Raw genomic sequence first — 57,489 nt, 5'->3', positions numbered from 1 at the left:
AGAGTGTGCGGATGATATAGGGAAGGTTCTTGTTGCCCACCAGGTGGTAATAGGAGCCGGGCACCTCGTTTTTATGATATACCTCGCCGGGGATGTATTGCAGCAGGGCCTGGCGTAGGGCCGGGAGAGCTTCGGCCTGAAACGGAGCGTCGGCCGCCAGCGGCGCGCAGCTGTGGCAGGTATCCGAATACCCCGGCAGGTAAATGCGGTCAAACGCCGCGCGGAAAGCGGTGCCGTAGGCTTCGATCCGGTCAGCCGGCAGATTGGTGTAATAGAAATGATAGTACTGGTTCTGCGCGCAGCAATACAGTGAGCTCAGCATTATGAGGGGAAGCATCAACAGGCGTTTCATGTCACGAATGGTTGGTCTGTAGAAGGGATTGCATTTCCCGTGCCATGAACTCACCCCGGCCTCGAAGACCTCACCCCCGGCCCCTCTCCGGGACGGAGAGGGGTGCCGCTGTTGGACATTCATTTCTATTGCATGCTTTCCTCTGTTGAACTTAAAAAGAAAAGACTGTTCGAAACTGTAAGAAAATATTCCCGGGAGTCACCCCTTCCCCTTGGGAATGGGCTGGGGGATGGGTCTGGGGCCGGGGGGAGGTCATTCCACCACCTTCAGCTTGCTCACCAACAGGAAAACCACCATCCCGAAACACCCGATCACGCTCAGGCTCACCCGGAGGCTCGACAGCTCGGAGATATAGCCGATCAGCGGCGGGCCCATGAGGAAGCCCAGATAGCCCACGCCGCTCACGGTGGCGATGGCGATGCCCGCCGCCGAGCCCGAGGCGGTGCGGCCCGCGATGCTGTAAAGCGAGGGGATAACGGTGCTCACCCCGATGCCCACCAGCATAAAGCCAAGGGCCGCCGGCAGCAGCATCGGGAAGAAAACAGCGAGCGCCATACCCATCGTGATGATGATGCCGTTGGCGCGCAGGATGGTGCGGCGCCCCATACGCGCAATCACCGTGTCGCCGAGAAAGCGGCCCGTGGCCATCATCACCATGAACGACGCGTAGCCGATAACGGCTTTCCAGCCCTGGGCGCCGATGATATCGCGGAAATAAACGCCGCTCCAGTCGAACATACAGCCTTCGGTGGCCATGCAGCAGAAGGCGATGAGGCCCAGCTGCAGCAGCACGCCCGAAGGCTTGCGGAAGCCGCGCCGCTTCGGTGCTTCCTCCGCCGCCACCGGCCTGCCGCGCACCAGGAAGGCGTGGTTAAAAAACACATTCAGCCATACCAGCGCGGTGATGATGAGGAAGTGGTACCAGGGCACGAGGTGCAGGTTGATCATCAGCAGGCCCACGAGGGCACCCGTAAAGCCGGCGATGCTCCAGGCGCCGTGGAAGGAGGTCATGATGGGTTTGGGGTAGAGCTTTTCGGCCTCCACGCCCTGGGTGTTGACGGCGATATTGGCGAAGTTGCCCATCACGCCAAAGAGGAAGAGGCAGGCCGCCAGCTGCCAGGGGGCGTTGGTGAGGCCGATGAGCGCCAGGGCCACCACGTACAGCGGCGCGGCCATGGTGAGTACCCGCCGGCTGCCCCAGCGGGCCACGAGGCGCCCCGACACGGGCATGGTCACCAGCTGGCCCGCCGGCAGCGCCAGCAGGATGGTGCCCAGGCCGGCGTCGCCGAGGTGGAGGTGCCCCTTGATATCGGGAATACGTGAAGCCCAGGAAGCGAAGGCGATGCCCTGGCCGAAGTAAAAGGCCGAGACGGCCAGGCGGGTGCGTTTCAGGTGCGCGGGAAAAAGGGCTGCTTCCTCGGCAATGGCGCCAGGCTGCACCTCAGGTACATCGGGATTTTTCATGTTGGTGCCGTAAAGGTCGGGGAATGCCACGGAGGAATGTGTGGATGTGCTGGTGTGCTGGTGTGCTAGTGTGCTAAATGGGGTAATGGAATAATGGGTTAACGGGGTAATAAGTTGCTTCATAGGCGCCGTCATTGCGAAGAGGCGAGCGCCGCGTCGCACAAAAACCCTGGAACCGTAAAACCTCAGAACCCCAGAGCCCGAAAAGTTTTCTATCTTGTCATCCAACCTGAACTAATACTGCCATGAACCTGCTCGGCAACATCATCTGGATCATCTTCGGCGGCCTCTTTGCTTTTTTCGCTTATGTCTTTGGCGGCATCCTGCTTTGCTGCACGGTGGTGGGTGTCCCCTGGGGCCTGCAGCTGTTCAAGCTCGCGCCCGCGGTGCTGGCGCCCTTCGGCAAGCGGATCGTGAGCGCGCCCTCGGCCGGCGGCTGCCTCGCGCTTTTCTGCAACATCGTCTGGATCCTTTGCGGCGGCCTCGGCCTCGCCATCGGGCACATCGTGCTGGGGATCCTTTTCTTCATCACCATTATCGGGATTCCCTTTGCACGGCAGCATTTTAAGCTGGTGGAAGTGAGCTTGATGCCGTTTGGGAAAAGGGTGGTGTAAAAAGTCAAACCAAAATCAACAATATGGACTTTAAAGATCAAATCAGAGCCCTCGGTGAGCGGGTGGCCAAAATGAAAGATCACATTTCCACGGAGGAGGCAACAAAGAATGCCTTTATCATGCCTTTCATCCAGGTATTAGGTTATGACGTTTTCAATCCACTGGAATTAGTGCCAGAGTTCGTTGCCGACATCGGAATCAAAAAAGGGGAGAAGGTCGACTATGCAATTATCAAGGACAGTGCGCCGATTATCCTGATCGAGTGCAAGCATTGGTCATCTGATCTGAATCCGCACAATAGCCAGCTCTTTCGCTATTTCCATACTACAAAAGCCAGGTTTGGCATCCTGACGAACGGAATCGTTTACCGGTTTTACACCGATCTGGTGGAGACCAACAAGATGGATGAAAAACCCTTCTTTGAATTCAGGATCGATGACATGAAGGATGTGCAAATTGAAAAGCTGAAAGAGTTTCACAAAAGCTATTTCAACCTGGGAAGCATCATCAATACAGCCAGCGAATTGAAGTACATGTCGGAACTGCGGAACCTTATCGTAAAGGAGGTCAGTGAGCCCTCTGATGAATTTGTGCGCTTTTTTGCAAAGCCGGTCTATCAATCAATTGTCACCGGGAAAGTGTTAGACCAGTTTCGCGGCCTGGTGAAGCGCACCTTTCAACAGCACCTTAACGACGCGATCAGCGAAAGGCTGAAGTCGGCTCTTGCAACAGAACAGCAGATCGTAGACGACATTCAGCGGGAAGAGGTAGCTGGCACAGATCCCGAGCCGGCAAGCCGGGTACAGACGACGGCTGAGGAAATGGAAGCCTTTTATATCGTGCGCGCCATCCTTTGCGCAAAGATTAAAATTGGCCGGATTGTTCATCGCGACCAGCAGACCTACTTTGGTGTGCTGTTAGATGATAACAACCGGAAGCCTATATGTCGCCTTCATTTCAACGGACGTAAGAAATATGTGTCGTTCTTCGACACAGGAAAAGAAGAGCGCGTAGAAATTTCAGGCAGTAGTGACTTGTATGATTATGCCGCTCGCCTGATAAGTGTTGTAGATACGTACGATAAATCAACTGCGGTTACAACCGGGGAGGCTGGTTAGCCAAAAGATGTTTAAAAATAAAAATGCCCCTCCATCCCGAGGGGCATTTTTATTACGATGCATGATCATCATCCCTTCTCACTCCCACATCCATCACCTTCCTATTCTCCTTATACTCCCGGTAAAACTCCGGCTCCGTTGCCTTGTACTTCACCGCTGCCTTATCCAGCTGCAGGCGCAGCACCTGGCCGGCGCTGGTCATCAGCTGGGCGAGGGTGGCGGTGCTGCTGCTGCGACGGGCCGTGGTGTTGCGTGGCACCGGCTTCTTTTCCACGAAGGCGCCGAGCAGGCTTTTCAGCTGCAGCGATTCGGTGGCGGTGATTCCCATTTCCGGGTCCCTCGTCAGGGCAAGCTCCGCGTCGGCGATGATTTCCCGGCAGGTGTTTTCGAGGTTCAGGTCGCTCAGCTTTTCGAGCGTCGATACGGTCCACTTGCTCCGCATGCTCATGCCGGCGTCGCCGGTTTCGGTGGCCCAGGCCTTTAGCTGCCCGCAGGCGATCGCGGTAGCGTCGCAAAGCGATGCGCGCGCCAGCTTCTTTTCAGCCTGCACGCTTTCCACCGACACCCGTTGCCCGGCGGAGGCGGTTCCGACATTGGCGCAGATGGATTCAAGCTTCAGAAATCCGCGCTTGAACGGCAGGTTCCGGTCGAGGATCCGGGGATTGGCGCGGCAGAGAGCGATAACGGCCAGCATCATGTTGAAGCGGCGTTCCTGGATTGTGGTCATCGGAAAAGATTTATGGGGTTATTGAATGCGGTGTCTCCCATAATACGGCCTTCAACAGAATTGGATTAGGTCGCTACCAAGCTACAAAAGTTCCGCGAGCTGTGCAATCCCTGTCCACTTTTTTTCAGTGTCCTCCGGCAGTTGCGCAGCCGCCTCCGACCGCACGCAAGGTGCTACGGAATGCCGGATAGGAAGCGCCGATGGTATAACGGGTGGCTTCGCATATCCGTGAGCGGGTGCCGCACTTCCATTAGCATGTTCCGGACGCTCGTCAGCATGCTCCGAATGGCTGTCAGTATGTTCCGAATTAAGATCAGAATGCTTCGGATTGCGACCAGAATGCTTCGGAATACCATCAGGATGTCCCGGATGATCGTGAGGTTGTCCCGAAAACCCCCACCCATCCCACGCTCTTTGTGACCAACCCTTCCTCTTTTGACTTGAGCCCGGGCACCGCCGCACAGGGCCTGGCACTCAATGCCGGCAAAGGGCGCGCGGTGGTGCTCGGCGAAGCCGCCCTGCTCGGCGCCCAGCTGAACCGCGACGGAAGCAAGGTGGGGATGAACTACAACCCCGGCAACCGGCAGCTGGCCCTCAACCTGCTCCATTGGCTGGCGGGCGAATAGCAAGCTGCCCGATCGCAGAATACATGATCACAGAATACATGAGCAAATGAATACATGATTTCGCGCCACCTCATTTGATCATGTATTCTGCATTCCCCGCATCCGTATGGCCGGGCGGCATTTCGCGGTTCGGATCACAGAATACATGATCACAGAATATATGAGCAAATAAATACATGATGCGAATCTGTTCATTTGATCATGTATTCATTTGTTCTGTAATCATTTGTTCTTACCTCCTCCCGGGACCGACCACTGGCTGCACCGTTTCAACAAACCCATTTCAGACAGCGTCTGTAGAACCTCTTAAATCTCTTTCTTTGCCCGGTGTTCCTCCCCCGCCAGCTCCTCGAACTCCAGGCCTTCGTGGCGCTCCCGCCCGACCTGCTCCGCTACCTTGCGCGGCGGCCGCAGGGGCGCCGCTTTCCCGCGCTGCATTGCTACCCGCGGGCACGGGTGCTCCACCGCGTGCAGGAGCTGCAGCAGGAAGGTGTCAAGAATCTGTTGCCCTTTGCCCGCCACGACGATGGCCGCGAGTTTTTCGTAGACCTGCATACCGGCGCCGTGCTGGATAACGTAAATGCCAAAGCGCCCATCTATCCTTCGTTCAGCGCCTTCCTGGAAGCCATGAAGACCGCCGTTGCGGAAGGCGCCCGCCGGCCGCTGGTACGCGCCGCCCGCGCCGGCAACCTTCGGCGCATCGAGCTGCTCCTGCGCCGCGGCCAGGATATCAACGAGCAGGACCTTGAAGGCAACACCCCGCTGATGGCTGCCCTGCTGGCCTGGCAATACCCCGCCGCGGAACAGCTGCTGCAACAGGGCCCCGACCTGGCCCGCACCGACCGCAACGGCCACACAGCCCTCATGTGGGCCTGCTACCGCGACCAGCCCCGGCTGGTGGAAGCCATGCTGGCCCTGGGCGCCGACCCGAAGGCCCGCACGGCGCATGGCGACAGCGTGCTGCTCTTCGCCCTCACGGGACCGAACACGGGCTCCGGCACCGGTAGCCCGGGTGCGGTGCGCCTGCTGCTGGCCGCGGGCGTCGACCCCGCGGCCCCGGTGGACGCTACCGGCCGCAGCGCCTTCGAGCTCGCCGCCGCCGAGGGCAGTGGCGCGCGTGATGCACTGCCTGAAAAGCATGGGTAGCCCGTGTCTGTTCCGCATTATAATCGGGTGTTCAATCTGGCGGCTGCAAGCAGCCTTGATCACAAAGGCACGACGGCAAAAAGGCGCAACGTTTTTATGTCGGCTACACAATAAATTTTCCCGTCGCGTCGTCGTGCCGTTGTGCCGTCGTGAACAAGAAGGCCGCGGGCCTTCCTGGCAAAAACGGGATCAACGCCCGCTCATTTTAACGTTACTTTTCGCAATTGACGACGCATTTTCGCCGTTTAAGGAAAACGCCTGCGGGCCGTTAAACGCTCCGCCGGTATTTTCGCCAACCCAACGAAAAACACCACCTTTTACAAGCCATGAAGCTGTTCTATTTTTTGATCACCCTGTTCTTCCTCGGCGCTTCCACCGGCGCCGATGCGAAGAACATTGCGGGCGGGTCCGACTCCCTGGCGGCGAAGCCGACGGTGTCGCTCGTCTACTTCACCACCTCGCCGGGTTACACCGGTGCGTTCCTGCAGTGGCGCGTGAGCCACACCGTGGGGCTCCAGTACTTCGTGGTGGAGCGCTCCTTCGACCACAAATCGTTCAAGCCCCTGGCCGTAGTGAATGCAAAGAGCGAGCAGCCCGTTTATTTCTACAAGGATGAAGAGGTGCTCGGCCTCCGTCGCAAAGCCTACTACCGCATCAAGGTGGTGGAAGCCGCCGGCACGGTGCCTTCACCGGTAAAGCAGCTGCGGCCCATCGAATAAGCGACAACGGTAAATGAACCCTTAGGCTACGCGCGGCGTGGCCTTTTTTATGCGCACCCGTGGCGCTTGCGCGGTCGTGGGAGATTTGTTACCTTAACGGATCAACGAAGCTTATGCGCCTGCTCCTGCCGTTCAGCCTGCTCCTGTATGCGGCCATTGCTGCCGCCCAGCCGAAGTTTACCGACAGTACCCTGTGGCTGCGGCCGCTCTACCAGGCCGGCGACCGGCTCACCTACCGCGTGGTGACGCACAAGGAGTTCCCCTATAAAGGCAAGACCATCACCGCCGATGCCGAGTACCGCGTAACCGTGGAAGTGCGCGAGGCCGACACGGCCCGGGGCTACCTGCTCGATTACTCGGTGAAGCTGGTGACGGCCACCGATACCGAGCGGCCGGTATACGCGCTCCAGGCCGCGGCGCTCAATGGCTTGCAGTTGCGCTACCGCCTGCGGAAGTACGGTACTTACGGCGGCCTTGTAGATACCGCGGCGGTGCGGGATTACCTGGAGCAGCGGCTTGCCTCCCTGCCCAAGCTCGCCGGGTGGACGGACAACGACGAAAAGATGTGGCAGCACGAGCTGGAAGCCTTCCGCCACGACCGCGAGCTGCGCGAATACCTGTCGCCGCTCGGGCTTATTCATTCGGGCAACCGTCACCTCTGGCGCAGCCAACCCCGCCGCATGGCGTCCCAACGCCTCAGGATTCATTCGGGCGACACGGCCCGCGGCGGCCAGGACCTCTGGCTCGAGCGCATCGACCGCGAGCGGAACACGGCCCTGTACCATATGGCCTTCCAGGGTACGGACGCCACCACGAAAGCAGCCGGTATCGTTACGATGGATTATGATTATGCCGTGGAGCTCAACACGGGCTGGCTGCAGCGGCTCTTCGTTGTACAGCGGCGCAGCGCCTTCCCGGGCTTCCGCACCATCCTGATCGAGCTGCTTCCTTCTTCCTGATTTATTCCGAACAGGCGCCTTCGGTGTCGGCGAGCAGGAAGCTGCGCACCGGGTTGCTGCTGTCGAAGGCCACCTCGTAGCAGGCACGCAGGCGAAAGGTATTGTCGTAATCGCTCTGCCAGTTTTCGTAGAGGATGCCTTTGTAGGTAAAATGATAATGTACCGACATGCCCTTTTTGCGGCGTGTCCGCTCGATCACCCTGGCGCGGGTGGTGGCGCGACGTTTGGCAATGGCGCCATGAAGCGCCTGCTCCTGTTCGCCGGTGGCGTGCCCGATGAGCCAGGTGGCGCCGTAGGTCACGCCGATAAGCCCGATGACGGGCAGTATCCAGTACTTCAGCGGGAAGCGCGTTTTCTTTTTACTACGACTGCCGCCGCGCGCGGGCTTTGTCTTGCCACGCGTGGTTTGTTGCTTGCTTGTATTTCTACGGGAGGGTGGTCGGGGCACGGATAGAGGATTGACAATTGCCACCTGCCTGCTTCGGCTACGCTCAGCATGACAGGTGGCATGTCAGACCAAGCTTACCGAGGTCAGCCCATCGCCCCGAACAGGGCCATCAGCCCGATGCCGGTTTCGATGGCGCTTTCGTCGATATTGAAAACGGGGGTATGGACGCCGGCGGTGATGCCCTTGGCTTTGTTGGCCGTGCCGAGCCGGTAAAAGCAACCCGGGATGACCTGCGAATAGTAACCGAAATCCTCGGCGCCCATGCGCACTTCGGTTTCCTGCACGCGGGCTTCGCCAAGGTAGCCTTCGGCCAGCCTGCGCGCGGCCGCACTGAGGGCTTCGTTGTTGTACACGGTGGGATAGCCCACATCAATGTGCACATCGGCGGTGGCACCCATCGATTCGGCGGTGCCGGTGACGATGCGCCGGATGATCTCGTGGGCCTTGAAGCGCCATTCTTCATCCATGGCGCGGAAGGTGCCCATCAGTTTCACTTCCGAAGGAATGACGTTGGTGGTATAGCCGCCATTGAATGCCGAGATCGTCAGCACGGAAGGAGAGAGGGGATGGTTGTTGCGGCTGATTACCTGCTGCAGCGCCACCACGATGTGGCTGGCTACGAGAATGGTGTCTACCGTCCAGTTGGGTGCCGCGGCATGGCCGCCGGGGCCTTTGATCGTAATGTACAGTTCGTCGGCCGATGCCATCACCTTGCCGCCGCGGAAGGATACGAGTCCTACCTCGAGCTGCGGGTTAACGTGGAGCCCGAAGATCCGCTCCGGTGCAGGGTTCTGCAGGGCGCCTTCCTTGATCAGCAGCGAGGCGCCGCCGGGGTTGCGCTCTTCGCCGGGCTGAAACAGCAGCTTGACGGTACCTTCCCACTGGTCTTTCGTTTCGGCAAGAATGCGGGCCGCACCGAGCAGGCAGGTGGTATGCACATCATGGCCGCAGGCATGCATCACACCCGGGCGGGTTGATTTGTATTCCACCTCGTTCTCTTCGTTGATCGGCAGCGCATCCATATCGGCGCGGAGGGCCACCACGCGGCTGCCCGGGTTGCGGCCTTCGATGATGCCGATGACGCCCGTGGTTGCCATCACCCGGAAAGGGATATTCAGCGCGCGGAGCTTTTCCTGCACATAGGCTGATGTCTCGTACTCTTCGTAACTGAGCTCGGGATGCGCGTGCAGGTGGCGGCGCACGGCGATGTATTCGGGGGCGTATTGGGATGCTTTTTCCTTGATGACCGATTCGAGCATGGTGCAAAGGTAAGCGACTGTTTCAAAGCTGGTAAAGTGCGAAGCGACGAGCGTAGCCCGTCATTGCGAGCGTAGCGAAGCAAACCCCGGCGCTACGCAGGGTGTCGGCGAGCAAAGGAAAGCTTTCGGAATACCTTCTGGTCACAATTACTCCTCTGGTCGTGGAGTTTGCTTCGCTACGCTCGCAATGACGCCAAAGGCGTCGCGCAAGCGACGCCTTTGGCATTAATTCGATTCTGTGTAAACAAAAGGGCTCAGTTTTCTTCGATTTCAACAGTTTCTTTCTCCGCCTTCAGCTCCACCACGTCGTTGATGATAAACACCCCTTTCGGGAACTGGCCGCTGAGTGCTTTGCGGTAGGGCTCGGCCTCGCTTTTCGTTTTGAAGTTGCCGGCCTTGAGGCGGTAATAGGGCGCCTGATAAATAAGATAGGCCTTGAGCTCGGGGTAAAGCGTGTAGATCTTCGACTTGGCGTTGATGGCTTCCTGGCGGTTGTTGGTGTTTACCACCAGCAGGCGGTAGCCGGGCGCGGTGCGGGACGAAGCCTTGCGCACCGCCACGTTGATCTGGCTCTGGCGCTTTGCCAGCAGGTCAACGCGCGGGTCTTTGTGTACCACCACGCTTTGTGCCGATGCGGCGCCGGCGATAAGCAGGATGAATAAGCTGAAGAGTAGTTTCATAAAGTGCGTATGCGCAAAAATAGTTCCGCTTTTACTTAAGCTGCGATCAGTAACCCGAAGCCTGGCCGCCTTTTTCACCTTTAACAATCGCCACGCTGGCGCTGCAGCCGAGGCGCGTGGCGCCGGCATCTACCAGCTGCTGCGCAAACACATGGTCGCGGATGCCGCCCGAGGCTTTGATGCGCGTACGCTCCGGCAGGTGGGCGCGCATGGTGCGCACGGCTTCGATGGTGGCGCCTTTTTCGGCATAGCCCGTCGAGGTCTTCATGTAGTCGATCGGGTAGTGGCGGTACAGGTCGATCACCCGCAGCAACTCTTCTTCCGAGAGGATGCCGCTTTCCACGATGACCTTGAGCTTCGCGTTTTTCCGGGCCACCAGGATGGCGGAGATCTCGGTTTCGAGGTAAGCAATGTCGTTGCTCTTCAGCGCGGCAAGGTGCATCACGAGGTCGATCTCGTGCGCGCCGTCTTCCACCGCCTTTTCGGTTTCGGCGATCTTGGCGTTGTAGTGGCTGTAGCCGAAGGGAAAGCCCACCACCGTGGCCACGCGGGGCGCGTGGCCCTGCAGGCGCTGCACGGCGTCGGCGACATAATAGGGCGGCACACATACCGCCGCGAAGTTGTATTCGATTGCCTCCGCGCACACTTTCTCGATTTCAGCAAGCGTGGTGGTCGGCTTCAGGATGGTATGGTCGATAAACGGAGCGAGTGACATAAGATATGTTTGAAGTAAGATGTGCGGTGTGCGATCTGTAATCCGTCGCCGGAAAGGTACGAAAAGGCTGGATGAGGCCGGTGGCGGTTCCAGATGCCCGATTGCTTTGTTATACCCATAAAGATGACAGCGCCACTCGATGTTCAGGCTTCACGATTTCTCTGAACCAATTTATTGCGCGACACGTTTTATATTTAACAGCTTCGTCATTATGAAGACTATACTTTCAAACATCCTTTCAACATGAGAAAATTGAACCTGCTGGCCGCCCTGCTGCTGGCGGCCGGCGCCACGCTTCATGCGCAGGAGACATTCCCGGTGAACGGGGTGGCCGACCCGCGCAACGAGTCGTACGCCTTTACCCATGCCACGATTGTCAAAGACGGCGGCGCGCCCCTCACCGACGCCATGCTGGTAGTACGCAACGGCCGCATCGTTTCGGTAGGACCCACCGGAACGCCACCCGCCGGTGCCACCGTGATCGACTGCAAAGGCAAGTACCTGTATCCTTCGTTCATCGATGCGTATTCTGACTACGGCATGCCGCAGGCTGCCCCCCGCGCCGGCGGCTTCAACCCGGCCGAGCGCGCCCAGCTCAACACCAATACCAAGGGCGCATACGGCTGGAACCAGGCCGTGCACCCCGAGCAGGAGGCTTACCGTAGTTTTGCGGGTAACGACGCCGCCGCCAAAGGGCTCCGCGACCTCGGCTTCGGCACGGTGCTCACGCACATCAAAGACGGCATCGCCCGCGGCACCGGCGCCCTGGTGGCCCTGCGCGGCGAAAAAGACCAGATGGCCCTGCTGCGCGAGCGCGCCTCGGCCCACTACTCGTTCAGCAAGGGTACCTCGGGCCAGGCCTATCCCAGCTCCATGATGGGCTCCATTGCGCTGCTGCGTCAGACCTACCTCGACGCACAATGGTATAAGAACAAGCCGGCAAACGAAGGTCTCAACCTGAGCCTGCAGGCCTGGAACGACCAGCAGGCGCTGCCCCAGGTGTTCGAAGCCAACGATAAATGGAACGACATCCGCGCCGACCGCATCGGCGATGAGTTTGGCGTGCAATACATCATCAAGGCCGGTGGCAACGAGTACCAGCGCATCCGCGACATCGCCGGCACCAAGGCAACCTATATCCTGTCGCTCAACTTCCCGCAGACACAGGATGTGGAAGATCCCAACGACGCTCGCTTTGTGTCGCTCAACGACCTGAAGCACTGGGAGCTGGCACCGACCAATCCCGCCGCCTTCGAGAAGGCAGGGATTCTCTTTGCCATCACCACCGCCGACCTCCGTGACCCCAAAACCTTCTGGGCCAACCTGCGCACCGCCATCAACTACGGCCTGTCGGAGAAAACGGCATTCGACGCACTCACCCGAGTGCCCGCGCAGATGCTGGGCGTTTGGGACCAGGTGGGCTCGCTGGAGCCGGGCAAATGGGCCAACATGCTCATCACCTCCGGGCCCATCTTTAACGAGAAGACCATCATCTACCAGAACTGGGTGCAGGGACAGAAGTACTCCGTGCGCGACGACAGCTGGCGCGACATGCGTGGTCTTTACAAGATTACGCTCAACACCAGCTCCGGACCGGTTGACTACATGCTCAACTTTCGCGAGAACAACGCGGCCTCGCTGATCGGCAGGGATACCGTCACCTCGCGGTTTTACTACGATGGCCGCCAGGTGCGCATTAACGTGGCGCCCGAACGGCAGGCAGGCCGCAACCTGGCCCTCAGCGGCATCGTAAACGAAGACCAGTGGAGTGGCACCGGCATCGACACCGCCGGAAACCGCCTCACCTGGACGGCGGTATATCAGGGACCCGGCGCTGCGCGCAGCGACAGCGGGCGGAAGCGTCCTGTCGGTCCGCTGGGCAAGGTCACCTATCCTTTCATGCCCTTCGGCTGGGACTCCACCAGCATGCCGAAGCAGGAAACCATCCTGATCCGCAACGCCACGGTGTGGACCAACGAGGCGGAGGGCATCCGTAATAATACGGACGTGCTGGTGCGCGACGGCAAGATCGCCGCCATCGGCCAGAACCTCAACGCCGGCAATGCCCGCGTGATCGATGGAACGGGCAAGCACCTCACGCCCGGCGTCATCGACGAGCACTCGCACATCGCAACGTCGTCCATCAATGAGGGCGGCCAGAGCGTTACCTCCGAGGTGCGCATCGCCGACAACCTCAATCCCGATGACATCAATATCTACCGCCAGCTGAGCGGCGGCGTCACCACCTCGCATATCCTGCACGGATCGGCCAACACCATCGGCGGTCAAACCCAGCTGATCAAGCTGCGCTGGGGTGCCAATGACGAAGGACTGAAATTTCAAGGCGCCGATGGCTTCATCAAGTTCGCGCTGGGTGAGAACGTAAAGCGATCCTTCTACCAGCTCAATAACAATACGAACAATAACCGCTTCCCGGACACCCGCATGGGCGTGGAGCAGGTGCTGGTGGATGCATTCACCCGCGCGCATGCCTACGAGAACGCCTGGAAGGCATACAACAGTGCGAAGAACAAGAAAGGACTTACTGCTCCCCGCCGTGACCTGGAGCTCGATGCGCTGGTGGAGATTCTCAACAACAAACGCTTCATCACCTGCCACAGCTACGTGCAGAGCGAGATCAACGCGGCAATGAAAGTGGCCGAGCAACTGGGCTACAAGTACAACACCTTCACCCACATCCTGGAAGGCTATAAAGTGGCGGACAAGATGAAGGCACATGGTGCAAACGCCTCTACCTTCTCCGACTGGTGGAACTACAAGATGGAAGTGGTGGACGCCATTCCGTACAACGCGCGCCTCATGCAGCAGGCTGGTTTGAACGTAGCTATTAATTCGGATGATGCCGAAATGGCCCGCCGCCTCAACCAGGAAGCCGCCAAGAGCGTGAAGTATGGTGGTATGAGCGAGGAAGACGCGCTCAAAATGGTAACGCTCAATCCCGCGAAGATGCTCCATATCGACAAGCGCGTGGGTTCGATCAGGCCGGGTAAAGACGCCGACCTCGTGCTCTGGAGCGACAACCCACTCAGCATCTATGCCCGCTCGCTGTACACCATCGTGGACGGCACCGTTTATTTCGACCGCGAGAAGGATTTGCAGCTGCGCCAGGCAGTGGCCGCCGAGCGTGGCCGCCTTATCCGTAAGATGAACAGCGAGAAGCGCAGCGGCGTTGCCGTAACGCCCGCGCAGCCGAGCTACCAGACGGTACTCACTTGCGGCGAGCACCACCACAGTCATGGCATCCTTACCATGGATGACCAGGTGGGGCAGGACGGCAGCGGGAATTGAATAACGAATATCGAATAACGAAATAGTCATGAAACGATTCTTTATCATAGCAACCTTACTAGCCGCGGTTCATGCGCGCGCGCAGGAGAACGTTTTGCCGGCGCCGAAGCAGTCCGGCCCGATCGTCATCCGCAATGTGACGGTGCATGTGGGCAACGGCCAGGTGCTTTCGGGCGCCACGGTCGCATTTGAAAACGGCAGGATCACGTCGGTGAACGGTGCCGGAACGCCAGCGGGTGCACGGGTGATCGACGGCACGGGCAAGCAGCTCTATCCCGGTCTCATTCTGGCCAGCACCGACCTCGGCCTCGTGGAAGTGCCGTCGGTGCGCGCATCGAGCGATGTGCAGGAGGTGGGAGAGGCCAACCCGAGCGTACGCGCGCTGGTGGCCTACAACACCGACTCAAAAGTGATCAACACCCTGCGGCCCAACGGCATCCTCCTGGCCAACATCGTGCCGCAGGGCGGCTGGATCTCGGGCGCCTCCTCGGTGGTTCAGCTCGACGCATGGAACTGGGAAGACGCGGCCTACAAGACCGACAACGGCCTGCACATCTACATGCCCGCCCTCATCAGCCGGCCGCGCGGCTTCCGCGCGCTGTCGGCGGCGGGCGATATCGATCCCATCAGGCAGGGCCTCGAGCAGGTGGACCGTATGAAGCAGTTCTTCCGCGAGGCAAAGGCTTATGGTGCGGCGCACACCGAAACCAATCTCGGCTTCGAGGCGGTGCAGGGACTTTATAACAAGAGCAAGAAGCTGTTCGTGCACGCCAACACGGTACGCCAGATGCTCGTGGCCCTCGACTTTGTGCGCGAGTTCGGCTTTGACATGGTGATCGTGGGGGGCATCGACTCCTGGCAGATCGCCGAGCTGCTGGCGCAGAACAAAGTGGGCGTCATCCTGAGCCAGCTGCACAACCTGCCCACGCTCGAAGACGATGATGTGGACCAGCCCTTCAAAACTCCCGCAGCCTTGCAGAAGGCCGGCGTCGTGTTCGCCATCACCGATGAGGACGGCAATACCCGCGGCCGCAACCTTCCCTTCAACGCGGGCACCGCGGCGGCTTATGGCCTTACGAATGAGCAGGCCCTGAGCGCCATCACGCTCAACGCCGCGAAGCTGCTGGGCGTGGACGACCGTACCGGTTCCATCGAGGTGGGCAAGGACGCCAACCTGGTGCTGTGCAGCGGCGATATCCTCGACATGCGAACCAATATCGTAACGAACGCTTTCATCCAGGGCCGTGACGTACCGCTGGTGAACAAGCAAACGCAGCTTTACGAGCGCTATAAAACGAAATACGGATTCAAATAATCGAAACAAAAAGACCGGCACTGCGCCGGCCTTTTTGTATGCATTCAATCAAAGCGTTTAATCAAGGGTGCCTTGAATCGTCCCTTGCTTTTCTTCCACACAGCAGCTGAATAAATGCCGCCGGTGCAATGCAACGTTTACAGCGGCCGGTCAGTAAACAGGCCGATCAGGAAAGAAACGATGCCAAAGCGAAGCACGATACCCGCGATCAGTAATACCGCAGAGATGATAGCGATGGCTTTGCCGTGGGCACGTGCAGCGGCATTGTAGGAGGGTACGCGGCTGCCGTCGGGAAGCGTCTTGCGGAGCGTGGCCAGCACGATGCCGTAGAGCAGCGCTACAACGGGTAGGAACACTACCAGGATCCAGGATGCTATGGTCCACCCGCGACTGATCGATTCGGGGTGGCGCATGGCGGAGATGCGCTGCCGGCGCGTGCTTTCGATCGCTTCTTCGTTGGCCGGGGCACCGCGTTCGGCGAGCAGCTGGCGGGCAAGCCGGAGATCGAGCGCGTTCCATTCTTCGGGGCGCTCCAGCACTTCCGTCAGCTCTTCGTTGGTGAAGGAGTAGAGGTAATAATCTTCCGGAAGGCTTGCCGGCGCCAGGGCTTCCCGTTCCAGCAGGCGGTTGGCGCGGTCGAAGTCGGCCAGCGGGATCTGCACCAGGAACAGATTATCGGTGCCCGCGCCTATGATCACCGCATCGGCTACCGGGCGCTGCCGGTAGGTGCGCGCCTCGATACCGGAACGGCGCAGCTGCTCCGCCAGGTCTTCGGCAAATTCAGGGGCATCGAAGCTGCGGTAGGTGCCCAGTGCACTTGCTGTTTCCATTAGTCTGGTTTTCCTGACAAGCTAAATAAAATGTCCCGGATCTTCCTGATTTATGGAAATTTGAAATATCCCGATGGTTCCGGTTTATCGTCCCATACCGCTGCGTCTCTGGCTGCTCACGATCGGTGGCATCGTGGTACTCGGCGTTGCCGGCTTTATGCTTATCGAGCACTACAGCTTTCTCGATGCGCTGTATATGGTCGTGATCACCATCACCACCATCGGCTACTACGAGGTGCGGCCGCTTTCGCCGATGGGAAAGGTGTTCAATATCGGGCTAATCCTCACTTCGTTCACGCTCTTTACCTATTCGCTGGCACGGCTGACGCAATTTGTGGCCAGCGGCGAAATGGCCGCTTATTTCAAACAACGGAATCTCATGAAAGCGCTCGACCACCTGCAGCAACACGTCATCATCTGTGGCTTTGGCCGCAACGGCCAGCAGGCCGCCCGCACCCTGCGGGCGCACAAGGTGCCCTTCGTCGTGATCGAGAAAGCGGCCGAGTCGTTGCGCGACTGGCTGCAGGATGACCCGGGACTCATCTATGTGCAGGATGATGCCGTGGAAGACGACGTGCTCCAGCTTGCCGGCATCGGGCGCGCCCGGGCGTTGCTGGTAACGCTGCCCGAAGACGCCGACAACGTATTCATCGTGCTCAGCGCCCGCTCGCTCAGTCCCGACCTGCAGATCATCAGCCGCGCCTCTTCGCCCAATGCGGCTCCCAAGCTGTACAAGGCGGGCGCCAACAACGTCATCATGCCCGACCTGATTGGTGGCACCCATATGGCTACCCTCGTATCCAAGCCCGATGTGCTCGAATTCATCGATTTCCTCTCGGGTGAAGACGGGGAAGCCATTCACATCGAATCAGTAGACTACGAAAAGCTGCCGCTTGCCATCCGCGACCGTTCCCTTCAGGAGATCATGGCCTGGAAAAAGACGGGCGTTAATTGCATCGGCATCAAAGATGAATGGGGACGCTTCGTGATCAACCCGCCCGACACTACAATCATCACCCCCGGCATGAAGGTCATTGTTCTGGGAACAAAAGAGCAGATTTTGCAGATGAAAGAGAATGTAGGATGAGAATTCGCATTGCCCTTGGCACAAATGAGAAAGAACGCGGATTTTTATGATCTGTTATGATTTACGCGGATGCTGGTACCGACATCTGCGTAAATCATAAAAAAATCTGCGCATTCCGCCCGCGGAATCAGCGTTCCTTCTCTTTGCCCGCTCTAGATTCCCAGCGTTTCTTTAAGCCGGGTGTACCCGCTCCGGCTAACCGGAACCCGCGCCCCGCTTTTTAAAAGTGCGAGGTGGCTTTCTTTTTCATAGGGCTCGATGCGGGTGATCTCACCGATATTGACCAGGAAGGAACGGTGCGTGCGCACGAACTGCTCAGCGGGAAGTGCCCCCTCGTAATAGGCAAGCGTGCGGTTTTTGAGGTGCACGCCGTCGCCGGTATGGATCTTCACATAGTCGTCGGCCGCCTCCAGGTAGTGCACCGCGTCGAAGGGGATGATGCGGATCCTGCCGCCGGTCTTGACCACGATGCGTGCGCCCGCGGCGGCTTCGGGGGATGGCTTTTCATGCACCAGCCCGTCTACCGCTTTGCGCTGCTGCTCGCGGCCGGCGCCGTCGAGAAATTTTTCCAACGCCTTGTTGAAGCGCTCTTTGCTGAAAGGTTTCAGCAGGTAGTCTACGGCGTGCGCCTCAAAGGCCTTGAGCGCGTATTCGTCGAAGGCGGTGGTGAAGATGACGGCGGGTGGCGTCTCCAGCAGCTCCAGCAATTCAAAGCCGGTGATCTTGGGCATCTGCACATCAAGGAAGATGAGGTCGGGCGCGTGCTGTTGAATGGCCTTGAGCCCTTCGAAGCCGTTGTCGCATTCGGCGGCGATGGTGATCTGCGGATGTGCCTGCAGGCATTCACGCACAAAGAGGCGTGCCAGCGGTTCGTCGTCGATGATGAGTGCTTTCATGGCTGTGGAATTTTGATGCGGGTGGTGAACACGCCGTCCTGCGCTTCGGTCTGCAGCAGGTCGGGGCGGGCAAAGAGCAGGAAAAGGCGCCGCTGCACCGAGCTGAGTCCGAAGCCGGTGCCGCGCCTCGGGCCGCTGGTGTCCGGGTCGAAGGGATTGCGTACCGAAAGAGCCAATACGCCATCCTGGCGCTCAGCGCGTATGTCGATGGTGATGGTGCCGGTGGTGTCGTAAAGACCGAATTTGATGGCATTTTCCACGATCGGTTGCAGCAGCAATACGGGCAGCATGCAGTCGCCCGCTTCATTATGCACCACCGTTTGCAGCCGGTGCCCGAAGCGTACCTTTTCGATCTCGAGATATAGCGAAAGGTGCTCGAGCTCGGTCTCGAGCGACACCCACTGTTGCGGATCCTGCTTCAGCGTGCCGCGCAGGAACTCGGATAGTTGCAGCACCATGCGGCGTGCGCTCTCGGGTTGTATCCCGATAAGGGTGTTGATGGAATTGAGGCTGTTGAACAGGAAATGCGGCTGCAGCTGCTGACGCAGATTGTTGAGTTCGGCAGTGCGCGAAAGCGCCTCGGCCTCGCTGCGCCGCCGCTCGGTGGCCTGCCGGTCTTGGAGCGTATACCAGAGCATACTCACGAGTGCCATGCAGCCGATCAGGAGGAAGATAAAGGCGCCCCGGATCCAGAAAAGATTTTCGGTAAAAAAGGCTTTCGTGGTTGCGGCACCCGGGACCAGCTGGTAGAGCCCGTAGCCGGCCGAAAGGCAAATGGCGGTAAGCACCGAGCAAAGTGCCAGCAGGTACCCGTAACGATTGCGGGCGGGGAGATAATATTGAAATACACAGGCCACGAGCCACACCATGGTGGCGAGCAGGGCCGTGCTGATGACCGCGTCGGCGATGGCCATGCGCAGCGGCAGGCCGGAATGCCATTCGATGGTGGCCTGGAACTGCGCCACCGTCCAGCAGCCGATGCCGAAAAAAATGCGGGCCTGCAGCGGTTTATAGATCGATTGAGACAAGACGTTCGTTTGTGGCGGTGAGCCGCTCGCGGATGCAATGCGACTTGTAGTGAACGAAGTTAACATAAGCAGGTGCGTCTTCCGTTTCGCGCACCTGCGAATAAAGCTCGGCTCCGTCGAGGGTGCCTTCGAAAGCGATGAGTTCGGCAACGTCAACGAAAGTCCAGGACACGAGCTGCTCGTCCTGGTTCACGAAGCGGTCCTCGCCGCTGCGGCCGATAGCAATAGCGCGGGCAAATGCGGCGGCTTCATCTTCGGCCTCCAGCAGCCGGAGCTGTTCATCGAACTGCGGCTGGTGCGCCCCGCTGCCGCAGGTGATGCGGTAAATCAATTTGGCAATATACCACATGGGAAAATTTTTTGATGTCGGATATCTGATGTCTGATCTGGTTGTGATCGGTCCCCAACCTAAGAACCCCAGAACCTTTCTAATAGTAGCTCCGGATTTCCACCCCGCCGAAAACGCAGGTTCCGTCGAGTACAACGATCTTGTTGGGAGCCGGGTTTACGGCCGGCGGGCGCTTGTCGTCCACGCCGCCGAATACGGCAACGAGCTCGCTTTGCACTTCCCAGTCGGGAGGAAGAATGAGCTTGGTGCCGCCGAACACATTGGTGCAGTCGATAAGCACGCGGCCTTCAAAGTCGGCCTGCGCCAGGTTGATCTCGGCGCCGCCCATAAAGGTGACGATCTCGCCGCCGCGGAAGGTTTTGCTGATCATGTTCTTTTTGATGCCGCCGAAGACCGCGGTCACGTCGAGCCGGTCGCTCCGGTCGGCGGGAAGGTCCGTGGTGGTGCCGGGATGATCGCCGGGTGTTGTTGCCGGCAGGTTGGTGGCGTTCATAGGATCATCTCCGTCCGGCCGGTGGCGGCGGCGCGAACGGAAGATGAAAAAGAGGCCGAGCAAGATGAGCACCAGCGGCCCGGCATAGGGGCGGAGGTTCACCGTGTCGTCGATGATGTCGAAGAGGTACACCGCGCCGATAAGAAGGGGGATGGCCCAGCCGAAGCCGCGAAAACGATGGCGTACGCCGATCCACAGCCCGATGCCGATAAGAAGCACCGGCCAGGTGAAGAGCCAGGAGGGGAGGGGTGCGCCGGCCTGGCGGGCCAGCAGCAGGCCGCCGACAATCAGCAGGAACATGCCCGTCCATACGCGCCCGCGGCCGTTGTGCATCCGCGCACGGCGCCGTTCCCAGCGTTCCTCCATGCGTCCCATCTTTTCTTCGAAACGTACGCGGCGCTCTTCCGCCCGTCGTTGCCAGTCTGTGTTGTCCATATGGGATAGTTTTCAACAAAGAAAGCAGGCAGAGCGGGGCAAGGCAAGTGCGAATCCGGGAGCAGGCGGACTTTACCGGTAAGCGGCGGGAAAAAACCGGTGAATGACGGAGCGGGAATCAGGGGCGGTAACGCCGTTCCCGCCAGGCGGGAATTCTTGATGAATAGTGTGAAAGCGATCAGTTCCGTACTTCGCGCACATCGCCGCCGAAGCGCTCCTGCAGGAAGCGGGCGAGGCGCTCCGCGGTTCCCTCTGGGCTTTCATAGACATGCGCCGGGAAGGTGTCGAGGGCGCGGGCAACGGCATTCAGCAGGAGGTCGTAGCGTTCGAAGCTTTCGAGCAGCACCGCTTCGTCGCCGGTTTCCCAGTAACGGCTTTCATCGCTTAACTGGAAGTCGGCGAGGTACTTCTCTGATATCCACCGGAAAAGATCAATGATGGCTTTATGCGCTTCCGCGCCCGCATACTGGGTTTTCACGATAATGCCTTCCACCGGCTCGTCCAGCTCGATCCGGAGCAGAATGTGACGGAAGTCGGTGAGGCGCCCTTCGCGGTTGAAGGTGAGGCTAAGCGGCTCGCTGCCTTCGGGTGCGAAGTACATGCCTTCTGCGCCGCCCTTATTGAAGCTTTCGTGCTCCCAGTTCAGCTCCTTGCAGATGTCAGACACTGCTTCAACCAATTGTGGCAGCAGGGCGCGGTCCTTGATCCGGCCCTGGTAGTAAATGGAAAGTCCCATGGCAATTGTTTTTACGAAACTGGCATCATTGACGAAGCCTTCCATGGGTTTTTCAACAGCGTTTCATGGGATTTTTCCCGGAGAGAAAGAACGCGGATCTGTTATGATTTTTTAGGATGGGGCGGATATCGGTACCAACATCCGCGTAAAATCACAAAGCATCTGCTTCATCCGCGTTCTTTCGCTTTCCGAAAAGCCGCTCGTAGGCCGCATCATCCACATATTCGAGTACGTCGCCCGGCTGGCAGGCCAGCACCTTGCAGATGGCTTCCAGCGTAGAGAAGCGCACCGCCTTTGCCTTGCCGCTCTTGAGAATGCTCATATTGGCGATGGTGATGCCGATGCGCTCGCTGAGCTCGGTGAGCGACATCTTCCGGCGGGCGAGCATCACGTCGAGGTTGACTACGATCGGCATCAGACAGTGTATTGTTGGTCTAAAGTAAGCTGGTAGCCTTTGCGGAAGACCTGGTTCAGCCGGATAAGGCCCATCAGCACCCAGAAAGCGGGGATGCCGGACAGGCTGCCCAAATGCAGGTGGTTGTCAAGTGTATATTGATTCGCCGTTAATCCGCGCACCAGCTGCAGAAACCAATACGACCTTGCCAAGTCGAGTACGACGAAGAACCCGCAGAAGAACATCAGTACTCTTAGCCCGGTTAAAGCCTCGCGGGTAAAGGGCTGTGCCACCTTGTAGTTTCGGAAAAAGACAAAGCCGATAATCAGTACCCCGATGCCCCAAAGCACGCGTAAGGGATCAAGCTTGCCAGGCACCAGCAGGCGTTGCAGAAAAGACGGGTTCACAACAGTCAGTTCGCCCGTGGGAAAGATGTTGGCGCCCGGATATTCTTTCTGATTGGGCTGGAAGTTGCTGGCCGGCCGGACCGCGATCGGCATGCTTTCTTCGCTGTCGCCAACGACGCTGACAAAGGCAATGACAATTACGATGAAGAAGAATCCGTAAACGGCCAGGCGGAAAAATTTATTAAATGGAGAATGGTGATTGTGCAGGCGGGGAAACATGCGCTTGTGTTTGTTCGGTTGTCAAATTTTGTTGTTGAAAGCCGCGCTCAGATCGTGTGTTGCTGTTCCAGTGTCAGCTCGTAGCCTTTTCGAAAAATATAGACAAGCCGCTGCAATACCAGGAAGACCCAGAATTCGGGCGTCATGAAATAATCGATGAAGTCGATATGGTATCTGCCACCGGTGATCTCCTTTACCTGGGCTATGTACCAGGGTTGCCGCAGCGCCGTCACCAGCCAGAAGAACATCGTAAGCCAGAAGAGCAGGCGTATCCCTTTCAGCGACTGACGGGTAAAGGGATCCCGGTAATTGAATTTGCGGAAACACAAGCCGCACACGATAAGAACGGACAGCAGCCAGGCGGCGTGTACCAGGTCAAACATGACAAACTCGCCCGGGGCCAGGAGGCGCTGCAGAATGGTGGGATGCGTGATCTGCAACACGCCCGATTGGGTGACTGTTGCGACAGGCAGGGAGTCGATGACCGGTGCCTCTTTTCCAAATACATGCACCGGCAATTTCACCGGGCTTCCGGTATCGGTAAGTTGCCCGAAGATGGTGAATACGAGGAGCACTATGCCGGCAACGAGGTAGAAAATGTTGATCCCGCGGGACAGTTTGTTGTCTGGAGGAGGAAGTAAATAACGAAGCATGGGGCTGGTTTTCGACAAAAGTATAAATTTTATCGAAAAACAATAAAATATTTCCTTTTAATGATACCTACTGCTCCAGCGCTTCCAGGTCGCCAACGGCATGCCGGCTATACTTGGAGCGGTACTGCGCCGGTGCCAGCCCTGTGAATTTTTTAAAGATCGTCCGGAAAGCTTTCGGGTCGGAATAACCGACTTCGTACATCACTTCATTCACGCTGTCGCGGGTCGACTCGAGCCGCTGCTTGGCCGCCTCGATCTTGACCCGCTGGATGTACTCGGCAACCGTATTGGCTGTGGCTGCCTTGAAGCGGCGCTCGAGGTTGCGGCGCCCGATGGCAAAGCGGCTGGCGAGCTCCTCCACGCTCAGCTTCTCGGAGTAATTCTTTTCAATGAATTCCTGCGCGGCACGGATAGAGTCGTCGTTGTGCTTTTTCTGCCCTTTGAAAATAATAAAGGGCGACTGCGTATCGCGGTCCATATCGATCATGAACACCTTGGCGGCCTGGATGGCCATTGCGCGGCCTGCATATTTTTCAATCAGATACAACAGCAGGTTGGTGAAGGTGAGCGCGCCGCCGCTGGTATAGATGCCGGCCTCCTCGGTGAGGATTTTGTCGGGCATCAGGATCACCTCGGGGTAGAGCTCGCGGAAGGCGCCCGCCGCGCTCCAGTGCGTGGTGCAGGGACGTCCATTCAGCAGGCCTGTCTTTGCCAGCAGGAAGGAGCCGAGACAAAACGAGGCGAGCGAGGCACCGTAGTTATACTGTTCTACCAGCCAGGTCACATAGGCTTCGTTAGCTGCCAGATTAGCCATCAGGTCGCCCTGCAGCGCGGGCAGGATCACCAGGTCGGTGCGGGTGATTTCGGAAATGATCGTATGGGGCCTGATGCCGAAAAGGCCCTTGCGTATCCCGCTTTCATAGCGGAGTCCAACCAGCTGTACGTTGAACAACGGCGCCTTTCCCTCGTTGCCGAGAAAGTTGTTCACTTCGTTGAGGATCTGCCAGGTGGCCTCGATATGGGTGAGGCTGCAGTCGCCTTCCGGGATGAGAATCGATACGTGTTTCATGTGTCGGCATTTGTTCGTCGCAAAATCCCCGCATTCTGTCGCAGGCGCACAGGGTGCGAGCGGGACGGCTTTTCTAGTTTCGCTTCAGCAACCGGTTATGTCCGTTTTGCCAAAAAGCTTAGTAAAGTAATCGTATTTTAGCAACATCCAAAACACATGCAATGAAAAAGATCACTATTTTTTACTGGGTCCTTACCAGCCTCATTTGCTTCATGATGACCGGCTCGGCCATTCCGAATATTATGTCGGATGCGATGTCGGTACAAGGCATGCATGTGGAGCTCGGATACCCGAAGTATTTCATTCCTTTTATCGGCTGGGCCAAGCTGCTCGGGGTGATTGCTTTGTTGTTGCCCATCGTTCCGCCGCGTCTGAAGGAGTGGGCCTATGCCGGCCTCGCCTTTGACCTTACCGGGGCGCTCTTTTCCATCGCGTCCATCGGCAAGCCGGACTGGCCCTTTCTCTTCATTCCGCTGGCGCTCCTGGCCGGTTCTTATTTCCTGTATCACAAACGCCGGGCAATGAAGCAGGATGCCGTTTCGATGTCGAAGCGGCAGTTGGCTGTAAGCGCCGCGTAGCTGGTGCACAAAGGCCCCGCCCTGCGGGGCCTTTGTCATGCTGAGCGAAGCGAAGCATCTGAAGTGATGAACTGGCGAAATGGTGGGTAGTATGCGGAGTGACTGCGCTTTCGGCTGCTGTCCTTTGTATAATCCAAAGATCCTTCCCTTCTGTCAGGATGACAAAAGCCCCGCGGAGCGGGGCTTTTGTGCACTAGCACATCAGCAAACTAGCACATCAGCACATTACGCTTCATCGCGTCCGTGGCAGTTCTTATACTTTTTGCCGCTGCCGCAGGGACAGGGCTCATTGCGTCCGGGCTTATGCTCCACGCGCACGGGCTCCTGCTTCTCGTCGATCTCTTCGTGGGTCGGGTCGAAGTAGTCGCGCTCGTTGGCGGCATAGTCCTGGCCGGCCGCGTCGATCTCGGCCTTGTTCTCGTGGAGGCGGCTCAGGTCGGTGCGCTCCAGCTGGCCTTCGCGGATAAGCGGTGCCTGCGGCGCGCGCTGCTGCGGCTGCTGCGGTGCTTCTTCTTCCTGCTGCGGCAGCTGGGCGTGGGTGAGGAAGGAAACGATTTCTCGGTTCATCTCCACGCTCATGCGGCGGAACAGCTCGAAGGCTTCCACCTTGTACACTACCAGCGGGTCTTTCTGCTCGAGATACACGTTCTGAACGCTCTGCTTCAGGTCGTCCATGGCGCGGAGGTGCTCCTTCCAGGTATCGTCGATGATGGCGAGCGTGATGTTACGCTCCATGGCGGAAGTAAGGGCTTCACCGCTGGTTTCGAGCGTCTTCTGCATCGGGGCCAGCACGTTGATGCCTTTGCGGCCGTCGAAGAAGGGCACGATCACGTTTTCGATGTGGCCGCCCTGCTGCGAGCGGATGCCTTCGAACACCGGCACCGCCGACTGCTGCAGGCCGCGCTTGTGCGCGTCGTAAGCCTCGGTGGCTTCGGTATAGAGGCGGTCGGCAAGCGTCGACACGTCGGTCTTGCGGAAGGTCTCTTCGTCGATCTGTGTGTCCAGGCCGAAGTTGAGGATGCAGGCTACGCGGAAGCCTTCGTAGTCGGCGCGCTCGCGGTAGTCAACGATGATATCTTCGGCTACGGCCATGAAGGCATTGTCGATATCGAGGGCAAGGCGGTCGCCGAAGAGGGCGTGGTTGCGACGGTCGTAAACGGCATTACGCTGCTTGTTCATCACGTCGTCGTATTCGAGCAGGCGTTTGCGGATGCCGAAGTTGTTTTCTTCCACCTTGCGCTGCGCACGCTCGATGCTCTTGGTGATCATCGAGTGCTGGATCACCTCGCCTTCCTTGTAACCAAAACGGTCCATAAGGCCGGCGATGCGCTCCGAGCCGAACATACGCATCAGGTCGTCTTCGAGCGATACGAAGAACTGCGAGGAGCCGGGGTCGCCCTGGCGGCCGGCACGGCCACGCAACTGGCGGTCCACGCGGCGCGATTCGTGGCGTTCCGTACCGATGATGGCAAGACCACCCGCTTCTTTCACGCCGGGCCCGAGCTTGATGTCGGTACCGCGACCGGCCATGTTGGTGGCGATGGTAACGGCGCCGGCAAATCCGGCCTCGGCCACGATCTGGGCTTCACGGGCGTGCTGCTTCGCGTTGAGCACGTTGTGCGCAATTTTGTTAGCCGTGAGCGCGCGGCTCAGCAGCTCGGAGATCTCCACCGAAGTGGTACCTACCAGCACCGGGCGGCCGGCGCCCTGCAGGCGGATGATCTCGTCGATGACGGCCTTGAACTTCTCGCGCTTCGTTTTGTACACGAGGTCCTGCGCATCCTGGCGGGAGATGGGAATGTTGGTGGGGATGGTAACGACGTCCAGCTTGTAGATGCTCCAGAATTCACCTGCCTCCGTTTCGGCAGTACCCGTCATTCCGCAAAGCTTGTGGTACATCCGGAAGAAGTTCTGCAGCGTAACGGTCGCATAGGTCTGTGTGGCGGCTTCGATCTTCACGTTCTCTTTCGCCTCGATGGCCTGGTGCAGACCGTCGGAGTAGCGGCGGCCTTCCATGATACGGCCGGTCTGCTCGTCCACGAGCTTCACCTGTCCGTCTACCACGATGTATTCAACGTCTTTCTCAAACAGGGTATACGCTTTCAGCAGCTGCTGCACCGAGTGGATGCGGTCGCTCTTGACGGCGTAGTCGTTGAGGATGGCTTCTTTCTGCTGGAATTTTTCATCGGCGGGCGCATCGCTGGCGTCGATCTGCGCAATGCCGATATTGATATCGGGGAGGATGAAAAATTCGGGGTCTTCGCCGGCGCGGGTCATGATGTTGATGCCCTTGTCGGTTAGGTCAACCGACTTCTGCTTTTCGTCGATGTGGAAGAGCAGCTCCTGGTCTACTTCGCCCATTTTGCGCTGCTGGTCGGCGAGGTAGTAGTTCTCGGCTTTCTGCAGCTTCACCTTGATGCCGGGCTCGGAGAGGAACTTGATCAGCGGGCCGTACTTGGGCAGGCCGCGGTAGGCGCGGAAGAGGTCGAGACCACCGCTCTTGGGGTCGTCGTCTCCGGCGGCGATCTTTTTCTTGGCTTCGTTGAGGAAGCCGCGCACGAGGCGTTCCTGCTCCTGCACCAGCGCGGATACGCGGGGGCGGAGGATATGGAATTCCTGCTCGTCGCCCTTGGGCACGGGGCCCGAGATGATGAGGGGCGTACGGGCGTCGTCGATCAGTACGGAGTCGACCTCATCCACCATGGCAAAGTGGTGCTTGCGCTGTACCATCTCCTCGGGGGAGTGCACCATGTTGTCGCGGAGGTAGTCGAAACCGAATTCGTTGTTGGTACCGTAGGTGATGTCGGCCATATAGGCGCGGCGGCGCTCTTCGGAGTTGGGCTGGTGCTTGTCGATGCAGTCGACGCGCAGGCCGAGCCACTCGAAGATGGGACCGTTCCACTCGGAGTCGCGACGGGCGAGGTAGTCGTTCACCGTCACCACGTGCACGCCTTCGCCGGCGAGGGCGTTGGTGTAGGCGGGCAGGGTAGATACGAGGGTTTTACCTTCACCGGTGGCCATCTCGGCGATCTTGCCCTGGTGGAGGGTGAAGCCGCCAATGAGCTGCACGTCGTAGTGCACCATGTTCCAGGTAACCTGTCCGCCGGCGGCGAGCCAGGTGTTCTGGAATACGGACTCATTGCCTTCGATGCGGATATATTGCTTACCGGGCTGTGCGGCGAACTCGCGGTCGAGGTCGGTTGCGGTAGCGCGGATCTCCGTGTTTTCCTTGAAGCGGCGGGCTGTTTCCTTTACCACGGCAAAGGCTTCGGGCGCGATCTGCTTGAGGATCTCTTCGATCTTCTGGTCGCGCTCCTTGCGCAGTTTGTCCACATCCTGGTAGATGGCGTCTTTGCCGGCCAGGTCGTTGTGGGGGAGGGCGTCGGCGTCGGCGTTGGCGGCGGCGATGCGGGCGTCAATGTCCTGGAGGTGTTCGGAAATGCGGGCCCGGAACTGGGCGGTTTTGCCGCGCAGCTCGTCGTTGCTCAGCGTTGCGAAGGAGGCAAAATGCCGGTTGGCTTCTGCTACCAGCGGCTGAATGGCCTTCACGTCTTTTTCCGACTTGCTGCCACCAAAAATCTTCGAAAGGAAACCGATCATAATAAGGGTTGTTGCTCTATAAGGTTGTTTTGGACCCCTCCACCAAAGCGTTTGCCAGGGTGTGCGGTGTCCTCTCCTTGTCAAAAAGGGTGCTAAGCGGGCTTAGTAGCCAATTTGGCAGGGCGCCAAAGATAGCCGATTTTCCTATAGAGGCGGGCAGGAGCGGGGTGGGAAAAGGGGCGGATTAGGGTTTGCTTAACGGCGCGGCTCCGGGCGGGCGTGTGGCGCTCCGGGCAGAGTGGCGGAACAGGACGGGGCGGAGGTGGCAGAATGGCGGTTGTACGGCCGGCAAGCCGCCTCAGGCAACGTTAACCCGCTGCCTGCGGCCGATGAAAAAGTAAAGAAGCGCGCCGGCAAGCGGGACAAAGAGAACCACCAGCACCCAGATCAGTTTGGTGTTCGTGTCCTTGAAGTTTGCCCGCAGCAGGCTCACCAGGGCGAATACAGGCAGCAGTAAAAACAGGAAGGAAAGTACGGTCCAGAAGAAGAGGCCGGTTCCGGGGATTAATAATTCCATGGAGTTGGTTTTTGGTAAAAGTAACGAAGTGGGCGCTCCGGCGGTAAAAACCAACAGCTCACAAAACTGCAGCATACCTGTGCTGCCAACGACCAGGTGTTTGCGCTGTGGCCAGTGACGTATAGTGAAGATATGAACGGAGTGAGCTAGGCTAGCGCCAAGCCCTTGTTGTGCGCAGGCCGGCCAACCAAGTACTTCGTACGACTTGATTTTTATTTCATCTTTTCAAATTCCACATTTCTTGCCCGGTCAACGCTGATTTTTATTTTCTGAACCTTGCCCCTTCTATCTCTGATAAAGTAGAGGTTGAAGTCCCCTTCCGATGATTGAAATCCATCCTTGTACAAAGGCAATAGCGTGTACACCTCATCAGGTTTCAATCGCATGCTGAGGCTACCTTTAACTGATAGTGTCTCTACCAATAATAAAATAGAGTCCTTTGTTTCCGTTCATTGGCCGCTGTTCCGCCTCTCGGTCAGCGGTTGAATAAGAACGCCAACGTCAGATAGAAAGCGATGCCATAAAATGTCCACCGGGTGATGTCGGCCGATTTGCGGTCATAACCGTCCATGGCGAATGTCTCGGCAAACAGGAAATGGAAAACGAGTGGCAGAAAGAAAGTCAGAACCTTCCAGTGCGTAGCAAGCGGCCGCCCCGATTTCCACCGTTTTAGGCGCCGCTTGCGCCCCCAATGCCCCTTGAGTTGCTGTAAGTGTTCGCTGTCCAAGTTGCGACGTCGAAGCTCAGCTTTCGCTGCGTCTATTGCGGCGTCTTGATACTCATCGGCATATGTAAAGACAATACGTACTAATTCGGCGTCCGAAGCGTGCTTCATAGTATCTGCGAAGTCGAATTGAGTCATGCTGGTAGAGAACTTGGAATCGCCGCAAACACTTAAATATCCGCAACAAGATACACCACCCTTTTCGCCTATCCAACCTGCATTCTGCTGGCTTTCCGCAATAAAAACGCTTGCACGCGTTTTCAACCGGCATTTCAACAACCGGTTTTTCGCAATGCCCCTGTTTTACCGGTGCTTATCACTATGCGCCGCCCGACTATTACCTGATTGCCCGCAATGCACCCCGCGCGGCTGGTGCGTCCCGGTACATTGCGCGCAATTTACCAGCGCCCGAAGGCCGCACAACCCCAATTACACGCAATGCAGTAGCGCTCGATATCCGATCGCCCCGGATTGCACGCAATTTGCCACCACTCGTTCTCCGAGTGCCCCTGATTGCCAGCAACTTGCCTGCACTCGGTGGCCGAGTAGGAAAAATCCCCCCGAAATTTTGGCCTGTTGTATTTGTTCTGCTTAATTTAAAGAAACCAAAAACAACAACGGTATGCTTAAACCACTCCCTTTCTACCGGCTCTCCAACGCCGAAGTAATCCAGGTTGTTTCCCAGTTCCTTGCTCTTTTTGCCGCCGGCGGCCTGCCGCCTGTTCTTGCCGAAGCCATCGCGACGCTCCGGGCCGAACTCGATGGCCTCGAAGCACTGCACAAAACCGATCCCTCGTCGCGGCATACGGAAGCCATCATTGCCCTCGACGATGAGCGCGACGACCTCTACACCGGCTTCGGTGCCTGGCTCCGCGCCCTGCAGTACCACAACGACCCGCAGATCGAAGCGGCAGCCAATGAGCTCCTGCACGTTTTCGGCGTTTACGGCACGGCCGAAAAAGTAACCAAGCAGTCGCATGCCGCCGAAACCACCAACATCGATTCCCTTCTCGCCGACCTGGCCGCGCCTGCACTTGCCGGCGCCGTCACCCGCACCGGTGCTGCGCTCTGGACCGTGCCGCTGAAGGCCGCCAACGACGCTTTCCGCCAGCGCTATACCGACCGCAGCCTCGAGCAGGCCACCAAAGAATTTTCTTTTACGATGACCCAGAAGCGCAAGACCGCCAGGGCGGCCTACGATACCGTGGTGCGCAAGCTCAACGGCTTCCTCGAAACCGACGGCGGCCGCCAGTGGGTAGACCTCACCCGCGACGCCGAAGGCATCGCCGCCCCCTTCCGCCTGCTCGCAGCACGCCGCAAAGGGAAGACCGAGGCGAAGCCCGCTACGCAGGCATGAGAATGTCCGATCTCCGATGTCGGATTTTTGCAGATAAGTTACAAGCCGCCCTAGGGCGGCTTTTTTATTCACGGCGACACGGCAGTGAAAAGATCCCGATCGCGGGCGATCGGGATGACAAGTGCTTTGATAATCCCAATGGGCGGCCCGGCCGGTATTTCCACGGCCAGGAGAAGCACCACGGGCCGCCCGGTTGTTCTCCCGGCCGTATTGTCATCCCGATGCGCAACATCGGGATCTCAGCCAGCGATTCCAATTCGTTTTTGAAATCCAAAACGTCGTGCCGTCGTGTCTTTGTGTCGTCGTGACCAAGGCTGCTTGCAGCCGCCACAGGGTGCCGCTCAATGCAAGCCGATCACCTTCGTAATCGTCCACTTGCCGTCCCGCCCGCGCCAGAGGATGATGAAGCGGCTCGGGTGCGGCTTTGCGTCGGGCTCGGCGCTGTTGCGGAACTAGTGCATGCCCACTTCCACGGCGCCATAGCCGGGCAGGGGCGACACCTCGAGGCTGCCCGGCACGAGCTCACGCGTCACCCTGCCGCACACGTATTTGCGGGTGTTGGCCAGGATATTGGCTTTGGAGGTATCGAGCCCGCTCCGGTCGTGGTAGAACTCGATGGTGTCGGCATAAAAGGAAGCCTGCGTTGTGAGGTCACAATTGTTGTAGGCCGTAAAGAAGAGGCTGTCGAGCCGGGCGATGGTGCGGTGCAGGTTGCCCGGCTGGGCGCGGGCGCTGCCGGCGGCAAGGAGTGCGCACAGGAGCGCGGCGGTGTGAAGAAGGCGCATGGTGTCGGTTTGCATCATTCGACGCGTCTTGCCGGGGGGAGGTTACATAGGGCCGGTGCACTGGTGCCGATGAATGCATTAGATCGGCCGGACTTACAGCCCGAAGCTGTCGCAAGTCGTCAGCCCGATGCGGTTGCCGGCGGCGCGGTAAGCGGCAAAGCATCCCTCCAGCACGGCCCGCAGCACCGGGTGGCTGCCCCGCGAAGGGCTGATGGCATAGCGCTCCTGCCATCTTCCATTCCGTTCGGTGACGATGCGGTAAGGCACACCGTCGAGCACAATCCGCGGTTTGGCCGGCTCTGCGTCCACCACGCGGCTGTAGTCGGCGCTGCGCATGTGCCGGATCGTATCGAGAATGGCTTTGTAGCCGGCATCGCTCCCGAGGGCTTCGGCAGTGCTTTTGCGAACGGCGATGGCCAGCTGCGTTGCACCGGGTGTGGTATTGATGTAGACCAGGAGGTCGTTTTTCCCTAGGAGGCCGGCGCGGATGTGCACCTGCGCAGACACGGGCGGCTCCGCGCAGTCTTCGGGCAGGGTGAATAGGGGCGGTTCCGGTTCTGTTTTCTTTTCACGCACGTTGCCGGAGCGGGCGTGCCCGAGATGGATAACCTTGCGTGCTTTGACGGCTGAACCCAGCGATGGTAGCTGGCCAATGACAGTTGTGGTTGCCAGGAGCAGCGTTGCGACTATGCTTATGTTGACCCGGTTGCCGAGATTCATAATTGCGTCGGTTGGATGCAGGTGCCAGAGCTTATGGATGTTTATTGCAGCACCACCTGCTGGCTGAAGGTTTTGCCGGTTTTATTATGAACCGCACGGAGTACGTAGGTGCCGGCGGCAAGGCCAGCGCTTTCCATCACCATGGGTTTGCGTCGTTTCTCCTTCCACTCGGTTTCTTTATCGCGGAGCAGCGCTCCGGAAAGGCTCCAGAGCTGGAGCGTATACGTGCCGTCGGGCAGCCGTTCGCCCGTCACTTTCAGTAGCTCGACCGGGCTTACGGGGTTGGGAAAAGTGCGAAGCGCAGGCGGAGGCATTTCCGGCGCCTTCCTCGGAGCCGGAACGCGCCGGGCGATCATCATACCGGCGATCACCACCTCCTCGTTCCCGGTAAATGCGTTGCGCTGAAGCGTGATCCGGGGAAGCTCCGCCGGAGCCAGGGAATCCACAGGATACTCCTTTGCCTGGTAGCCGGTGGATGTGACCAGAAGCTGCGCCGGAAGCCTGGACAGCCGGATGGTGTAGCGTCCGTTGGCATCGGCGGTCACCGAGTTACGGGTTCCTTTTTCCGTAACGGTAAGGAAGGGAACCGGGTAGTCATTCGCATCGATGACGGAGCCGGATACCGGGCTTTTTGCGTTAGGCGCCGGCCGCACCGGGTCGGTCGGGCAGGGAGCAGCCGTGATTTCCGTTGCCGGCCGCGTGGTTTGTGCTTCGCTCTTGAGCGACCAGAGGAATGCCGGCAGCGTCACGGCGAAAAAGTACCGCAGCCCCGGCAGCGGCCTGCGCGGCACGGTCAGCACCCGGTTCAGCTGGTCGTTGTGAAAACGCCCGCAGCCGCCACCCGTATAATTACGGAAATACTCGGCCAGCTCGGCGTCGGTCTTATTGGTGAAATCGATGACGGTTTTCCGGCAGGAGCCGCAATAGCGGCCGTTTGCGCGCGCTTCCATATCGTGCCACTGCTCGTGGCAGGCGGAGGGTATCTCGATGTGCAGGTGTTGCGCCATATGCCCCGGTTTATTATTCAGACAGGCATCGACGGTAGTATGCTGCACCATGCATGAAAGAATCGGGGATCATCCGCCAATCCGCGCCAGGAGCGCCGTAGTAATACACGTAGCGTACGCTGCCCGACGGGCGGGGGGCCATCACCGGGTTGCGCCGCGGGCACTTGTAGAATTACAGGCGCCATTCCTGATTCAAACAGAAACCAATACGCGTTATTTTTTATTTATATGTAAAAAATAAAACATAGTTTCGCGCCCCTAACGCTTACCATGAGAAACATCTGTACGCTTATCGGCGGGCTCCTGCTCGCCAGCAATCTTTCTGCGCAAACCCAAATCTTCGGTGCTGCCGGAAACGGCGACTTCGAAGCCGGTGCTACCGGCTGGACAATTGTAAATGGATCACAAACCAACAAATGGGTTGTCGGCTCCGGCGCCACTCCCGGCTTTGGCGGCAGCAAGGCGATCTACATTTCGCGCGACGGCGGCACCACGCACCGCTACGACACAACGTCTGCTTCTATCAGCTACTTCTACCGCGACATTGCCATCCCTGCCGGCACCACCAACGGCTGGATGCTGTTCGATTACATTTCGGCCGGGGAGCGCACCCCCTGGGGCATGTATAATTACCTCTACCCCGACGCACTCAATATTTACGTAGTTAGTCCTTCGGTTGCCATCACCGCGGGCAATATGGTGCCGGGCGCCTACCAGATCGCCGGTTTTACCGGGCAATCCTCCTGGTTTCGCAAATACGCTTATCCTTTCATCAACCTGTCGGACTATGCCGGCTCCACCATGCGCATCGTTTTCCAATGGCAAAACGACAACGTTCGCGGTGCGCAGCCGCCTGCGGCGCTCGATAATATCGAGATCTACACGAGCTGCCAGGGCGGAACGTCGCTTTCGGTGAGTAATGTGGGGCCCACTACGGCCAGCATCGGCTGGAATACCATTTCCGGCGCCACCGCCTACCAGGTGCGTTACCGCCGCCACAGCGAGCCTGAAACCGTGGCCACCTATGCCACCCCGGTCACCTTCAACGGCGGCAGTGCGTACTCTGGGTCGCTTTCCGGTCTCGTGCCGGGGTCGGAATACATCGCCGAAGTGCGCCCGGTGGGCCTTGCCTGCACCGACTATACGCGCCCGGCGTCCTTCGTTACGCCCGCCATCGCGGTGAACGACACCTGCAACGGTGCGCTCGCGGTAGCGGTTACCGACACGGGCTCGCTCACGTCAACTTCTTTTATGGGCGCCACACCGGGCACGGGCCTGTCGTCGGCCTGCACCTTTGGCGACAAGGCCGATGTGTGGTACCGCTTCACCGCCGGCAATGCACGCCAGTTGATTGAGGCCGCCGGCGGCAGCTACGGCAGCAGCTTCGGCGGAACTTTCCAGGTATACCGCGGCGGCTGCGGCACCCTGCAGCTCGTTACCACCAACTGTCCCTCCGATGCCCGGTCGCTGGTAAATGGTGATGGCTATTCCTCGCGCCTGCTGCTCACCAGCCTGGTGCCCGGCGAAGCTTACCTGGTGCGCGTGCTGGCGGGCGGCTATTCCTCATCAGCCACCTTCCGCCTGTCGGTGCTCAACGAGCCTTCGGGCACGCCGGTGTGTACCCCGGCAGCCTATCCGGCCAGTGGCGCCGCGGTACCGGCTGGCAGCCAAACCCTGCGCTGGAATGTAGATCCGAATGCCTTTGGCTATTATTACCAGGTAATCCCATCGAGCGGCTGGAGTGTCCAGGGATTTACAAAAGATACCTTCCTGGTGTTCGATGCTGCCACGACCGGCAACTACTCCTGGACCGTCAGGCCGGCTAATCGCCTCGACGCCGGCCCTGCCAGCTGCACTACCAACACCTTCACCGCTGCGGTGCTTACGGCCGTCTCCACCATTACGATCGATGATGCCTCGGTGCGCTTTTATCCCAACCCGGTGCAGGACAAGCTCCACGTGACCGTAGCGGGCGGCCGCCGCACCCGTGTGATGATGCTCCGCCTCGTGGATGCCGGCGGGCGTACGGTCCGGACCGCAACCCTGAAGACAGGCACGACGGTTGTCCCGGTCACCGGGCTGCCCGCGGGTGTCTACCACGCAGTGGTAGGTGATGGCAACAGCCAGCGCACGGTTCGCCTGCTGAAATCACATTAAACGTTTTAATTAATAAACAGAAAACCCACCGGCCCGAGGGCTTTGGTGGGTTTTTATTTTTTCGGAAGGCGGAATCAAAGTCCCGCTTTCCGGGCGGCCTTTTTTTCCTTCCGAAGCTCCCGGCGTGTTTTTTTGCGTGCGGGGAGATCGATAATGACAACCTCACCCAGGTACCCGGCCTGCGGCAATTGGATGTTCCGTTCCTGGTATCTTTTCGGGCAATCCACTTTTACTGTCTCGTAACCCTGGGCCCAAACCGCCACTTCCGGCCGGAGCTGGAGTTTGATCTCGAAGTTGCCCGCGGAGTCAGCTACTACCTGGTTTTTGGTGCCTGCTTCCACGGCGATAGCAAAGGGGATGGGTTCGCCCTGTTCGTTGCGCACAGTGCCGCGCAGGATCCGGGGCGACGGTGACGGGAGCGTGTCGGCGGGCAAGGGCCTTGCAGGAGAGACTTCGACAGGAATGACTCCCGGCCGGGAAGCAGCGCCGGCTTTCAGCGAAAGCAGGAGCGCGGGCAGTGTGAACGTGAAAAAATAGCGCAGGCCCGGCCAGCTGCGGCGTGGCTTCACCAGCGGCCGGCCTAGCTGGTCGGGGTGGAAGCGACCGCAGGTGGTTCCCCTTTGTTCGCTCAACCACCGGAGCACTTCGGCATCGGTCATAGCGGTAAAGTCCACCACTGTTTTCCGGCAGTTGGCGCAATGCCTCCCGCCGGCGCCGGGTGTCATCTGTTCCCAGGATTCGGCGCAGGGGCGTGGTATGGATAGTTGCGGGGCGGCGGGCATCGGTGCAGCTTTTGTCTTTGAAGATCGGTATTAACGCGGATACGCTGCGTCGGGGCCGGGAAGGACGGCTAAAAAGGCGCCTTTTTGTGGGAATTCCGGCCTTCTTGCCCTACTTTTGCGCCCGAATTGCGTGGCAAAGCGCCCCCGGGCGGGCTACGACAAACTTCAAACAACAACTTCAAATGGCAGGTCAACTTAAAGAAGTACGCAACCGGATCAAATCCGTACAGAGCACCCAGCAGATCACGAAGGCCATGAAAATGGTGAGCGCCGCCAAGCTGCGCCGCGCCCAGGACGCCATCCAGCAGATGCGTCCCTATGCCCGCAAGCTGCAGGAGCTGCTGAGCAACATCGTGAGCAATACCGAGGTGGAAGGTGGCAACGCCCTCGCCCAGGAGCGCCCCGTGGAGCGCGTGCTGCTGATCTCCATCACCTCCGACCGCGGTCTTGCCGGCGCCTACAACGCCAACGTGATCAAGGCCACCAAGGCCCTCATCAAGGACAAATACGCCGGTAAGCAGGTGACCATCTGGAGCATGGGCAAGAAAGGCTACGAGCACTTCGCCAAGAACGGTTTCAATGTAAGCGACCGCTTCAAGGATGTATTCCTGAACCTTTCCTTTGAAGGCGTTCAGGCTGCCGCTCAGGCTGCCGTTGAGGCTTTCCAGAACCGCGAGTTCGACGCCGTGGAGATCATCTACAGCGAATTCAAGAACGCCGCCACGCAGCGCTTTGTTTCTGAGCCCTTCCTCCCGATCCCGAAAGCGGCGAAGAAAGAAGGCAGCAGTGCTACGCGTGCCGACTTCATCTTCGACCCCAATAAAGAAGAACTGGTGGCCGAGCTGATGCCGAAGATCCTCAACACCCAGCTGTTCAAGGCGGTTCTGGACGCCAACGCTTCCGAGCACGGCGCGCGCATGACGGCCATGGACAAGGCTTCGGAGAATGCCAACGAGCTCCTGAAAAACCTGAAGATCTCCTACAACCGCGCCCGCCAGGCAGCGATCACCACCGAGCTTACGGAGATCGTGTCGGGTGCAGCGGCGCTCCAGGGCTGAGGAATATCGATCAGGGAATATAGAATATCGAAAATAGAAGTGAAGGCCCCGAAACGGGGTCTTTGCTTTTGGAATGGTGATTCCAGTTGGCGTTGCAGCGCCGTTGCGCCGCGGCGCGCAAAGGCCGCCTGCGGCCCCTACACCCACTTTTCAGAAAATAGCTACTTTAGCAGCCCGTTTCAACAGAAACGGGCTTTTCGTTACTATGGAAATCTCAAGCCTTATCCCGCATATCGAGTCGCTGATTTTCGCTTCCGACAAGCCCCTGACCCCGGCGGAGCTGACCGAGCTGATCAACCAGGCCTTCGGCTTCATGGAAGACAAGGTGCTGGAAGAGCAGGTGCAGGCGGCCCTCGAAGGCATCGTGGAGAAATACAGCTCGGAGTTCTACCCCTTCGAGGTGCGTATGAGCGGCGGTGGCTGGCAGTTCCTTACAAAAAAGGAATTTCATAAAACGGTGGCCCAGCTCAATGGCGAGAAATTCCTGAAACGCTTGTCGGCCGCCGCACTGGAAACCCTGGCCATCATCGCCTACAAGCAGCCCATTACCAAGGGCGAAATCGAGGCCATCCGCGGTGTCTCGTCCGACTACAGCGTGCAGAAGCTGCTGGAAAAAGAGCTGATCATCATTTCGGGCCGCAACGAAAAAATGCCGGGACACCCCCTGGTATATGCTACCTCTAAAGGATTCATGGACTACTTCGGCATCAACTCCGCCGAAGACCTTCCCAAGATCAAGGAAGTGCTGGCCGACCAGGTAGTGCAGGGCACCCTGGTGAACCCCGAGGACTTCCAGACCTCAGGGCTGCTGGTGACCGATGACGGCGAGCTTATCGAAGAGCAGGGGATGACCGGCTCCACGGCCGAAGCCGGGCCCGTGCAGACCATTGTAAACGGCCGGGTGGTGGATCCCGAAACAGGCGAGGTGACCGGAGCGGCCCAGGAAGAAGCAGGTGAAGACGACGTTGCGGGCGGCGATGAGCCTGCTGACAGCAATGACGACTCCGATGCGGAGCCGGGCATGGAGGAAGAAACCGAGCTCAGTGAAGCCGATTTCCCCGAGGAAGAACAGGAAGAAATCCGCATCGGCGAAACTTCCGACGAGATTGAATTCACTCCCGACGAACTCGATGAGAGCGCGGGCGACAGCGCGCGTTCCGCCAGCCAGGAGGAAGACCCGCTGGCCGACGACGATTCACCGTCCGACAAGGATACCCCCGACGCGCCTTAAGGGTGAAGAAGTTGAATTCCTGTTTGGAGGCCCAGGAAAAGAAGTCAAATAAGCAATACGCTAAGTTTTTGCGAGGCCCCGCCGCAGGCGGGGCTTTTTCAATTGTAAACCTTAGCGAAACCCTTAGCTTCTTCTTTTCTTCGCGGTGAAAAACCCTTCTTTACCTTTGCCTCCTTATGTCCCAATCCCTTTCCCGCGAGCAGCTGCTAAGCCTCGCCCAAGAATTCGGTACGCCGCTTTACGTGTACCATGCCGAAAAGATCAAGGAGCAGTACGAGACGCTTTCGGGCGCCTTTTCCGCTATTAAGGCCCGTTTTTTCTTCGCCTGCAAGGCGCTCACCAATATCAATATTCTTAAATACATCAACAGCCTTGGGGCAGGGCTCGACTGCGTGTCGATCTACGAGGTGCGCATCGGTCTTATGGCCGGCTTCACGCCCGACCGCATCCTGTTTACCCCCAACTGTGTTGACTTTGACGAGATCGACGCGGGCCGAGCCCTGGGCGTGACGCTCAACATTGACAATATTTCGATCCTCGAGCAGTTCGGCAACCGCTACGGCGGCTCTTACCCGATCTGCATCCGCATCAACCCGCACATCATGGGCGGCGGCAACTATAAGATTTCTACCGGTCATGTGGATTCCAAGTTCGGCATCTCCGTACACCAGATGCGCCACATCGAGCGGGTGGTAAAAACTACCGGCCTCAACGTGAAGGGCCTCCACATGCACACGGGTTCCGATATCAAGGATGTGAACGTGTTCCTGGCCGGCCTCGAAGTGATGTTTGAAATGACAGCGCATTTCCCCAACCTGGAGTTCGTCGATCTCGGGTCGGGCTTTAAAGTGCCCTACCACGAGGACGATGTGCGCACCGACGTGGTGGCACTCGGCAAAAAGGTGGCGGAGGCATTTGCACAGTTTAAAGCCGAATCCGGCAGGGACCTGGAAGTGTGGTTTGAGCCCGGCAAGTTCATCGTCAGCGAGGCCGGCTATTTTATTGTAAAGACCAACGTGGTGAAGACGACGACCGCTACCGTATTCGCGGGCGTCAACAGCGGCTTCAACCACCTCATCCGCCCGATGATGTATGAGGCCTACCACCGCATCGGCAACCTGAGCAACCCCGATGGTCCTTCCCGTATTTATACGGTAGTGGGGCATATCTGCGAAACCGACACCTTCGCCTGGGATCGCACGCTTCCCGAGATCCGCGAAGGCGACCTGCTGGTGTTTTACAATGCCGGCGCCTATGGCTTCGAGATGTCGTCCAACTTCAACTCGCGCCTCAAGCCCGCCGAAGTGCTGGTGCTCAACGGCAAGCCGCTCCTGATCCGCCGCCGCCAGGAATTCGAGGACCTGCTCCGCGACCAGATTGACGTGCTGTAAGAATATCGAATAACGAATATTGAATAACGAATATCGGGGAAGGGGAAATATTCAATAATCAATGTTCAATGCTCAGGTCACAAGGTTTGGGTCGGCTCATTTGAAAATTGGATATTGAACATGAAACATGCAAAAACCCGCCGTCAGGCGGGTTTTTGCGATTTCAGATTTCGATATTCCTTGATCGATATTCGAAATTCTTACAGGGCTTTCACTGTCACCGTCGTATTCGTGGTCGACGTTACCGGGATGGTCATGCCCTGTACTTCTACGTTGCCTTCTGTTTTGGAAACGCCGGTGAGCGTGCGCACCACGCCGGTCTTGCGGTCAACGATCACGGTGCCGCTGCCTTTCTCGGTCATATCGATCTGGGCATTCTGGCCCATCATCGCCATCTCTTTGTTGATCTTGGTTTCGGAAGTGTATTCAACCGTAATACCTTCGGCACTGATCGCTGTGATCTTGTAAGTGCGCTTGTTGTCGGCGCCGTCCTTTTTAACGGCGTCGGTCCAGGTTTCACCTACACCTACTTCCTTGTCGGAAGGCAACACGCTGAAGAACGATTTGTCACCGGCCTTGGGAAGGGTGCTGCCGCCGGCGCCCATCTGCTGCATCATCATCGCGGCCATGCCGTCGTCTTCCGCGCCCTTCTTGCCGTTCGGGTTGTCGTCGTCGGGCTTTACGCTGGTTACTTTACCAAAAGCATCCACCATCATGGTGTATTTGTTCTTCAGTACTTTCTTGTCGATCATCCGTCCCATCTCACCCTTGCGGTCGGCTTCGTTCTCTGAGTCGTAGCTCATAGACTGGCCCGGGCCACCTTCCGACATCACCTCGAAGCGCTTCACTTTATGCTCGATTGTGATGCCGTTGGCACCTGCGTCCTGCACGTCGTATACCTGGGTGAAGGTGCTGTTGGAGCTGACCTCCATCGACTGGCCCATCACTTCCTGTGTTGCGTTGGTCTTGGTTTCGGATACGACCTCGAATTTCTGTCCTTTAGACAGGTTAAGCTTGCCGTTTACTTTTTGTGCGAACCCGTTGAGGCTAAGTGCCAGGGCGCCGAAAAGAAGTGCCTTTTTCATTGTTGAGGGGTTGAGTTGTTGTTTAGTGAGGACAAATATTGACATTTTCCCGACACTCAGACGACAAGTTACACCAAAGCGGTTGCAGGCGGTACGAAAACGCCAACCGCCTATATCAAGTGCGCTCTGGCCGGTGCAACCAAAAATGCCCGCCGCGTCCTAACTTGTTCCGGATTCGTTCCGGCGGGCACCTGCCAGGATATTCCGAAACCATCAGAATTATTTCAGCATCATGAACGAGATCGCCGCCTTCCAACGCCTTGCCCTGAACCCGGTGAAGTTCCGCGCCTTCCTGCTGGCAAAGCTGCCTTCGGCCTTTTTCGCCGGGCTCCGCGTGGAGGCACTCACCGAGCGCGAATGCACGGTGATGGTGCCCTTCAAATGGTTTACACAGAACCCCTTCCGGTCTACGTATTTCGCCTGTCTCGCCATGGCCGCCGAGCTGAGCACCGGCGCACTGTGTATGCAGTTCCTCTGGAAGCGGCAACCTGCCGTGTCGATGCTGGTAACCGGTACCGAGGCCCGCTTTTTCCGGAAAGCCACCGGGAAGACCTATTTTACCTGTGCTGACGGGCCGGCGATCCACACCGCTATCGGGCGGGCGATCGCAACCGGGGAGGGGCAGACCGTGGTCGCCCGCAGCACCGGCCGCAATACCGCCGGTGAGACCGTAGCCGAATTCAATTTTACCTGGAGCTTCAAGGCGAAAAGCTGAGCGGAACCGGGGGCAAGACGTTTGCATAACGGATATCTATTGATCATCTAACCCCATCATTCATGAAGATTGCATTCCACGGCGCCGCGCGCACCGTTACCGGCTCCAAGCACCTGCTGACGCTTTCCAGCGGGAAAAAGATCCTGCTCGACTGCGGCCTCTTCCAGGGCATGGGCCGCGACACCGACGCCCTCAACCGTACCTGGGGCTTCGACCCGGCATCTGTTGACGCGCTCATTTTGTCGCATGCCCATATCGACCACTCCGGGCTGATCCCGAAGCTGGTCAAGGAGGGCTTTGCCGGACGCGTTTTCTGCACCGACGCCACCGCGGCGCTTGCCCAGCTGCTGCTCGAAGACTCGGCCAATATCCAGGAGAACGACGCAAGGGCGCACAACAAAAGCAGCAAGGTGCAGGGCAAGCCGCTCCAGGAACCGCTCTATACCATGGACGATGCCCGCGCCTGCTTCGATCGCTTCGAAGAGCGCAGCTACGACGACTGGTTCCCGGTAATGGAAGGGGTGGAATGTTTGTTTACCGATGCCGGGCACATCCTTGGCTCCGCCTGTGTGCACCTCCGCATCCGCGAAAAGGGACGTACCTACCGCCTGAGCTTCAGCGGCGACCTCGGGCGCTACCGCGACGTCATCCTGCGCTCGCCGGCGCCGTTCGACCAGGCCGACTGCATCCTGCTGGAGTCGACCTACGGCGACAAGCTGCACGAGAACGTGGCCACCTCGACCGACCAGCTGCTGCACTGGATCCGGCACACCTGCCTCGAAAAAGGAGGGAAGCTCATCGTGCCCGCCTTCAGCCTCGGCCGCACCCAGGAAATTCTCTATGCCCTCAATCACCTGGAGCTGGAAGGCCGCCTGCCCGCGGTGGATTTTTTTGTGGACAGCCCGCTGAGCACCGACATCACCCGGGTGATCAAGCAATTCCCGCAGTATTTTAACAAGACGATCCAGAAGGTGATGCAGACCGACGACGACCCCTTTCATTTCAGGGGGCTGCATTTTGTGAAGACCGTGGAGGAGTCGAAGGCGCTCAACTACCGCGATTCGCCCTGCGTGATCATATCGGCTTCCGGTATGGCCGAAGCCGGAAGGGTAAAGCACCATATTTCCAATACGATCGAGAACACGCATAATACCATCCTGATGACTGGTTATTGCGAGCCGAATTCGCTTGGTGGCCGCCTGATGGCGGGAGAGAAGGAGGTGGGCATTTACGGTGTGCGCCACGAGGTGCATGCCGAGGTGGCTTCGATCCGCAGCATGAGCGCCCACGGCGACTATGAAGACCTGAGCCAGTGGCTGTCCGGCCAGGATCCGCGCGCCGTGGAAAAGCTGTTCCTCGTGCACGGCGAGTACGAGGTGCAGCAGGAATTCAAGCGCCGCCTCGTTGCCAAGGGCTTCCGCGACGTGGAGATCCCGGCGCGGCATTACGAAATGGGGCTATAGATCTCCTGATCCCGGATCTCCGGATCCAGGCGTCGGCGACTGCAGGCAGGTCCGAGATAACAAGATCGGAGATCCGAGATTTTTTCACAGTTTGTTGCACAACAACGCATCCTTTTTGCCGTCTAAAGGTTGAGCTAAAAAGCAAAAGGAGCTTAACCTATGAAGTATGCAGGAACCCTTGGCATGCTGATCCTGCCGGCCTTTTTTCTGGCAAGTTGCGGCAGCGTGGCGCATGTGGAGAAAGATCCGGCGGTAGACCTCGACCGCTACCATTCATTTGCCTGGGTGGATACCCGGGCGAGCCAGAACGATACGGTGAAGACGCCCGTGTCGGACCTTACGGAGCGCAATATCATCGCCGCCGTGAACGAGGAGCTGAAGAAGCAGGGCTTGACGGAAAGCAAAGCGCGCCCCGACGTATTGCTGACCTATGATGTGCTGGTTGAAAAGACAATCCGCCAGCAGGACAACCCCGTGTATTCGCAATCGTTTACCCGCTGGTATTACAATCCCTACACCCGTCGCTATGTGCCGGTATATTATCCCTCGCAATTCATGGGGTATGATCGCGAGCAGTTTGATGTGCGTGAAGGAACGGTAACCGTCCGGATGATCGATGCGAAAACCGACAAGACCGTCTGGGAGGGCTGGACCACAAGGGATGTGAATGCCCGCAACCTGACCAGCAAGGAAGTGCAGTCGGCAGTGCGCAGCATCTTCCGCAAATTCGATGTGGCGAGCCGCTGACGAAGGTTGCAACTGAATTGATGCATGATCCCGGCCCGGCGCCGGGATTTTTTTTAAATTTTTTTTGGAGAAATGATTGACACTCCTATCTTTGCACTCCCGAAAACAACGGGACAGTTCTTAAAAATGCCGCGTTCGTCTAAGGGCTAGGACACCTCCCTTTCACGGAGGCGATACGGGTTCGAATCCCGTACGCGGTACAGAAGCCCCTGCAGCAATGCGGGGGCTTTTTTGTGCCCCTGCATTAAGGATTGCTTAAGGCATCTGCTGCGGTACCACTTCAGGTCTGTGCCTGCCACGGTTTCAGCGAACTTCCTCATTCACATGAACCGTTGACTTAACTACCTGTACGTTCTGCAATTCGTGCCGGGTATCGTCGAGACCGGCGCCTCGCTGACGCCAAAAACACACCCGGCCAAACAGCGGACCGGGCACCGCCTCCGCCACACACATCACCGGATGGCGCGATAAAGCCTCCTTTGGGCACGGGGGGCTGTTCCGCTTTATTCTGCCTTAACTGTACCCTTCCCTTTTCCGGCAATCCTTTACCTTCGCCCCGCATTATTCATCTAAAAAACTACTCGATATGTCAGTTAAAGTTGCCATCAATGGTTTTGGACGCATCGGCCGCCTGGTGTTCCGCCAGATCCACAATATGGAAGGCATCGACGTCGTAGCCATCAACGACCTCACCAGCCCCGCCGTGCTGGCGCACCTGCTTAAGTATGATTCGGCCCAGGGCCGTTTCAACGAAGACGTGAAGGCCACCGACAACGCCATCGTGGTCAATGGCAACGAGATCAAGATCTACGCGCAGAAAGACCCCGCACAGATTCCCTGGGGTACGCACGACGTGGACGTGGTGATTGAATCCACCGGTTTCTTTACCGATAAAGACAAGGCCCAGGCCCACATCACCGCCGGCGCCAAGCGCGTGGTGATCTCGGCGCCCGCCACCGGCGACCTGAAGACCGTCGTGTTCAACGTGAACCACGCCATCCTCGACGGCTCCGAGACCATCATCTCCTGCGCTTCCTGCACCACCAACTGCCTCGCCCCGATGGCCAAGGTGCTGCAAGACAACTACGGTATCCAGACAGGCTTCATGACCACCATCCATGCCTATACCAACGACCAGAACACCCTCGACGCCCCGCACCCGAAAGGTGACCTGCGCCGCGCCCGCGCCGCTGCCGCCAATATCGTTCCCAACAGCACCGGCGCCGCCAAGGCCATCGGCCTCGTGCTCCCCGAGCTGAAAGGCAAGCTGGACGGCACTGCCCAGCGCGTGCCTACGATCACCGGCTCGCTCACCGAGCTCGTGTCGATCCTGGACAAGAAGGTAACCGTCGAGGAGATCAACGCCGCCATGAAGGCCGCCGCAAACGAAAGCTTCGGCTACACCGAAGACGAGATCACGTCTACCGATATCATCGGCATTCACTTCGGATCGCTCTTCGATGCTACCCAAACCAAGGTGATCGCCAACGGCGAGGCGCAACTGGTGAAGACGGTGAGCTGGTACGACAACGAGATGAGCTACGTATCGCAGCTCGTGCGCACGGTGAAGCACTTCGCAGGCCTCATCAACAAGTAAGAAGAACCACGAATGATAAAGCCGCTCCACGGGAGCGGCTTTTTTGTTGCGGCCGTCCTTACATTTGAAGCGCATTAATGCACCCTTTGTTATGGCTAATTTTTCCTCGTATAATTTCTCGGGCAGGAAAGCCCTGATCCGTGTGGATTTCAACGTGCCGCTCGATGCGTCGTACGCGATCACCGACGACACCCGCATCCGCGCTACCCTGCCCACGATCCGGAAAGTGCTGCAGGACGGCGGCTCGGTGATCCTGATGTCGCACCTCGGGCGCCCCAAGGATGGCCCCACCGAAAAATACTCGCTGAAGCATGTAGTGGCGCACCTTTCTGAATTGCTGGGAACACCGGTGCAGTTCGCCGCCGATTGCATCGGCGAGGAAGCCGCACAAATGGCTGCCGCGCTGAAACCCGGCGAAGTGCTCCTGCTGGAGAACCTGCGTTTTTATAAAGAAGAGGAAAAAGGCGACAAAGAATTCGCACAGAAGCTTGCCCGGCTGGGGGATGTATATGTAAACGATGCCTTTGGCACCGCGCACCGGGCGCATGCTTCCACGGCCGTTATCGCGCAGTACTTCGATTCCGGTAACCGCCTGTTCGGTACGGTGATGGAAGGGGAGGTGGCCAGTGCCGAAAAGGTGCTCCACAGCTCGCAGAAGCCCTTCACCGCCATCATCGGCGGCGCCAAGGTGAGCGACAAGATCATGATCATCGAAAACCTGCTGGAGCGCGCAACCGATATCATCATCGGCGGGGGCATGGCCTATACCTTCTACAAAGCCATGGACGGCCACATCGGCAGCTCGCTCTGCGAGAATGACCGCCTCGATACGGCGCGTGAACTGCTGAAGAAGGCTGAAGAGAAAGGCGTGACGATCCACCTCCCGCCCGACTCGATCATCGCCGACCGCTTTGCCGCCGACGCCGATATTTCTTCTTCCCTGAGCAACAATATTCCCGAAGGCTGGATGGGCCTCGATATCGGCCCGCTTGCCTGCGATATGTTCACCAAGGTGCTCCACGACTCGAAGACCATTCTCTGGAACGGCCCTATGGGCGTTTTCGAAATGGAAAAGTTCCAGCACGGCACCAAGGCAATCGCCAAGGCGGTTGCCGAGGCCACGCAGAAAGGCGCCTTCTCACTCGTGGGCGGCGGAGACTCGGTGTCGGCGGTGAACCAGTTTGGCTACCACGATAAAGTAAGCTATGTATCCACCGGCGGCGGCGCCATGCTCGAATATTTCGAAGGCAAGGAGCTGCCGGGGATCGCGGCGGTGAAAGCGTGAATCGTGAATCGACAAAGCCTCGCTGTGCGAGGCTTTGTCGTCATTGCGAGCGTAGCGAAGCAAACTCCGGATTTACGCAGGGTGGTCGTAGTCAAAGAAGTTTTCGGGCTGATGTTTTCTCCGGCTTCGATCGGTCTTCTGGTTGTGGAGTTTGCTTCGCTTCGCTCGCAATGACCGCTTCGCTGTCGGCTTCGCCTACCAATCGCCGGCACCAGCCATTCACGATTCACGACCTGGGCTCTGCTATTCTGGCAGCCAATTCTACATGGTGTGCATTTTGCTGCATTCCGTTAACTTTAAAAACTAAATAGAAAGTTCAATGAGACGCTCAATGCCTTTGCTGATCATCCTCGGTATCCTGGTCATCCTGCTTTTCTGGGGATGTGGCCAATACAACGGCCTCGTGGTCAAGGACGAGAACGTGAAGAAGGTTTGGAATAACGTACAGACACAATACCAGCGCCGCGCCGACCTCATTCCCAACCTGGTGCGCACGGTGCAGGGGGAAGCCAACTTCGAGCGCGGAACGCTTAACGACGTAATCAACGCCCGCGCCCGCGCGACGTCGATGCAGGTGTCTCCCGAAAACCTGACTCCCGAAAACATCGAGCGCTTCCAGCAGGCGCAGAACCAGCTCTCCGGCGCCCTCAGCCGCCTGCTGGTAACGGTGGAGCAATATCCCAACCTGCGCGCCAACGAAGCCTTCCGCGGCCTCCAGGCGCAGCTGGAAGGAACGGAAAACCGCATCGCTACCGCGCGCAACGATTTCAACGATGCGGTACAGGACTATAACCAGAGTGTACGCCGCTTCCCGGCCGCCATGTTTGCCGGTGCGATGGGCTTCCATCCCCGCCAGGGCTTCACCGCCGATCCCGGCGCACAGAATGCCCCGCGTGTCGACTTCGATAACGGCGCTACCTCCGCCCCGCGAACCGCGCCGGCCCCGCAGGTGCAAATGGATTCCGTTAAGCGATAGTTATGCGCATCTTCCCCTGGCAGAAATCCAAAGAGTTTTTTAGCCCCGACCAACAGGCCCGCCTGGTGGCTGCCATCCGTGCCGCGGAGCAGCGCACCAGCGGGGAGGTGCGGGTGTATGTGGAAAGTCATTGCAAATTCGTTGATGCGATCGACCGTGCCCGTGAGCTCTTTTTCGAGCTGGGAATGGAACGCACCGAAGCGCGCAATGCCACCCTGCTCTATGTGGCCGTCACCGACCACCAGGCTGCCGTTTTCGGCGACGAAGGTATCCATCGCAAGGTGGGGCAGCAATATTGGCAGGAAACCGTGGCGGGCATGCTCCATGAATTTCGCCATGAGCACCTCGTGGAAGGCATGTGCCTCGGCATCGCCCGCTTGGGCGAAGCCCTCCACCATTTCTTCCCCTACGATCACGAAACGGACAAGAACGAGCTCCCGGACGATATCGTGTTTGGAAAATAACGGATGAAAAAACTGATCCTGTTCCTTTGCTGCGTCCTCCTGGTCGCCGGGGCCTCCGCCCAGGGTGTGAAAGACTTCGTGTCGAAGAACTACCCGCGCTCTATGCCCCCGCGCCTGGTCAACGACTTCGCCCATGTGCTTACGCCCGAGCAGGTGCGTTCGCTGGAGGAGAAGCTGCTCACCTATGCCGACAGTACCACCACCCAGATAGCGGTGATCACCATCCCCTCGCTCGGCGACTACGAAGTAAGCGAGGTGGCGCTGCAGTTTCTGCGGCAGTGGGGTGTGGGCAACAAAGAAAAAGACAATGGCATCGTGGTGCTTGCCGCTATCGAAGACCGGAAGATCAATATCCAGACGGGCTACGGGATGGAAGGCGCCGTGCCCGACATCACCGCCAAGTCTATCATCGACCACGATATTGTGCCGGCTTTCAAGGAAGGCAACTATTACCGCGGCTTCGACGGCGCCACCACCTCGCTTATCAAGGCGGCGGCGGGCGAGTACAAGGCTCCCGAGGGCTATTCCGCGCGTGAGCGAAGCAGCGGGCGCGGCGGTGGCGGCTTCCCGATCGGGATTATCATTTTCATCATTATCATTATTCTCTTCAGCCGCGGCGGCGGTGGCGGCCGGGGCGGCGGCTATATGTCGCGCAGGGGTTACCGGGGCGGAAGCCTTGGCGGCTCGATCCTTGGCGGTATGCTGGGTGGCGCCCTCGGTGGCGGCGGCGGCTTTGGTGGTGGCGGAGGCGGATTTGGCGGCGGCGGTGGCGGCTTCGGTGGCTTCGGCGGCGGCTCCGGCGGCGGAGGCGGCGCCAGCGGAAGCTGGTAAAGAATATTGAATATCGATTAACGAATAACGAATAACGAAGAGGCCTCGCAGTGCGGGGCCTTTCCATTGTTGCTTTTCCCGGTCTTATCTAATAGGCAGGAGGTCAGCGTGCATATTCAGGAAATTTTGTTGTCACGCTTATTCGACTATGCGCCCATCTTCAATAAACGCCCGTGGGATTGTATCGAAGATCGTAGTAGCATAATTTAGTTTCGAATCTCTGAGTTTACTGTCATAAAACATGATGCAGTTGCCGGGGTCGGAGCTTGAAAAATTAATAAGAAAATATCGACCAGGTCGCACGTCGAAATCTTTATGTGTAGCTTGATGTGCTTCGTAAGTCTTATTCATAAACCGGAAAACAAAATGCCAGTGATGCCCATTCGTAAGTGATCCGGTTTTCTTTGTAATCCTTGCGAAAGTGTACCTCCCATCTTTGTCTCTTTTGACTTTACGGAGATTTCGAAACAAGATGGTGCTGCCAAATAAGAGTAGGGCAAAAGCCAGTAATTGTAAGACTGTCTTTCCATTTTTACTCATCGCCCTTGATTTTCAAGCAAGTTACTGACACCATCTCTTGTGGAAACAATTTCAATCTTATTATAGGTTCCAAAGTAAATGCGATCCGGTAAGTCTTTGGGAAAGGCCGAATGATATTATTAAACCGGCGAAGGAGCACTTGGTTCTTGAGATGTGACGTGACTGAATACGTCTGCAGATTCAGTGCCGATTCCTTTCACTGTGACGCAACCAACCTTTTAGAACCATTCAGAACCTTCGGTTTCCGGTAACGTTTGCATCGATTTCTTGGCGAAACCGGGCCCGGGCCCGCCTTTCTTCCTAATTTTAGTGCAAACAACACATCGTGAAAAAGCAACTCCTCCTCCTGTCCTGCGCTGCCGCCCTTACGCTCGGTGCCGCCGCGCAGTCGAATACCGCCGCAACGCCGGCCGCAGTCAAAACCGTCAGCAAAGAAGAAAAAACAAAACAAAAAGAACAGCAGGAGCACGACCTCGTGGAATCCTTCCAGGCTGCCGGCCTTTCCGAGGCACAGGTGCAAAGCGCACGCGGCGTACTGGAAGCCGCCAGCAACGCCAGCCGCGAGCTGAAGGCAAATGCTTCCCTCTCCGAGGAGCAAAAGGCGGAAGCCAAGCAAAAGATCAACGCCGAAAAGAACGCCAAGCTGAAAGAAGTAATGGGCGCCGAAGGCTACAAGAAGTGGAATGAAACCCGCAAGCAGCAAAAGGCCCGCGCCGAAGCTGCTGCCGGCGGCAAAGCCGATGGCGGCCGCTAAATGCGTTCCCATGGTAAATGATTGAGCCCTGCCAGCCCTGGCGGGGCTTTCTTTTATTCTATAATCATGTTTTCTGCGATCCTTCGGCTGGTGTGCCACAGACATGGAGGTAAGAGCAAATGATCACAGAACAAATGAATACATGATCAAATGAACCGATCTACATCATGTAATCATTTGCTCATGTATTCTGTGATCATTTGCTCTTCGATCCCTTCCGCGAAACGGCGCCCGGCCATTCGGACGCGGGAGAATGCTGAATACATGATCACAGAACAAATGAATACATGATCAAATGAACAGATCTACATCATGTAATCATTTGCTCATGTAATCTGTGATCATTTGCTCTGCGATCGCTCAGCGCTCATCGCGATGCGCAACATCAGAATGACGGTGCATCGAGCCCGTTGTCATCATTGCAGGATTTTAGCTGGAGTGATATTGGACCGAAAATGCAGCCCGCCCTTGACTTACATGAAAAGGCTGAGCGATTGAAAAAGGAAATGGAGATCGCTTATCGTGAGCGTGATCTCCTGATGGGCGATATCGATGGCATCATTGCCAGTAGCCGCGATGTATTGAAAGGCGTTCACAAGAAAAACCCGAAGCGCCTCGGCGAATGGGGCTTCACGGTAGACGATACGCCGAAACAAAAGAAAAGCACGATCACACAATAAAAAAAGCGCCCCGCATTGCGGGGCGCTTTTTTGTCTCAGACCTCAGATGTCAGATCTGAGATCTTTGCAGACTAATGCCGAGTGTCAACAATCCGGCGTAAGCCCGATCAAACATCTGAGATCTGACATTCCTAGAACTGTTTCTTCGCGAGCTGCTGCTGCACGTAATCGGCATTGGCTTTACGTCCGGCAGCTTCCTGCTTTTGCTGAATGCCCTTGAGGATGCCCTCGATATAGGGACCCACCTGGCTGCGGTAGGCTTCGGGAACCTGGCCGGCAAACTTCATGATGGCGTCGGTGCCGCGCTGGAAGAGCGTTGCATCGCTTACACGCGCAAGCGCATCGCCTACCTGGCTGAGGAGCTCGAACTTCTGCTGGCTGAGCCCCATATTCTCGAAGTTCTCGATGATGTTGGCCGCGGCGCCCACGTCGCCCGACTGGATCAGGATCCGGGTGGAGATGGCGTTCAGCTTGCCCTTCGTTTTGGTGCGGGCGATCTTTTTGGCTTCTTCCAGCGCGCTGGCGCTGTCGACCTTGCTCAGCGCTTCGAGGGCGTTGCCTGAAACGGTGTAGGATGAATCGCCAACGTTGGCGCGGAAGATCGGCACGTATTGCTTGTTGCGGTACTCGCCCAGCTTCTGGATAGCAGCGGCTTTCACGCCACGGCTCTTGTCGTTGGCGGCAAGGCGGGCGAGGGTGGCTTCGGCTTCCTCCTTCATTACGGCCTTGCGCAGGTCCACGCGGCTCACCGCGTAGGCACGGAGGCCTTCATATTTGTCGTCGAGGGCCTTGATCATCAGGGCGCGGGCAGCGGCTTCATCCTGGCGGCGTGCGGCGGCGTCGATGGCCTCACGGCGGTCGACATATTTGCCGGCATACTGGTATTGGTGCGCGTACTCGGCCAGTGTCTTGTTCTCGGTGCGCGTAGCCAGCAGCACCTTGTCGCCGTCGAAGTTCACGAGGTCGGGACGGGTAGGCGCTGCAAACGTGAAGGAGTCGGACTTGCCGGTGACCCATACATTGTAGCGGCTGCGGTTAGCGCCATTATATACGTCGATGGCCACGGGCAGCTGGAACATTTTGTCCTGCTTTTGCGTAACCACTACTTTCACCTGCTTCGAAGCTTCGTCGTAGCTGTAGTTCACATCCAGCTTCGGGTGCCCGCTGCCGTAGTACCACTGGTTCCAGAACCAGTTGAGGTCTTTGCCGGTCACTTCTTCAAAAGCAAGGCGCAGTTGCTGCGCTTCGGCGCTCCTGAACTTGTTGGTGCTCAGGTACCCGTTGAGGGCTTTGAAGAAAGCGCTGTCGCCAACGAAGTTGCGCAGCATGTGCAGGATGCGGCCGCCCTTGTTGTAGCTCACCGCGTCGAACATATCTTCCTTGTCGTTGTAGTGGAAACGAACGAGGTCTTTCTTTTCGCTGTTCGAACCGAGGTAGCCCTGCATGTCGCTCCAGTTGTGCGCGTCGGCGGCGTCCTTGCCGTGCTTGTATTCGCTCCAGAGGGTCTCGCTGTAGTTAGCGAACGATTCGTTGAGCGTGAGGTTGCTCCAGCTCTCTGCCGTTACATAGTCGCCAAACCACTGGTGAAACAGCTCGTGGGCGATGGTACCTTCCCAGCCGTTGCCGTCGGTGAGCTCGCGGGCATCCTGCTGTGCGCTCTCCTGGTGCAGGGTGGCCGTGGTGTTCTCCATGGCGCCGCTCACATAGTCGCGGCCCACGATCTGCGCGTACTTCGGCCAGGGGAAGTCAACACCCGTGATGCGGCTGAAGTAGGTCATCATTTCCGGGGTATAGCCGAAGATGCGGCGGGCAACCGGTGCGTATTCCTTCTCCACGTAGTAGCTTACTTCCTTGCCTTTCCACTGGTCTTTCACCACGGCAAAGTCGCCGGCGCCCATGAAGAAAAGGTAAGGCGCATGCGGCAGGTCCATCTTCCAGTGGTCGGTGCGGGTGCCGTCGGCATTTTTCGTTTGCTTTACCAGCAGGCCGTTCGAGAGGGTTACCCACTTGGCGGGAACCGTCATGATGGTTTCCTGGGTCGTCTTCTGGTTGGGGCGATCGATGATGGGCACCCATACCGAAGTGGCTTCGGTTTCGCCTTGTGTCCATATCTGTGTCGGCTTGCCCTTTTCTTCGCCGCGGGGGTTAATGAAATAAAGGCCTTTCGCGTCGGAGATCGCGGCGCTGCCTTTGGCTTCAAGCTCGTCGGGGCGGGCGACATAGTCTACATATATAGTATAGGTCTCCGTGTTGCGGTAGGCACGGTCGAGGCGCACCTGGAGGTTGCTGCCGTCGTACTGGTATTTCAGCGGGACGTTGGTGCTGCCGCGTACGAGCGATACACTTTTGATGTCCATCCCCTTGGCGTCGAGGCGGAGGGAGTCGGTTGCATAGAAGTGGGGGCGGAGCGTGATCCAGGCCTTTCCCTTCATTTGCGATTTTTCAAAATCGAAGCGGGCATCAACCTTGGTATGCACCAGGTCGTTGATCTTTTCGGAGGTGGCGCGGTATGGGCCGGCGGCTGGTGTTGCGCTCATCTCCTGGGCAGACGCGCCCGCGGCAAGCAGGCACAGGGCGCCCGAAAGAAAGAGATATTTCATGTGGAAGTTTTTGTGCGAGACAAAGCTAACGGAATGGGGGAGGCGTCGTAATAATTTATGCCACCGAGCCGTTCTACGGTATGAACGGGGAGAAAGCTTGTGCCTCGCGCCAAAAACAGTAATTTTGGTTACCATGAAAAAACTGCTGCTTATCATGACGCTGCTCTCCGCCACGATCGTGGCCGGTGCGCAACGCGTTTATTTTGTTTACCTCCAAACCGATAACGGCGCACCGTTTTACGTGCGCATCGGCGAAAAGGTACATTCGGCCTCAGCGGCAGGCTATGCCATTCTTTCCAACCTCAAAGACAGCAGCTATGTGCTGCAGGTGGGCTTTCCCGGCCAGACCGCCGAAAGCCGGTTTCCGGTAACGGTAGGCCACGAAGACCGGGGTTTTGTGCTCAAGCAGGTGGGCGGCGCCTGGAACCTGTTTGACCTGCAGCAGCTGACACTTATCCCCGCGCTTGCGGCAACCGGCCCCACCGATGCTGAAAACGAGGCCCTGCTGGCTGCCGCCGATCCTTTTATGCGGATGCTGGTGCAGGCAACCGATGATATGTCGCTCCTGCATGGCGGTCCTTCGGCACCCGCGCCCTCCACGATCGCGCAACTGCCTGCCCGCGATACCGGTATGACTTCCGATAACACTACTGTCACTTCTGCCATCATGCCTCCGCCGGTGAAGCCCGTCGCGGCAACGCCTGTGAACACCGTGATGGCGGCCGGGGCGCAGGTGGCGGCGCAAAAGCTGGCCAGTGCCGATACAGTGCCGGCTGCCGTTGTTCCGGCAGAGCCTGCTTTTGTACGTTCGCAGGTGACGCGCCGCTCTGAAAGCTCCACCACCGAAGGTTTCGGGCTCGTCTTTATCGACCGGCAGGAGGGAGGCTCCGATACGATCCGCCTCCTCATTCCAAACCCGAAAGTGACGGCTGCCGCACCCGTGCCCGTCGATACCGTGCTGGTCAGCGCCGGCCGTGCAGCTGATGCCGATACGGTGTTGGTCGCCACGGCGGCTGCAAAGACCGATACCATCCTGGTTGCGCGCCCGGTAACTGAAACGAAGACCGCGGCTACGACCCCGGCTGTTACCGACTGCAAAAGCATCGCCGATGAAAAAGACATGGCCAGGCTGCGCCGCAATATGGCCGCCGCCTCCGATGACGCCGAGCGGCTGAGCATTGCCCGGAAAACGTTCAAGGGCCGTTGCTTCAGCACCGCGCAGGTGCGCGAATTAGGCGGACTCTTCGGGGCGGAACTGCCGAAATACAACTTTTTCGAGGCGGCCCAAGGCCATCTGACCGATCCCGCCCAATTCACTACGCTTGGCGCCGAGCTGAAAGATCCCTATTTCAGCAAGCGTTTTCAGCAGCTCGCTAAGTAAGCATGCGTTTTTTTATTGAAGTCGCCTATAAGGGCACCCGTTACAGCGGTTTCCAGGTACAGGAAAATGCGCTGACCATCCAGTCGGAGATCGAAAAAGCCATTGCGCTTGTGCAGCGCGAGCCGATCGGGCTTACCGGCTCTTCGCGCACCGATGCCGGGGTGCATGCCCTCCAGAACTATTTTCATTTCGACTACGACCGGGAGCTGCATCCACAACTCTTATATAAGATCAATGCTATTCTGCCCGGCGATATCGTAGTGCACCGGATCATCCCGATGCAGGAAGGGGCGCATTCCCGCTTTGACGCCATAGCACGGGAGTACGAATACCGCCTTTATACGGTCAAGAACCCCTTTCTGCAGGAGACGGCGCTGTTTTACCCTTATACCTTGGACGCCGACGCCCTCGCCGAGACTGCTGCTTATATAAAGGAGCAAACCAATTTCTGGGCGTTCTCAAAAACCAATACCCAGGTAAAGAACTTTCGCTGCACCATACATATAAGTGAATGGATCCAGAGAGGAGAGGAGCGGATCTACCATGTGCAGGGAAATCGCTTCCTGCGCGGGATGGTACGCCTGCTGACGGCCACCCAACTCAAGGTAGCGCGGGGAAAACTGCCGATGAGCCAGTTCAAATCCTTCTTTACAGAAGAGCATAAATGCGGATTATCGATAGCCGCCACCGGGCTTTACCTAATAAGTGTACAGTACCCGGAAAAATACTTCCCGCGCTGAGGACGGCTTTGCGGCAGTTTTCCGATTCTTTTTCCGGAATGTTTGGCGGCAACTGCCGGGCTCCCTATCTTTGCAACCGCTTTTTGAAAGAACGGTCTCGATACTTCTCCCACACCAGTTCCTTTGACAAATTTTTAGAAGAAAACTTCAAAAAAGATTTGGAAGGGGCGCACTGGAAACCGTATCTTTGCAGCCCGCTTCGAAAGAAAGGAATAGCTCTTTAAATAGTTGGTTTTCAATCAGTTAAACGGTTCTTAACTCTGAAATTTTTTCAGAAAAAATGAAAGAAAAGTTTGGCGGGTAACACGAAGCCTTCTATCTTTGCACTCCGCTTCTGAAAAAAGCAAACAGCTCTTAAAATATTGATGATCAAAAGATTGCGAAGTTGATCGGTTCGAAAGAAAAAGAAAAACTTCAAAAATAAATTTGGTCAGAATGAAAAAGACTCCTACCTTTGCACTCCGCTTCGAAAAACGAAGCGCGGCAGACGGAAAGAGTTCTTCGAAAAAATGATGGGTGAGACGCTTGAAAGTCAGGCGGTCTGCGGTTCGAAACCGGATCACTTACGAAACAATCAGGAAGTAGCGATACGGAACGATTGAAGTTCTTTGAAAGAAAGGGAAGCAATAGCATACTATTTAGGTAGTATAAAAAATTAAGTAGGTAAGGCATTGATGGTCTGATTAACTAATAATCGACAATTAATGACTCGATCATTTTCTTGAGAAAATTTTCTAGTCAGGAAGTCAACAATTCATTTACAATGGAGAGTTTGATCCTGGCTCAGGATGAACGCTAGCGGCAGGCTTAATACATGCAAGTCGAGGGGCAGCATGGTTGTAGCAATACAACTGATGGCGACCGGCAAACGGGTGCGGAACACGTACACAACTTACCCTGAACTGGGGGATAGCCTTCCGAAAGGGAGATTAATACCTCATAGGATCGTGGAGTGGCATCACTCAGCGATTAAAGCTCCGGCGGTTTAGGATGGGTGTGCGGCTGATTAGGTAGTTGGTTGAGGTAACGGCTCACCAAGCCTGCGATCAGTAACTGGTGTGAGAGCACGACCAGTCACACGGGCACTGAGACACGGGCCCGACTCCTACGGGAGGCAGCAGTAAGGAATATTGGTCAATGGACGCAAGTCTGAACCAGCCATGCCGCGTGAAGGATGAAGGTCCTCTGGATTGTAAACTTCTTTTATAGGGGACGAAATCAACATTTCCATGTTGTCTGACGGTACCCTAGGAATAAGCACCGGCTAACTCCGTGCCAGCAGCCGCGGTAATACGGAGGGTGCAAGCGTTATCCGGATTCACTGGGTTTAAAGGGAGCGTAGGAGGGCAGGTAAGTCAGTGGTGAAATCTTTGGGCTTAACCCGAAAACTGCCATTGATACTATCTGTCTTGAATATGGTGGAGGTGAGCGGAATATGTCATGTAGCGGTGAAATGCTTAGATATGACATAGAACACCGATTGCGAAGGCAGCTCGCTACGCCTATATTGACTCTGAGGCTCGAAAGCGTGGGGATCAAACAGGATTAGATACCCTGGTAGTCCACGCCCTAAACGATGGATACTCGACGTGTGCGATATGACTGTACGCGTCTGAGCGAAAGCATTAAGTATCCCACCTGGGAAGTACGACCGCAAGGTTGAAACTCAAAGGAATT

At 57.7% G+C, this 57,489-nt stretch carries 53 protein-coding genes, 1 tRNA gene and 1 rRNA gene (1 of these 55 only partly in view); 29 read left to right on the top strand and 26 right to left on the bottom strand.

Going from position 1 to position 57,489, the window contains the following annotated elements; translation table 11 throughout:
• A protein-coding gene (locus tag EPD60_RS03805) for a hypothetical protein (RefSeq protein WP_131447015.1) crosses the window boundary here: on the bottom strand, positions 1–337 show its 5' portion. Its footprint begins 203 nt before the window's first position; only the first 337 of its 540 coding nucleotides appear in the window; it begins with the start codon at positions 335–337; the stop codon falls past the left edge of the window.
• Positions 338–604: 267 nt separating this feature from the next.
• Positions 605–1,846 (bottom strand): MFS transporter, encoded by a 1,242-nt coding sequence (locus EPD60_RS03800; protein WP_243647751.1) that lies wholly within the window; start codon positions 1,844–1,846, stop codon positions 605–607.
• 215 nt (positions 1,847–2,061) lie between these two features.
• On the opposite strand from EPD60_RS03800, the gene EPD60_RS03795 reads away from it, so the two are divergent.
• Positions 2,062–2,430, top strand: a complete 369-nt coding sequence (locus EPD60_RS03795) for a YccF domain-containing protein (RefSeq protein WP_131447013.1) — start codon at positions 2,062–2,064, stop codon at positions 2,428–2,430.
• A gap of 23 nt (positions 2,431–2,453) precedes the next feature.
• The gene (locus tag EPD60_RS03790; RefSeq protein WP_131447011.1) at positions 2,454–3,548 is read left to right on the top strand and encodes a type I restriction endonuclease; all 1,095 of its coding nucleotides are present in this window, start codon (positions 2,454–2,456) and stop codon (positions 3,546–3,548) included.
• Positions 3,549–3,600: 52 nt separating this feature from the next.
• On the opposite strand, the gene EPD60_RS03785 is transcribed toward EPD60_RS03790, so the two are convergent.
• Positions 3,601–4,275: a hypothetical protein gene (locus tag EPD60_RS03785; protein ID WP_131447009.1), complete on the bottom strand. Its 675-nt coding sequence runs from the start codon at positions 4,273–4,275 to the stop codon at positions 3,601–3,603.
• A gap of 416 nt (positions 4,276–4,691) precedes the next feature.
• Between EPD60_RS03785 and EPD60_RS03780 the strand changes: the two genes are divergently transcribed.
• From EPD60_RS03780 to EPD60_RS03760, 4 genes are all read left to right on the top strand, one after another.
• Complete coding sequence (locus tag EPD60_RS03780; protein WP_131447007.1) at positions 4,692–4,901, top strand: hypothetical protein; 210 nt, start codon at positions 4,692–4,694, stop codon at positions 4,899–4,901.
• Positions 4,902–5,228: 327 nt separating this feature from the next.
• Complete coding sequence (locus EPD60_RS03770; RefSeq protein WP_165871395.1) at positions 5,229–6,047, top strand: ankyrin repeat domain-containing protein; 819 nt, start codon at positions 5,229–5,231, stop codon at positions 6,045–6,047.
• A gap of 326 nt (positions 6,048–6,373) precedes the next feature.
• Positions 6,374–6,766: a hypothetical protein gene (locus EPD60_RS03765; RefSeq protein WP_131447003.1), complete on the top strand. Its 393-nt coding sequence runs from the start codon at positions 6,374–6,376 to the stop codon at positions 6,764–6,766.
• 113 nt (positions 6,767–6,879) lie between these two features.
• Positions 6,880–7,725, top strand: a complete 846-nt coding sequence (locus tag EPD60_RS03760) for a hypothetical protein (RefSeq protein ID WP_131447001.1) — start codon at positions 6,880–6,882, stop codon at positions 7,723–7,725.
• A gap of 1 nt (position 7,726) precedes the next feature.
• On the opposite strand, the gene EPD60_RS03755 is transcribed toward EPD60_RS03760, so the two are convergent.
• The 4 genes from EPD60_RS03755 to deoC all read right to left on the bottom strand — a co-directional run bounded on the left by EPD60_RS03755 (position 7,727) and on the right by deoC (position 10,827).
• Positions 7,727–8,173 (bottom strand): hypothetical protein, encoded by a 447-nt coding sequence (locus EPD60_RS03755; protein ID WP_131446999.1) that lies wholly within the window; start codon positions 8,171–8,173, stop codon positions 7,727–7,729.
• An 83-nt stretch (positions 8,174–8,256) separates the two neighbouring features.
• Positions 8,257–9,432 (bottom strand): M20 metallopeptidase family protein, encoded by a 1,176-nt coding sequence (locus EPD60_RS03750; RefSeq protein ID WP_131446997.1) that lies wholly within the window; start codon positions 9,430–9,432, stop codon positions 8,257–8,259.
• Between the two features lie 254 nt (positions 9,433–9,686).
• On the bottom strand, positions 9,687–10,112 hold the full coding sequence (locus EPD60_RS03745; protein WP_131446995.1) for an SPOR domain-containing protein: 426 nt from the start codon (positions 10,110–10,112) through the stop codon (positions 9,687–9,689).
• A 46-nt stretch (positions 10,113–10,158) separates the two neighbouring features.
• On the bottom strand, positions 10,159–10,827 hold the full coding sequence (gene deoC, locus EPD60_RS03740; RefSeq protein WP_131446993.1) for a deoxyribose-phosphate aldolase: 669 nt from the start codon (positions 10,825–10,827) through the stop codon (positions 10,159–10,161).
• Positions 10,828–11,070: 243 nt separating this feature from the next.
• Here deoC and EPD60_RS03735 point away from each other — a divergent pair, with 243 nt between their 5' ends.
• Together EPD60_RS03735 and EPD60_RS03730 are read left to right on the top strand one after the other, a co-directional pair.
• Complete coding sequence (locus EPD60_RS03735) at positions 11,071–14,136, top strand: amidohydrolase family protein (protein WP_131446991.1); 3,066 nt, start codon at positions 11,071–11,073, stop codon at positions 14,134–14,136.
• 28 nt (positions 14,137–14,164) lie between these two features.
• Complete coding sequence (locus tag EPD60_RS03730; RefSeq protein ID WP_131446989.1) at positions 14,165–15,451, top strand: amidohydrolase family protein; 1,287 nt, start codon at positions 14,165–14,167, stop codon at positions 15,449–15,451.
• Positions 15,452–15,588: 137 nt separating this feature from the next.
• Here EPD60_RS03730 and EPD60_RS03725 read toward each other — a convergent pair whose 3' ends face one another.
• Entirely contained in the window at positions 15,589–16,281 is a 693-nt protein-coding gene (locus EPD60_RS03725) for a hypothetical protein (RefSeq protein WP_131446987.1), read from the bottom strand.
• A 73-nt stretch (positions 16,282–16,354) separates the two neighbouring features.
• Here EPD60_RS03725 and EPD60_RS03720 point away from each other — a divergent pair, with 73 nt between their 5' ends.
• Positions 16,355–17,368 carry a potassium channel family protein gene (locus EPD60_RS03720; protein ID WP_131446985.1) on the top strand — a complete coding sequence of 338 codons (1,014 nt, stop codon included), beginning with the start codon at positions 16,355–16,357 and terminating at the stop codon, positions 17,366–17,368.
• 152 nt (positions 17,369–17,520) lie between these two features.
• On the opposite strand, the gene EPD60_RS03715 is transcribed toward EPD60_RS03720, so the two are convergent.
• From EPD60_RS03715 to EPD60_RS03675, 9 genes are all read right to left on the bottom strand, one after another.
• Positions 17,521–18,264 carry a LytR/AlgR family response regulator transcription factor gene (locus tag EPD60_RS03715; RefSeq protein WP_131446983.1) on the bottom strand — a complete coding sequence of 248 codons (744 nt, stop codon included), beginning with the start codon at positions 18,262–18,264 and terminating at the stop codon, positions 17,521–17,523.
• A complete protein-coding gene (locus EPD60_RS03710; RefSeq protein ID WP_207896536.1) occupies positions 18,261–19,292 on the bottom strand; it encodes a sensor histidine kinase in 1,032 nt (343 codons plus the stop codon). Before EPD60_RS03710 ends, EPD60_RS03715 begins: the two co-directional genes overlap by 4 nt.
• Positions 19,273–19,641 (bottom strand): DUF4288 domain-containing protein, encoded by a 369-nt coding sequence (locus tag EPD60_RS03705; RefSeq protein WP_131446981.1) that lies wholly within the window; start codon positions 19,639–19,641, stop codon positions 19,273–19,275. The genes EPD60_RS03710 and EPD60_RS03705 overlap by 20 nt, the downstream gene beginning before the upstream one ends.
• Positions 19,642–19,720: 79 nt before the next feature.
• Positions 19,721–20,569, bottom strand: a complete 849-nt coding sequence (locus EPD60_RS03700; RefSeq protein WP_131446979.1) for a LiaF transmembrane domain-containing protein — start codon at positions 20,567–20,569, stop codon at positions 19,721–19,723.
• Positions 20,570–20,747: 178 nt separating this feature from the next.
• Positions 20,748–21,305 (bottom strand): hypothetical protein, encoded by a 558-nt coding sequence (locus tag EPD60_RS03695; RefSeq protein ID WP_131446977.1) that lies wholly within the window; start codon positions 21,303–21,305, stop codon positions 20,748–20,750.
• 151 nt (positions 21,306–21,456) lie between these two features.
• On the bottom strand, positions 21,457–21,720 hold the full coding sequence (locus EPD60_RS03690; RefSeq protein ID WP_131446975.1) for a helix-turn-helix domain-containing protein: 264 nt from the start codon (positions 21,718–21,720) through the stop codon (positions 21,457–21,459).
• Entirely contained in the window at positions 21,720–22,325 is a 606-nt protein-coding gene (locus tag EPD60_RS03685; RefSeq protein ID WP_131446973.1) for a hypothetical protein, read from the bottom strand. Before EPD60_RS03685 ends, EPD60_RS03690 begins: the two co-directional genes overlap by 1 nt.
• 47 nt (positions 22,326–22,372) lie before the next feature.
• Complete coding sequence (locus tag EPD60_RS03680) at positions 22,373–22,978, bottom strand: hypothetical protein (RefSeq protein WP_131446971.1); 606 nt, start codon at positions 22,976–22,978, stop codon at positions 22,373–22,375.
• Positions 22,979–23,045: 67 nt separating this feature from the next.
• Entirely contained in the window at positions 23,046–24,047 is a 1,002-nt protein-coding gene (locus EPD60_RS03675; RefSeq protein ID WP_131446969.1) for a GlxA family transcriptional regulator, read from the bottom strand.
• Positions 24,048–24,208: 161 nt separating this feature from the next.
• On the opposite strand from EPD60_RS03675, the gene EPD60_RS03670 reads away from it, so the two are divergent.
• Positions 24,209–24,625, top strand: coding sequence for a DoxX family protein (locus EPD60_RS03670; RefSeq protein ID WP_131446967.1), 417 nt, complete (start codon positions 24,209–24,211; stop codon positions 24,623–24,625).
• Between the two features lie 225 nt (positions 24,626–24,850).
• Here the strand turns inward: EPD60_RS03670 and secA are convergent, their stop codons facing one another.
• The 3 genes from secA to EPD60_RS03655 form a co-directional block, all read right to left on the bottom strand.
• The gene (gene secA, locus EPD60_RS03665) at positions 24,851–28,225 is read right to left on the bottom strand and encodes a preprotein translocase subunit SecA (RefSeq protein WP_131446965.1); all 3,375 of its coding nucleotides are present in this window, start codon (positions 28,223–28,225) and stop codon (positions 24,851–24,853) included.
• Positions 28,226–28,523: 298 nt separating this feature from the next.
• The gene (locus EPD60_RS03660; RefSeq protein WP_131446963.1) at positions 28,524–28,742 is read right to left on the bottom strand and encodes a PLDc N-terminal domain-containing protein; all 219 of its coding nucleotides are present in this window, start codon (positions 28,740–28,742) and stop codon (positions 28,524–28,526) included.
• A gap of 475 nt (positions 28,743–29,217) precedes the next feature.
• The gene (locus EPD60_RS03655) at positions 29,218–29,742 is read right to left on the bottom strand and encodes a hypothetical protein (RefSeq protein ID WP_131446961.1); all 525 of its coding nucleotides are present in this window, start codon (positions 29,740–29,742) and stop codon (positions 29,218–29,220) included.
• Positions 29,743–30,088: 346 nt separating this feature from the next.
• Here EPD60_RS03655 and EPD60_RS03650 point away from each other — a divergent pair, with 346 nt between their 5' ends.
• On the top strand, positions 30,089–30,823 hold the full coding sequence (locus EPD60_RS03650) for a DUF6261 family protein (protein WP_131446959.1): 735 nt from the start codon (positions 30,089–30,091) through the stop codon (positions 30,821–30,823).
• Between the two features lie 452 nt (positions 30,824–31,275).
• Here EPD60_RS03650 and EPD60_RS03645 read toward each other — a convergent pair whose 3' ends face one another.
• From EPD60_RS03645 to EPD60_RS03635, 3 genes are all read right to left on the bottom strand, one after another.
• Positions 31,276–31,608 carry a nuclear transport factor 2 family protein gene (locus EPD60_RS03645; protein WP_207896535.1) on the bottom strand — a complete coding sequence of 111 codons (333 nt, stop codon included), beginning with the start codon at positions 31,606–31,608 and terminating at the stop codon, positions 31,276–31,278.
• A 93-nt stretch (positions 31,609–31,701) separates the two neighbouring features.
• Complete coding sequence (locus tag EPD60_RS03640) at positions 31,702–32,328, bottom strand: hypothetical protein (RefSeq protein WP_131446957.1); 627 nt, start codon at positions 32,326–32,328, stop codon at positions 31,702–31,704.
• A gap of 41 nt (positions 32,329–32,369) precedes the next feature.
• Complete coding sequence (locus EPD60_RS03635; RefSeq protein WP_165871394.1) at positions 32,370–33,335, bottom strand: carboxypeptidase-like regulatory domain-containing protein; 966 nt, start codon at positions 33,333–33,335, stop codon at positions 32,370–32,372.
• Positions 33,336–33,605: 270 nt separating this feature from the next.
• On the opposite strand from EPD60_RS03635, the gene EPD60_RS03630 reads away from it, so the two are divergent.
• Positions 33,606–35,492, top strand: a complete 1,887-nt coding sequence (locus EPD60_RS03630; protein WP_131446953.1) for a T9SS type A sorting domain-containing protein — start codon at positions 33,606–33,608, stop codon at positions 35,490–35,492.
• Positions 35,493–35,566: 74 nt separating this feature from the next.
• On the opposite strand, the gene EPD60_RS03625 is transcribed toward EPD60_RS03630, so the two are convergent.
• A complete protein-coding gene (locus EPD60_RS03625) occupies positions 35,567–36,274 on the bottom strand; it encodes a carboxypeptidase-like regulatory domain-containing protein (RefSeq protein ID WP_131446951.1) in 708 nt (235 codons plus the stop codon).
• 182 nt (positions 36,275–36,456) lie between these two features.
• Between EPD60_RS03625 and atpG the strand changes: the two genes are divergently transcribed.
• The 3 genes from atpG to lysA all read left to right on the top strand — a co-directional run bounded on the left by atpG (position 36,457) and on the right by lysA (position 39,954).
• Complete coding sequence (gene atpG, locus EPD60_RS03620) at positions 36,457–37,332, top strand: ATP synthase F1 subunit gamma (RefSeq protein WP_131446949.1); 876 nt, start codon at positions 36,457–36,459, stop codon at positions 37,330–37,332.
• A gap of 205 nt (positions 37,333–37,537) precedes the next feature.
• A complete protein-coding gene (gene scpB, locus EPD60_RS03615) occupies positions 37,538–38,563 on the top strand; it encodes an SMC-Scp complex subunit ScpB (protein WP_131446947.1) in 1,026 nt (341 codons plus the stop codon).
• 176 nt (positions 38,564–38,739) lie between these two features.
• Complete coding sequence (lysA, locus tag EPD60_RS03610; RefSeq protein WP_131446945.1) at positions 38,740–39,954, top strand: diaminopimelate decarboxylase; 1,215 nt, start codon at positions 38,740–38,742, stop codon at positions 39,952–39,954.
• A gap of 200 nt (positions 39,955–40,154) precedes the next feature.
• On the opposite strand, the gene EPD60_RS03605 is transcribed toward lysA, so the two are convergent.
• Positions 40,155–41,039: a DUF6263 family protein gene (locus EPD60_RS03605; RefSeq protein WP_131446943.1), complete on the bottom strand. Its 885-nt coding sequence runs from the start codon at positions 41,037–41,039 to the stop codon at positions 40,155–40,157.
• A 232-nt stretch (positions 41,040–41,271) separates the two neighbouring features.
• On the opposite strand from EPD60_RS03605, the gene EPD60_RS03600 reads away from it, so the two are divergent.
• The 11 genes from EPD60_RS03600 (at position 41,272) to EPD60_RS16815 (ending at position 51,091) form a co-directional block, all read left to right on the top strand.
• Positions 41,272–41,754 carry a PaaI family thioesterase gene (locus EPD60_RS03600; protein WP_131446941.1) on the top strand — a complete coding sequence of 161 codons (483 nt, stop codon included), beginning with the start codon at positions 41,272–41,274 and terminating at the stop codon, positions 41,752–41,754.
• A 62-nt stretch (positions 41,755–41,816) separates the two neighbouring features.
• Positions 41,817–43,217: an MBL fold metallo-hydrolase RNA specificity domain-containing protein gene (locus EPD60_RS03595; RefSeq protein WP_131446939.1), complete on the top strand. Its 1,401-nt coding sequence runs from the start codon at positions 41,817–41,819 to the stop codon at positions 43,215–43,217.
• 159 nt (positions 43,218–43,376) lie between these two features.
• Positions 43,377–43,964, top strand: coding sequence for a DUF4136 domain-containing protein (locus EPD60_RS03590; RefSeq protein ID WP_131446937.1), 588 nt, complete (start codon positions 43,377–43,379; stop codon positions 43,962–43,964).
• 128 nt (positions 43,965–44,092) lie between these two features.
• Positions 44,093–44,164 (top strand) — tRNA-Glu (locus EPD60_RS03585).
• A gap of 386 nt (positions 44,165–44,550) precedes the next feature.
• Positions 44,551–45,561 (top strand): type I glyceraldehyde-3-phosphate dehydrogenase, encoded by a 1,011-nt coding sequence (gene gap / locus EPD60_RS03580; RefSeq protein ID WP_131446935.1) that lies wholly within the window; start codon positions 44,551–44,553, stop codon positions 45,559–45,561.
• 91 nt (positions 45,562–45,652) lie between these two features.
• Positions 45,653–46,846, top strand: coding sequence for a phosphoglycerate kinase (locus EPD60_RS03575; RefSeq protein WP_131446933.1), 1,194 nt, complete (start codon positions 45,653–45,655; stop codon positions 46,844–46,846).
• Positions 46,847–47,165: 319 nt separating this feature from the next.
• Complete coding sequence (locus EPD60_RS03570; RefSeq protein ID WP_207896534.1) at positions 47,166–47,822, top strand: LemA family protein; 657 nt, start codon at positions 47,166–47,168, stop codon at positions 47,820–47,822.
• Positions 47,823–47,824: 2 nt separating this feature from the next.
• Positions 47,825–48,286: a TPM domain-containing protein gene (locus tag EPD60_RS03565; RefSeq protein WP_131446931.1), complete on the top strand. Its 462-nt coding sequence runs from the start codon at positions 47,825–47,827 to the stop codon at positions 48,284–48,286.
• 3 nt (positions 48,287–48,289) lie between these two features.
• Positions 48,290–49,117, top strand: coding sequence for a TPM domain-containing protein (locus EPD60_RS03560; RefSeq protein ID WP_131446929.1), 828 nt, complete (start codon positions 48,290–48,292; stop codon positions 49,115–49,117).
• An 865-nt stretch (positions 49,118–49,982) separates the two neighbouring features.
• Positions 49,983–50,411 (top strand): hypothetical protein, encoded by a 429-nt coding sequence (locus EPD60_RS03555; protein ID WP_131446927.1) that lies wholly within the window; start codon positions 49,983–49,985, stop codon positions 50,409–50,411.
• A gap of 506 nt (positions 50,412–50,917) precedes the next feature.
• Positions 50,918–51,091: a hypothetical protein gene (locus EPD60_RS16815; RefSeq protein ID WP_207896533.1), complete on the top strand. Its 174-nt coding sequence runs from the start codon at positions 50,918–50,920 to the stop codon at positions 51,089–51,091.
• A gap of 131 nt (positions 51,092–51,222) precedes the next feature.
• Here EPD60_RS16815 and EPD60_RS03550 read toward each other — a convergent pair whose 3' ends face one another.
• Positions 51,223–53,691: a M1 family aminopeptidase gene (locus EPD60_RS03550; protein WP_131446925.1), complete on the bottom strand. Its 2,469-nt coding sequence runs from the start codon at positions 53,689–53,691 to the stop codon at positions 51,223–51,225.
• Positions 53,692–53,824: 133 nt separating this feature from the next.
• Between EPD60_RS03550 and EPD60_RS03545 the strand changes: the two genes are divergently transcribed.
• The 3 genes from EPD60_RS03545 to EPD60_RS03535 all read left to right on the top strand — a co-directional run.
• On the top strand, positions 53,825–55,072 hold the full coding sequence (locus EPD60_RS03545) for a hypothetical protein (RefSeq protein WP_131446923.1): 1,248 nt from the start codon (positions 53,825–53,827) through the stop codon (positions 55,070–55,072).
• Positions 55,073–55,074: 2 nt separating this feature from the next.
• The gene (gene truA / locus EPD60_RS03540; protein WP_131446921.1) at positions 55,075–55,812 is read left to right on the top strand and encodes a tRNA pseudouridine(38-40) synthase TruA; all 738 of its coding nucleotides are present in this window, start codon (positions 55,075–55,077) and stop codon (positions 55,810–55,812) included.
• Between the two features lie 760 nt (positions 55,813–56,572).
• Positions 56,573–57,489: ribosomal RNA gene (locus EPD60_RS03535) — 16S ribosomal RNA — on the top strand; the annotation flags it as partial.

Source organism: Flaviaestuariibacter flavus (assembly GCF_004337505.1).
GTDB classification, from domain to species: domain Bacteria; phylum Bacteroidota; class Bacteroidia; order Chitinophagales; family Chitinophagaceae; genus Flavisolibacter; species Flavisolibacter flavus.
This window is presented reverse-complemented; position numbering and strand designations above follow the sequence as displayed.

Coding starts and splice junctions, on each gene's coding strand:
- EPD60_RS03795 (WP_131447013.1), top strand. CDS start 2,062: ATGAACCTGCTCGGCAACATCATCTGGATCATCTTCGGCGGCCTCTTT.
- EPD60_RS03790 (WP_131447011.1), top strand. CDS start 2,454: ATGGACTTTAAAGATCAAATCAGAGCCCTCGGTGAGCGGGTGGCCAAA.
- EPD60_RS03785 (WP_131447009.1), bottom strand. CDS start 4,275: ATGACCACAATCCAGGAACGCCGCTTCAACATGATGCTGGCCGTTATC.
- EPD60_RS03765 (WP_131447003.1), top strand. CDS start 6,374: ATGAAGCTGTTCTATTTTTTGATCACCCTGTTCTTCCTCGGCGCTTCC.
- EPD60_RS03760 (WP_131447001.1), top strand. CDS start 6,880: ATGCGCCTGCTCCTGCCGTTCAGCCTGCTCCTGTATGCGGCCATTGCT.
- EPD60_RS03750 (WP_131446997.1), bottom strand. CDS start 9,432: ATGCTCGAATCGGTCATCAAGGAAAAAGCATCCCAATACGCCCCCGAA.
- EPD60_RS03745 (WP_131446995.1), bottom strand. CDS start 10,112: ATGAAACTACTCTTCAGCTTATTCATCCTGCTTATCGCCGGCGCCGCA.
- deoC (WP_131446993.1), bottom strand. CDS start 10,827: ATGTCACTCGCTCCGTTTATCGACCATACCATCCTGAAGCCGACCACC.
- EPD60_RS03735 (WP_131446991.1), top strand. CDS start 11,071: ATGAGAAAATTGAACCTGCTGGCCGCCCTGCTGCTGGCGGCCGGCGCC.
- EPD60_RS03730 (WP_131446989.1), top strand. CDS start 14,165: ATGAAACGATTCTTTATCATAGCAACCTTACTAGCCGCGGTTCATGCG.
- EPD60_RS03725 (WP_131446987.1), bottom strand. CDS start 16,281: ATGGAAACAGCAAGTGCACTGGGCACCTACCGCAGCTTCGATGCCCCT.
- EPD60_RS03720 (WP_131446985.1), top strand. CDS start 16,355: ATGGTTCCGGTTTATCGTCCCATACCGCTGCGTCTCTGGCTGCTCACG.
- EPD60_RS03715 (WP_131446983.1), bottom strand. CDS start 18,264: ATGAAAGCACTCATCATCGACGACGAACCGCTGGCACGCCTCTTTGTG.
- EPD60_RS03705 (WP_131446981.1), bottom strand. CDS start 19,641: ATGTGGTATATTGCCAAATTGATTTACCGCATCACCTGCGGCAGCGGG.
- EPD60_RS03700 (WP_131446979.1), bottom strand. CDS start 20,569: ATGGACAACACAGACTGGCAACGACGGGCGGAAGAGCGCCGCGTACGT.
- EPD60_RS03695 (WP_131446977.1), bottom strand. CDS start 21,305: ATGGGACTTTCCATTTACTACCAGGGCCGGATCAAGGACCGCGCCCTG.
- EPD60_RS03690 (WP_131446975.1), bottom strand. CDS start 21,720: ATGCCGATCGTAGTCAACCTCGACGTGATGCTCGCCCGCCGGAAGATG.
- EPD60_RS03685 (WP_131446973.1), bottom strand. CDS start 22,325: ATGTTTCCCCGCCTGCACAATCACCATTCTCCATTTAATAAATTTTTC.
- EPD60_RS03680 (WP_131446971.1), bottom strand. CDS start 22,978: ATGCTTCGTTATTTACTTCCTCCTCCAGACAACAAACTGTCCCGCGGG.
- EPD60_RS03675 (WP_131446969.1), bottom strand. CDS start 24,047: ATGAAACACGTATCGATTCTCATCCCGGAAGGCGACTGCAGCCTCACC.
- EPD60_RS03670 (WP_131446967.1), top strand. CDS start 24,209: ATGAAAAAGATCACTATTTTTTACTGGGTCCTTACCAGCCTCATTTGC.
- secA (WP_131446965.1), bottom strand. CDS start 28,225: ATGATCGGTTTCCTTTCGAAGATTTTTGGTGGCAGCAAGTCGGAAAAA.
- EPD60_RS03660 (WP_131446963.1), bottom strand. CDS start 28,742: ATGGAATTATTAATCCCCGGAACCGGCCTCTTCTTCTGGACCGTACTT.
- EPD60_RS03650 (WP_131446959.1), top strand. CDS start 30,089: ATGCTTAAACCACTCCCTTTCTACCGGCTCTCCAACGCCGAAGTAATC.
- EPD60_RS03645 (WP_207896535.1), bottom strand. CDS start 31,608: ATGCGCCTTCTTCACACCGCCGCGCTCCTGTGCGCACTCCTTGCCGCC.
- EPD60_RS03640 (WP_131446957.1), bottom strand. CDS start 32,328: ATGAATCTCGGCAACCGGGTCAACATAAGCATAGTCGCAACGCTGCTC.
- EPD60_RS03635 (WP_165871394.1), bottom strand. CDS start 33,335: ATGGCGCAACACCTGCACATCGAGATACCCTCCGCCTGCCACGAGCAG.
- EPD60_RS03630 (WP_131446953.1), top strand. CDS start 33,606: ATGAGAAACATCTGTACGCTTATCGGCGGGCTCCTGCTCGCCAGCAAT.
- EPD60_RS03625 (WP_131446951.1), bottom strand. CDS start 36,274: ATGCCCGCCGCCCCGCAACTATCCATACCACGCCCCTGCGCCGAATCC.
- atpG (WP_131446949.1), top strand. CDS start 36,457: ATGGCAGGTCAACTTAAAGAAGTACGCAACCGGATCAAATCCGTACAG.
- scpB (WP_131446947.1), top strand. CDS start 37,538: ATGGAAATCTCAAGCCTTATCCCGCATATCGAGTCGCTGATTTTCGCT.
- lysA (WP_131446945.1), top strand. CDS start 38,740: ATGTCCCAATCCCTTTCCCGCGAGCAGCTGCTAAGCCTCGCCCAAGAA.
- EPD60_RS03605 (WP_131446943.1), bottom strand. CDS start 41,039: ATGAAAAAGGCACTTCTTTTCGGCGCCCTGGCACTTAGCCTCAACGGG.
- EPD60_RS03600 (WP_131446941.1), top strand. CDS start 41,272: ATGAACGAGATCGCCGCCTTCCAACGCCTTGCCCTGAACCCGGTGAAG.
- EPD60_RS03595 (WP_131446939.1), top strand. CDS start 41,817: ATGAAGATTGCATTCCACGGCGCCGCGCGCACCGTTACCGGCTCCAAG.
- EPD60_RS03590 (WP_131446937.1), top strand. CDS start 43,377: ATGAAGTATGCAGGAACCCTTGGCATGCTGATCCTGCCGGCCTTTTTT.
- gap (WP_131446935.1), top strand. CDS start 44,551: ATGTCAGTTAAAGTTGCCATCAATGGTTTTGGACGCATCGGCCGCCTG.
- EPD60_RS03575 (WP_131446933.1), top strand. CDS start 45,653: ATGGCTAATTTTTCCTCGTATAATTTCTCGGGCAGGAAAGCCCTGATC.
- EPD60_RS03570 (WP_207896534.1), top strand. CDS start 47,166: ATGAGACGCTCAATGCCTTTGCTGATCATCCTCGGTATCCTGGTCATC.
- EPD60_RS03565 (WP_131446931.1), top strand. CDS start 47,825: ATGCGCATCTTCCCCTGGCAGAAATCCAAAGAGTTTTTTAGCCCCGAC.
- EPD60_RS03560 (WP_131446929.1), top strand. CDS start 48,290: ATGAAAAAACTGATCCTGTTCCTTTGCTGCGTCCTCCTGGTCGCCGGG.
- EPD60_RS16815 (WP_207896533.1), top strand. CDS start 50,918: ATGGAGATCGCTTATCGTGAGCGTGATCTCCTGATGGGCGATATCGAT.
- EPD60_RS03550 (WP_131446925.1), bottom strand. CDS start 53,691: ATGAAATATCTCTTTCTTTCGGGCGCCCTGTGCCTGCTTGCCGCGGGC.
- EPD60_RS03545 (WP_131446923.1), top strand. CDS start 53,825: ATGAAAAAACTGCTGCTTATCATGACGCTGCTCTCCGCCACGATCGTG.
- truA (WP_131446921.1), top strand. CDS start 55,075: ATGCGTTTTTTTATTGAAGTCGCCTATAAGGGCACCCGTTACAGCGGT.